At 40.0% G+C, this 57,671-nt stretch carries 54 protein-coding genes (2 of these 54 cut by a window edge); 42 read left to right on the plus strand and 12 right to left on the minus strand.

Annotated features, from left to right (window positions below):
• Positions 1-581 carry the 3' portion of a hypothetical protein gene (locus R7P74_RS17865; RefSeq protein WP_025633937.1) on the plus strand. Its footprint begins 184 nt before the window's first position, so only the last 581 of its 765 coding nucleotides appear in the window; the start codon falls outside the window, past its left edge; the stop codon is at positions 579-581.
• 1,121 nt (positions 582-1,702) lie between these two features.
• Here the strand turns inward: R7P74_RS17865 and R7P74_RS17870 are convergent.
• Positions 1,703-2,713 carry a RepB family plasmid replication initiator protein gene (locus R7P74_RS17870; protein ID WP_158083951.1) on the minus strand — a complete coding sequence of 337 codons (1,011 nt, stop codon included), beginning with the start codon at positions 2,711-2,713 and terminating at the stop codon, positions 1,703-1,705.
• A 742-nt stretch (positions 2,714-3,455) separates the two neighbouring features.
• Between R7P74_RS17870 and R7P74_RS17875 the strand changes: the two genes are divergently transcribed.
• The 33 genes from R7P74_RS17875 (at position 3,456) to R7P74_RS18035 (ending at position 33,791) form a co-directional block, all read left to right on the plus strand.
• A complete protein-coding gene (locus tag R7P74_RS17875) occupies positions 3,456-4,535 on the plus strand; it encodes a hypothetical protein (protein WP_025633934.1) in 1,080 nt (359 codons plus the stop codon).
• Between the two features lie 215 nt (positions 4,536-4,750).
• Positions 4,751-5,470 carry a hypothetical protein gene (locus R7P74_RS17880; protein WP_025633933.1) on the plus strand — a complete coding sequence of 240 codons (720 nt, stop codon included), beginning with the start codon at positions 4,751-4,753 and terminating at the stop codon, positions 5,468-5,470.
• A gap of 18 nt (positions 5,471-5,488) precedes the next feature.
• A complete protein-coding gene (locus tag R7P74_RS17885; protein ID WP_025633931.1) occupies positions 5,489-5,806 on the plus strand; it encodes a hypothetical protein in 318 nt (105 codons plus the stop codon).
• 255 nt (positions 5,807-6,061) lie between these two features.
• Positions 6,062-6,235 carry a hypothetical protein gene (locus R7P74_RS17890; RefSeq protein ID WP_155486753.1) on the plus strand — a complete coding sequence of 58 codons (174 nt, stop codon included), beginning with the start codon at positions 6,062-6,064 and terminating at the stop codon, positions 6,233-6,235.
• Complete coding sequence (locus R7P74_RS17895) at positions 6,228-6,491, plus strand: hypothetical protein (protein ID WP_025633930.1); 264 nt, start codon at positions 6,228-6,230, stop codon at positions 6,489-6,491. Before R7P74_RS17890 ends, R7P74_RS17895 begins: the two co-directional genes overlap by 8 nt.
• A 299-nt stretch (positions 6,492-6,790) precedes the next feature.
• Positions 6,791-7,372, plus strand: a complete 582-nt coding sequence (locus tag R7P74_RS17900; protein ID WP_054574998.1) for a DUF2913 family protein — start codon at positions 6,791-6,793, stop codon at positions 7,370-7,372.
• A gap of 625 nt (positions 7,373-7,997) precedes the next feature.
• Complete coding sequence (locus tag R7P74_RS17905; protein WP_025636632.1) at positions 7,998-9,854, plus strand: DNA cytosine methyltransferase; 1,857 nt, start codon at positions 7,998-8,000, stop codon at positions 9,852-9,854.
• A 484-nt stretch (positions 9,855-10,338) separates the two neighbouring features.
• Positions 10,339-11,412 (plus strand): hypothetical protein, encoded by a 1,074-nt coding sequence (locus R7P74_RS17910; protein WP_025636739.1) that lies wholly within the window; start codon positions 10,339-10,341, stop codon positions 11,410-11,412.
• 514 nt (positions 11,413-11,926) lie between these two features.
• Positions 11,927-12,412, plus strand: a complete 486-nt coding sequence (locus R7P74_RS17915) for a hypothetical protein (protein ID WP_025636715.1) — start codon at positions 11,927-11,929, stop codon at positions 12,410-12,412.
• Positions 12,413-12,483: 71 nt separating this feature from the next.
• Complete coding sequence (locus R7P74_RS17920) at positions 12,484-13,179, plus strand: hypothetical protein (RefSeq protein ID WP_025636716.1); 696 nt, start codon at positions 12,484-12,486, stop codon at positions 13,177-13,179.
• A gap of 441 nt (positions 13,180-13,620) precedes the next feature.
• On the plus strand, positions 13,621-14,265 hold the full coding sequence (locus R7P74_RS17925; RefSeq protein ID WP_025636769.1) for a hypothetical protein: 645 nt from the start codon (positions 13,621-13,623) through the stop codon (positions 14,263-14,265).
• Positions 14,265-14,558 (plus strand): DUF5983 family protein, encoded by a 294-nt coding sequence (locus R7P74_RS17930; RefSeq protein WP_025636768.1) that lies wholly within the window; start codon positions 14,265-14,267, stop codon positions 14,556-14,558. Before R7P74_RS17925 ends, R7P74_RS17930 begins: the two co-directional genes overlap by 1 nt.
• 465 nt (positions 14,559-15,023) lie before the next feature.
• Positions 15,024-15,416 (plus strand): hypothetical protein, encoded by a 393-nt coding sequence (locus R7P74_RS17935; RefSeq protein WP_025636765.1) that lies wholly within the window; start codon positions 15,024-15,026, stop codon positions 15,414-15,416.
• A 26-nt stretch (positions 15,417-15,442) separates the two neighbouring features.
• On the plus strand, positions 15,443-15,877 hold the full coding sequence (locus R7P74_RS17940; protein ID WP_025636763.1) for a hypothetical protein: 435 nt from the start codon (positions 15,443-15,445) through the stop codon (positions 15,875-15,877).
• Between the two features lie 501 nt (positions 15,878-16,378).
• On the plus strand, positions 16,379-17,569 hold the full coding sequence (locus R7P74_RS17945) for a methyltransferase (protein ID WP_025636575.1): 1,191 nt from the start codon (positions 16,379-16,381) through the stop codon (positions 17,567-17,569).
• An 88-nt stretch (positions 17,570-17,657) separates the two neighbouring features.
• A complete protein-coding gene (locus R7P74_RS17950; protein ID WP_254919935.1) occupies positions 17,658-17,789 on the plus strand; it encodes a hypothetical protein in 132 nt (43 codons plus the stop codon).
• A gap of 184 nt (positions 17,790-17,973) precedes the next feature.
• A complete protein-coding gene (locus R7P74_RS17955; RefSeq protein WP_025636572.1) occupies positions 17,974-18,405 on the plus strand; it encodes a hypothetical protein in 432 nt (143 codons plus the stop codon).
• Between the two features lie 50 nt (positions 18,406-18,455).
• Positions 18,456-18,584, plus strand: a complete 129-nt coding sequence (locus tag R7P74_RS17960) for a hypothetical protein (protein ID WP_257390153.1) — start codon at positions 18,456-18,458, stop codon at positions 18,582-18,584.
• A gap of 513 nt (positions 18,585-19,097) precedes the next feature.
• Positions 19,098-20,618: an LPD25 domain-containing protein gene (locus R7P74_RS17965; RefSeq protein WP_138058894.1), complete on the plus strand. Its 1,521-nt coding sequence runs from the start codon at positions 19,098-19,100 to the stop codon at positions 20,616-20,618.
• A 788-nt stretch (positions 20,619-21,406) separates the two neighbouring features.
• Entirely contained in the window at positions 21,407-21,700 is a 294-nt protein-coding gene (locus R7P74_RS17970; protein WP_025636822.1) for a hypothetical protein, read from the plus strand.
• Positions 21,701-21,736: 36 nt separating this feature from the next.
• Positions 21,737-21,946, plus strand: coding sequence for a hypothetical protein (locus R7P74_RS17975; protein WP_025636820.1), 210 nt, complete (start codon positions 21,737-21,739; stop codon positions 21,944-21,946).
• A 475-nt stretch (positions 21,947-22,421) separates the two neighbouring features.
• Entirely contained in the window at positions 22,422-23,012 is a 591-nt protein-coding gene (locus tag R7P74_RS17980; RefSeq protein WP_077202324.1) for a hypothetical protein, read from the plus strand.
• On the plus strand, positions 23,009-23,206 hold the full coding sequence (locus R7P74_RS17985; protein ID WP_025636691.1) for a hypothetical protein: 198 nt from the start codon (positions 23,009-23,011) through the stop codon (positions 23,204-23,206). Before R7P74_RS17980 ends, R7P74_RS17985 begins: the two co-directional genes overlap by 4 nt.
• Positions 23,207-23,385: 179 nt before the next feature.
• Positions 23,386-23,697: a hypothetical protein gene (locus tag R7P74_RS17990; protein WP_025636688.1), complete on the plus strand. Its 312-nt coding sequence runs from the start codon at positions 23,386-23,388 to the stop codon at positions 23,695-23,697.
• 737 nt (positions 23,698-24,434) lie between these two features.
• Positions 24,435-24,965, plus strand: coding sequence for a hypothetical protein (locus tag R7P74_RS17995; protein ID WP_025636817.1), 531 nt, complete (start codon positions 24,435-24,437; stop codon positions 24,963-24,965).
• A 468-nt stretch (positions 24,966-25,433) separates the two neighbouring features.
• Positions 25,434-26,615, plus strand: coding sequence for a DGQHR domain-containing protein (locus tag R7P74_RS18000; protein WP_025636717.1), 1,182 nt, complete (start codon positions 25,434-25,436; stop codon positions 26,613-26,615).
• Between the two features lie 579 nt (positions 26,616-27,194).
• Positions 27,195-27,533, plus strand: coding sequence for a hypothetical protein (locus R7P74_RS18005; RefSeq protein WP_025636798.1), 339 nt, complete (start codon positions 27,195-27,197; stop codon positions 27,531-27,533).
• A 10-nt stretch (positions 27,534-27,543) separates the two neighbouring features.
• Positions 27,544-27,918, plus strand: coding sequence for a hypothetical protein (locus tag R7P74_RS18010; protein WP_025636800.1), 375 nt, complete (start codon positions 27,544-27,546; stop codon positions 27,916-27,918).
• A 540-nt stretch (positions 27,919-28,458) separates the two neighbouring features.
• Positions 28,459-28,899, plus strand: a complete 441-nt coding sequence (locus R7P74_RS18015) for a hypothetical protein (RefSeq protein WP_025636794.1) — start codon at positions 28,459-28,461, stop codon at positions 28,897-28,899.
• A 72-nt stretch (positions 28,900-28,971) separates the two neighbouring features.
• Positions 28,972-29,217, plus strand: a complete 246-nt coding sequence (locus R7P74_RS18020) for a hypothetical protein (RefSeq protein ID WP_025636793.1) — start codon at positions 28,972-28,974, stop codon at positions 29,215-29,217.
• Positions 29,218-29,740: 523 nt separating this feature from the next.
• Entirely contained in the window at positions 29,741-30,166 is a 426-nt protein-coding gene (locus tag R7P74_RS18025; RefSeq protein WP_025767165.1) for a hypothetical protein, read from the plus strand.
• A 1,873-nt stretch (positions 30,167-32,039) separates the two neighbouring features.
• The gene (locus R7P74_RS18030; RefSeq protein ID WP_025634167.1) at positions 32,040-33,125 is read left to right on the plus strand and encodes a ParM/StbA family protein; all 1,086 of its coding nucleotides are present in this window, start codon (positions 32,040-32,042) and stop codon (positions 33,123-33,125) included.
• A gap of 9 nt (positions 33,126-33,134) precedes the next feature.
• Positions 33,135-33,791 (plus strand): hypothetical protein, encoded by a 657-nt coding sequence (locus R7P74_RS18035; RefSeq protein WP_025634166.1) that lies wholly within the window; start codon positions 33,135-33,137, stop codon positions 33,789-33,791.
• A 70-nt stretch (positions 33,792-33,861) separates the two neighbouring features.
• Here the strand turns inward: R7P74_RS18035 and R7P74_RS18040 are convergent, their stop codons facing one another.
• Positions 33,862-34,581: a hypothetical protein gene (locus R7P74_RS18040; RefSeq protein ID WP_025634165.1), complete on the minus strand. Its 720-nt coding sequence runs from the start codon at positions 34,579-34,581 to the stop codon at positions 33,862-33,864.
• Positions 34,582-34,753: 172 nt separating this feature from the next.
• Between R7P74_RS18040 and R7P74_RS18045 the strand changes: the two genes are divergently transcribed.
• The 3 genes from R7P74_RS18045 to R7P74_RS18055 are packed head-to-tail and all read left to right on the plus strand — an operon-like array spanning position 34,754 to position 37,771.
• A complete protein-coding gene (locus R7P74_RS18045) occupies positions 34,754-36,997 on the plus strand; it encodes a hypothetical protein (protein ID WP_025634164.1) in 2,244 nt (747 codons plus the stop codon).
• A gap of 20 nt (positions 36,998-37,017) precedes the next feature.
• Complete coding sequence (locus R7P74_RS18050) at positions 37,018-37,335, plus strand: hypothetical protein (protein WP_025634163.1); 318 nt, start codon at positions 37,018-37,020, stop codon at positions 37,333-37,335.
• Positions 37,328-37,771, plus strand: coding sequence for a hypothetical protein (locus R7P74_RS18055; RefSeq protein ID WP_025634162.1), 444 nt, complete (start codon positions 37,328-37,330; stop codon positions 37,769-37,771). Before R7P74_RS18050 ends, R7P74_RS18055 begins: the two co-directional genes overlap by 8 nt.
• Before the next feature lie 66 nt (positions 37,772-37,837).
• On the opposite strand, the gene R7P74_RS18060 is transcribed toward R7P74_RS18055, so the two are convergent.
• The 6 genes from R7P74_RS18060 to R7P74_RS18085 are packed head-to-tail and all read right to left on the minus strand — an operon-like array spanning position 37,838 to position 49,039.
• Positions 37,838-38,614, minus strand: coding sequence for a prepilin peptidase (locus R7P74_RS18060; RefSeq protein ID WP_025634161.1), 777 nt, complete (start codon positions 38,612-38,614; stop codon positions 37,838-37,840).
• Positions 38,615-38,616: 2 nt separating this feature from the next.
• Positions 38,617-44,781 (minus strand): hypothetical protein, encoded by a 6,165-nt coding sequence (locus R7P74_RS18065; RefSeq protein ID WP_077202327.1) that lies wholly within the window; start codon positions 44,779-44,781, stop codon positions 38,617-38,619.
• A gap of 8 nt (positions 44,782-44,789) precedes the next feature.
• The gene (locus R7P74_RS18070; RefSeq protein WP_025634158.1) at positions 44,790-46,274 is read right to left on the minus strand and encodes a hypothetical protein; all 1,485 of its coding nucleotides are present in this window, start codon (positions 46,272-46,274) and stop codon (positions 44,790-44,792) included.
• 2 nt (positions 46,275-46,276) lie between these two features.
• Positions 46,277-47,398: a hypothetical protein gene (locus tag R7P74_RS18075; protein ID WP_025634156.1), complete on the minus strand. Its 1,122-nt coding sequence runs from the start codon at positions 47,396-47,398 to the stop codon at positions 46,277-46,279.
• Positions 47,388-48,413 carry a hypothetical protein gene (locus R7P74_RS18080; protein ID WP_025634155.1) on the minus strand — a complete coding sequence of 342 codons (1,026 nt, stop codon included), beginning with the start codon at positions 48,411-48,413 and terminating at the stop codon, positions 47,388-47,390. Before R7P74_RS18080 ends, R7P74_RS18075 begins: the two co-directional genes overlap by 11 nt.
• A complete protein-coding gene (locus R7P74_RS18085; RefSeq protein WP_025634154.1) occupies positions 48,410-49,039 on the minus strand; it encodes a hypothetical protein in 630 nt (209 codons plus the stop codon). Before R7P74_RS18085 ends, R7P74_RS18080 begins: the two co-directional genes overlap by 4 nt.
• A gap of 72 nt (positions 49,040-49,111) precedes the next feature.
• Here R7P74_RS18085 and R7P74_RS18090 point away from each other — a divergent pair, with 72 nt between their 5' ends.
• Complete coding sequence (locus tag R7P74_RS18090; protein ID WP_025634152.1) at positions 49,112-49,618, plus strand: hypothetical protein; 507 nt, start codon at positions 49,112-49,114, stop codon at positions 49,616-49,618.
• Positions 49,619-49,708: 90 nt separating this feature from the next.
• Here R7P74_RS18090 and R7P74_RS18095 read toward each other — a convergent pair whose 3' ends face one another.
• The 4 genes from R7P74_RS18095 to R7P74_RS18110 are packed head-to-tail and all read right to left on the minus strand — an operon-like array spanning position 49,709 to position 53,642.
• Positions 49,709-51,016, minus strand: coding sequence for a hypothetical protein (locus R7P74_RS18095; RefSeq protein ID WP_025634150.1), 1,308 nt, complete (start codon positions 51,014-51,016; stop codon positions 49,709-49,711).
• Positions 51,017-51,018: 2 nt separating this feature from the next.
• Positions 51,019-52,338 (minus strand): toprim domain-containing protein, encoded by a 1,320-nt coding sequence (locus R7P74_RS18100; RefSeq protein WP_025634149.1) that lies wholly within the window; start codon positions 52,336-52,338, stop codon positions 51,019-51,021.
• Position 52,339: 1 nt separating this feature from the next.
• Positions 52,340-53,131 (minus strand): hypothetical protein, encoded by a 792-nt coding sequence (locus tag R7P74_RS18105; RefSeq protein WP_025634147.1) that lies wholly within the window; start codon positions 53,129-53,131, stop codon positions 52,340-52,342.
• Positions 53,124-53,642: a type IVB secretion system protein IcmW gene (locus tag R7P74_RS18110; RefSeq protein ID WP_025634146.1), complete on the minus strand. Its 519-nt coding sequence runs from the start codon at positions 53,640-53,642 to the stop codon at positions 53,124-53,126. The genes R7P74_RS18105 and R7P74_RS18110 overlap by 8 nt, the downstream gene beginning before the upstream one ends.
• Before the next feature lie 75 nt (positions 53,643-53,717).
• Here R7P74_RS18110 and R7P74_RS18115 point away from each other — a divergent pair, with 75 nt between their 5' ends.
• The 4 genes in view from R7P74_RS18115 to R7P74_RS18130 are tightly spaced (at most 11 nt apart) and all read left to right on the plus strand, a layout consistent with a single transcriptional unit that may run on beyond the window.
• Positions 53,718-54,041 (plus strand): hypothetical protein, encoded by a 324-nt coding sequence (locus R7P74_RS18115; protein WP_025634145.1) that lies wholly within the window; start codon positions 53,718-53,720, stop codon positions 54,039-54,041.
• 11 nt (positions 54,042-54,052) lie between these two features.
• Positions 54,053-55,201 (plus strand): hypothetical protein, encoded by a 1,149-nt coding sequence (locus R7P74_RS18120; RefSeq protein WP_025634143.1) that lies wholly within the window; start codon positions 54,053-54,055, stop codon positions 55,199-55,201.
• Between the two features lie 2 nt (positions 55,202-55,203).
• Positions 55,204-55,824: a hypothetical protein gene (locus tag R7P74_RS18125; protein WP_025634142.1), complete on the plus strand. Its 621-nt coding sequence runs from the start codon at positions 55,204-55,206 to the stop codon at positions 55,822-55,824.
• 8 nt (positions 55,825-55,832) lie between these two features.
• Positions 55,833-57,671 carry the 5' portion of a DotA/TraY family protein gene (locus R7P74_RS18130; RefSeq protein ID WP_025634141.1) on the plus strand. The gene runs 723 nt beyond the window's last position, so the window shows 1,839 of its 2,562 coding nt (coding positions 1-1,839); it begins with the start codon at positions 55,833-55,835; its stop codon lies off the right edge, out of view.

A 57,671-nucleotide genomic window follows, 5' to 3' on the forward strand; every position in this document is an offset into this window, starting at 1 on the left:
ACGAAACAATCGTTGAGCTCCCAACCGTCCCAGATGATCCAGTAGGGGACTTTGAGATCCCCAAACCTGGAGAGGATGAAGATGAGGCAGTAGATATTACTATTAACTGTGGATGTGCTTCTGTGAATGTCGCAAGGGGAGCATGTTTTTCTCCAAAAAGAGCTAAAAGCGCAATGGACAGCAAAGCAAGTGGGTACTTTAGCTCATCTTATGGTTCATATTGGCCTAACTCGTCGAACATTGATTTCCTTGTAACATATAACCTGGAAACCAAAGGGATCACAAAAATAGCCATCACTGATCATAGTAAAATATACAATCTCACTGATGAAATCGCTAATGCTGGTTTATTTGAAATTTCCGGGCCAGTGACATCAACTGCTACACCTAGCTGTAGAGTAAGCTTAACTCGTGCTGCGTTTGCTGACATGGGATACTACACAATGGGTGCAGATGATCCATGGAGAGTAAGGTATAGAGGGTGGGCACATTACAACAAACCTTCCGGTTCCAGATACAAAACTGTAAATGGTGGTACCACAAGCACTCGACCTCCATCCGGGAAGACCTACTATTACTAGATAGCTTGAGTTTGTAAAAGCTTTTCTGGGCCTCTCAAACAAACCTTCCTTGGTGTACCAGGTCTTAATATACAAGTGGTACATCAAGGACGTTTTCTTAAAGCGTTAGTTTTCGTCCTAAATGTCACCCCAGACACTATTGGACCATAGTAAATCAATAAGATAGAAGAACACCTCTATCTAAGTGTGACATCTAGGACGAAAGTTTTCTATCTAGTGCCACCGCATATATTTAACTCATTGATATGCTTTTCTACTTTCTTATACTCAAGTAGGCTTTACGTCCTAGATGTCACAGAGAAGAGATTTTTATCTTTATTTTCAATGCTTTAAATATATTCAATGATATCTATAGTAACTAGCTTTTCTTAAATTCCCAACTGGGCTAAACCATTTTACCCCTACGAATGTTTTCGTCCTAGATGTCACCTATCACTCTTTACTGTATATCGAACGTAGAGAAAGTATGACTCCAGTGTGTAGCTTTTTATATCAGCCTAAGGCACAAATAAAATATCTTTTATTTTCAGTCAGTTATAATCATTAAGTTTGAGCTTTATTCTATAGAGTACTGGACACACATTGTTGCTTCTTAAAGTATCATTTTAAAACCGTCCTAAATGTCACCCCTCACGCTCTTGACACAGAAAAACAATTAAAATACATATACTTATAAAAAATCCGATTAAAACATCGCCATAGAACAGTGACACCTAGGACGAAAATAGAGAAAAAAACGCATTGCATATTCATTGATCCCTTACTTTCGTCCTAAGTGTCACCCCTCCAACTAGAAGCAATAGATACTATCCTTATAATTCAATACGTTAGAAGGAGTTCTGAAAAATTAGCTTAACCTTCATTTACAGGGTTTTCATTCAAAGGAAGCAAAAAAGCAGGTTATAAAGAAAGAATTGGGTCTTCATCACCCACAAAACAACTTCAATCACGGATAAAAAACAACAATTAGGGAGTTGGATCACAGTTATTGAGAGGTTTAGCCACCAGCAATATCTGGTAAAGGTGACACTTAGGACGGTATTTTGAGGCAGAACTAGCACACTTGATTGTTGAATGTGCTAGTTGGATGGAAATTTACTTCTTTGGTGTGCTAGTTGAAGCTAATCTTCATCATCTGTGACTATTTCATAGTCGGTTACATCAATGACGTCATCTGATTTCTTCATTGATGTACCTTTAGCATCTTTTGACTCTTCACCAAACTTCTTAATAGCGCTTAGGACAGCAGGGGATATATCTTCACCATTCAGCAATAGTTCTCCAATCTGCTCAGTCAATGCGACCATTTCACTCTGCTTTGGTTGAAGGTTGGCATTGATAGCTTTGATTGCTGACCTTGCAAGGGATAGTTTACTTGGGGCCTTTTTAGAAAGCTCCCAGGTAAACTTAAATGCGACAGTCTTGGTACCTTTTCGAACATCCTCGTAGGAAAGACTTTTGAAAATGTGCAACTTATTAAGTTCTTCAATTGCTGGGTTAAGCCAACGTTTCTTAAGAACCGCAGTTCTGTCATACGAAGAGGGCAGTTGCCACCTAGAGCGCATCCAATCAACATCTAGAATTAGGTTATTTCTTAAATTCTTCCACTGATTGATAGCCTCATAAAGCCTCATGGTATAAACGGAAGATAAGTTTCCTGCTTCACCTATCAGCAGCTGTGTATAGTTTGATGTGGTTTGGTTAATGATACTAATCAACTCAGCATTCAAATACAGCACTACATGTCCTCGTTTAGGACGATAGCTCTGTTTAGTGGTCCAGTGGATAGCATCATAAGCTTTTTCACCATCTTTGCTGTCTTCATCAGGAAGATAGATAACCACACTTTTCTCATGTAAAGATTGTGCTGCGCGTTGTATGTCTCTTGATAGGTTTTTCTTCGACTCATCATCTATCTCGAAGTATTCGATGAACTCTTTGTTAGAAATAGTGATCGGATACTGACCATATTCCATTGTTTTTAAATGTTCGGGAGTAGGGTTTTCCTGATTAATCCGCTTGAGGCACATGTATACAAGCCGCTTCTCATAACGAGTAAGGCTATAAGCTGCCGTTGTTAAAGCGTTCGCTTGTCTAACAGTAAGATCGTTTTTGCTGTTGTTCTCGGTCATGATACTGATACACACAATAAGAAATTGTACCAAATGTAACATTGTAGGCTTAAATGTGCCAGTAAGTAAGCAAACCAACCTTATACATACTTATACAGACTTATCCACAACCGAAAGCGTCCTAGATGGCACGGTAAGTCGTCCTAAGCGATCTTCAAATCTTCCTAAATGTAATAGTGTTTCGTCCTAGATGATCTTAAACGAATTCCTAACTACTTGAATTATAAAAACATAGATAAGTTATCAACACCCTAATAAGATCTTAAAAAAGATCTTAATAAGATCAATAAAAATATTATTATTAAATAGTGTCTAGAAATTAATCAGTTAGAAGGGTAAAGGGACGATCTTGGAGAACAAAGAAGTAGTAATAGTTCTTTTTTTGCATGTTAACTCAAAAAGCCACTCAGTAGAGCTATATGAGCTAATTTGCTCTATTTAGACACATATACCGGGTTGTGTCCAATCATAAGCATAGAGGCGCTCTCAGCTTGCATTTGCCCTAAATTTTCAATGACGATCTTTAGATCATTCATTTAATTAACCATTTGGTTTAAGGATCATACGCACGAACACAATGGGTTTAATCTTCCGAGGCTCTCCAGAACCATCATGTCATATAAACAAAGAAAGTTAAAAAATCATACACAAACAACTGTTATAATATGGTATTTACTGTTATACTAATGGGGAATTAACGGTTCTATCCCGTTGAAATATATGTAATAGCTTGGGGGCTAAAATGAAAAGAAGATCTTTTGTAAGTAGAGAAGAACTAAACTACGCTAAAAATTTACTAGTCTCTTATGGCTGTATGAATAAGGTGATTAACAGCGCAATTCAAATGGTAGATGAACTTGATATTGAGCCTGGCCTAAAGTTCCAGGCTAAGATGGGATCATTTAAGAAGGAATTGGATGTAGCTATATCAGCTATAGGAAAACCAGAATCACGTGCCAAGTTCATTCTAAACATAACGAACTTCTTGGTATCATGGTATGAAAGTGGAAATAAGTGCTTAGACAAGTTCTCGGTTGCCAGGTTTTCAATTTTGCTCTTTCATGCTACTGAACTTAAATTAATATCCGCTCGACAACAATTGGATATCATTTATGGGTGTTTGAAAGTTAGCGAGTTACCAAAATCAGACACACATCTGTTAATCCAACTGCCCATAACCCAGGATATCTTCACTTTAGAGAAAGTGCAGTCTCACCAATCTAAGGCTCATGTTATCAACCAAGACGATCATACCCTCGTTCAACTTGATATATCTGATGTTCCAAAAGAAAACCAAAGTGCGATAATTGGTGCGCTAGACGATTTAAGTCTGGATGAGGTCTCACTTTCAAAAGATGGAAAGTACCTTTCATTACTCGCTCCATTAACCTTGGAATGCGGCTTAGAAGATACACTCAAGAAGGTTGAAGCTCTAAAGGCGTGTTCAATGCTTGATGTATTTTGCCAATTTAAACCAATCTCTTTAGAAGAAATAGCTGTTAAGTATTGGGATGGTAAGCAGTACTTTGATGAGCTGGCGACAATGTATAAAGCAAGCTCTCAGTCAGAATCTACTCGACAAACTATAAGCAGTGCACTTGAACTAGTTAATACCGGTTACATTCTGAGTTCTTTAGATGGTTTATCCACTCTTTGTCATCGTTTAGCTGTAGATACGGACAAGGACTATAAATATAAAGGATCGTCAGCTCTATATGAGCTTCTGGACACTCTAAGGGGGTTTTATAGAGACTTACTATGGAAACTCGAAGATATGGGTTATGAGTTTCAATATACATCTGCATTTTCGAACGTGCTTTAGTTGATTTTCGGGGATTCCGATTAATGCTTCCACTAACTAAACACATTAACTCGGATTCCCTTTGCTCCCTGTCGCACTTACAAGGTCATAGCGCTAGATTTTAGCTGTATGTACTGGATAGAAACTAGGCATGGGTATAGAAGTTAATCAGAAACACTTCGACTTGATTTAACGTTTGACACTAATTAATAAATCAGCACTCAGAGGGAAACATTTTGTCAGATTTAGACTTCACAAAGCACTGGACATCCGAACGTACCCGCAAAAAGCAAACAGCTCTAACAAAGCTATCAAATGGACTTCTAAAAGAAGTAGTCGAAGACCCATTCTCTAGAGACTTGTTTGAACTCGAAGAAATTGAAGCGATGAAAGTCGCAGCAAAGGCTTTGAGTAAAGCAAAAGAAAAGTTTACCAAAATTAAAGAGAAGAAAGCCCGTATCGAAAAACGTAAGGCTCAAGAGTTAGCAAACATCAATAAACAAGCGAAAAAATATGCTATTGAGGTATTAGATTCGCTTAATTCCAATCCGGATACTTTTACACGAGAACAGCTGTGCCTATGGGTGACGGTCGCTCACTTTACTAGTTCTGTTTTAGATCCTGAGAGTTGGGAGATAGACATTAACGATAATATTGCTAATCACTATTTAGAGAGTGATCACGCATTAAGAAGGCGTAATGTTTGGACTATGAGAAGTAAGGCTCTAAACGCTTTCGAAAATTATTTTAAAAGAGCATGGCAATTCTCTTTTGAAACAGACTCTTGGGTAGTACGAGTGCCAATTAAAGAGTCCGTAGCACAACTTAAGGCACTAATAAATCATGATGAGTACATCAAAAATGAAAAGCTATATGCTCATTTACTTGAGCCTTTAGAGGCTTACAATCGTGAGGTTGATGCAATTAAACGACGCAAGAACATGAAGTCTATTTAACCAGGAGAAGATTCACCAATGACATACGAAGAATTGTACGCCGACTGGGAGTATTTGTTTAAAAAAGTTGGCTGTGCTGAAGACATGACGGGTGGTTATGTTGACTCTGAAGATTTAGAGGAACTACTTAAAAAGCCAACTAAATCTACAGCAAAGAACTGCTTGAATAGACAGATCGATTATTGGTTCAGAGCTGGAATTCAGTTCGACTATGACCTCAAAGGTAGGTCGGTTTTCGATCTCATAGAAGAGTATCCGAAGATAGAAGAAATCGCAGACAGACACTTTGTTGATTTAGATGATTGTCCCGACCCTTTCGTTAAGACAAATGATTAAAGGGGAAAGCATGGTAGATTTATCTATTTATAATATTCGACCTGAGCCTAAAGAAGCTGTCTGCATTGGCTGCGGGTGTAGTGATAATAATGCATGTTTTGAGAACTCCCAGGCATGTTATTGGCTAAAAGTGGATAGAGAAAAACAGCAAGGTGTTTGCTCAAACTGTCATGACCTTTTGTCTCAGTAAATTTAGGAAATGGATGAATTTTCTATAATCACAATCGCTTAATGCCTAACTATAGGAAGGAAATAATGAGTCGTCTTGAAACACTTATAGAACAGAGCAATGATGAACTTTGTAGTGTGTCAGTCCCTGTTAAAGAACAGTGTCTGAACCGATGCAATGAATGTCCAGTTGATGATGAGTTAATTGGAACGTTGACAACAGATAGTAAGAGCTCAACAGAAGAGTCACCAAATGAGTGAGAAAGTACTTCTAGGCACATTATTGGTTGCAGGTTTTTTGTTAGCAGTGAGATGGGCATTTAAGAGTGATACATCTTCATTTGATGAAGCACTTAACAGGTTTCTATCAAGTGAACAACGAAAAGAGAAGAAAGGTAACTCAAATCCTAGTAGTGCTTACGAACGACGCAGGAAGGCTATGTTTAGCGGCACAGATTCGATGGGTTGCTATCAAAAGCACAAAAAGGCCAACGAAAGGCTTCATCGTAAAAGGTGAACCTTAGATAAAAAAATAGGCCCCATATCATGCAATATGATGACCTGGTTTATTAATTGGTCTGGGATGTATTGGTGTAGGAGAGGAATAAAGTTTCATGCTGGTTGTCTTGAGCATCCACAGATTGAGCGGTCCCATTCAAATACGTTTCTGGACAATTATCATTTTCGGAAAATCAAACATTAGCAATCCATGAACAACTCTATGTCTGGGAAACTACTCCCGAACTCATTATTAAGGTTGATTTAAAACGCCCAGCCCCAATATTCTTATAATCCACCCACAACGCTACCTTGGCTATGCAAATCAAACGAGACTTTGACTACTACCACAACCTTCACAACGTCATTACCCACGCCCTGCTTCATTTGCTGTGTCAGGTTTCCGCATCTTCCCGTTTTGTTCCAGTAAAATCACGCAATGACATACTGATAAAGTACCTTAAGCCAAAGCTCAACGATAAGTCGTTATCGAATATCAAAAAAGACATCAAACTGATGATCAGCTTAGCAAGAAAAAAAGGTGGGAACCTAGAAATGAAACTGCATCAACTTAATTCACAATCGAAGCATACAAAACTCATCGGTGCTGAAAAGCTTTATAACCTACTCGTACACCTTTATGACGTAGAGGGTATCGAATCAAGACTGTTTGAGGAGGGTAGTGAAGCGGAGCCTGGGATTCTTTATATGCTAGAGGAACAAGTCGAACACGGTTTTGACCAAGAACACAATCAACTCACCCCGTTATCGATGCTTATCCAACTAGAGCGTGCACCTGAATTAATTGAATCGATTAATGCTCACGGCCTATTTCTTGCTGAAATGAAAGAGTGGAACACCGAGAAACATCAAGCCCACATCTTAGTACACCCAGCTTAAAAAAGCTGGCTAGCCATCATTTAAACGCCCGCTCATTCTATCTTCCATGAACTGGCTTCACCAGCTAGTTCTAAGTTGGACATAAACGTTTTAGAAATGGCGGCGTACTCTGATGGCTGCCATTAAGTATAAAACTTTAATACTCAGTATCAAACTTATTGCTTAGTAACGAAACTTTATTCCTCACAAACAAATGGAGTTAATGGGTTTGAAAGCTCTCCACTAACAGGGTTCCCCCTAGTCGCCACCGAGGCCCACCCGCCGGACTTACCCCTGCATTACTAAGTCTCGTTCCTCGCCAAGTATTGCCGCTCATGGGCTGTTGTCCACCAGCGCTAGTACGATGCCAACAAAACCCCATTGTCACCGTCCTAGCAGAATGCTGGTGGCCATATGATCCGCCTTCGGCGAGCTAAAAAGCATTTGTAACGCTTTTCTTAACGGCTTCGCCTAAAAAGCTGACCCTCTATCGAGCCCTATTGTGTCGCCTTTGTCCGGCCCAAAGTCCAGATAATAAGTTAATTATATTTCACAAAGGTTAGTGTTTAAATGTGGTATCTATTTGTTGTTTTTTATATAATTATGACATAGTTAAGGCAAGTGAGATCAATTGCTTGGGGGCAGTATGATAAAGGTATTAGAGAAGAAAGTTTCTCTCCATAGAAATAAACTAAGAGTATTCTTCGAAGGGCAGTATTTACTAATGGCGGGTTTTAAAGGAGGGGCTAAGTTTCAGCTTAAGTCTGACCGTACAAAGAAAGAAATTAAAATAGTTATTGATCGTTTCGGCTCTCGACAAGTGACCAACTCAAGACGAAACGGTAAAGAGCGACCTGTCATTGACTTAAAGCACGCTGATTTAGATATTTTCGGAGACCATGTAAAAGCCTACATCAAAGATGGTGAAATCCGAATTGTCGAATTGCATTCAGTCCAAGAGATTCGTGACAGAGAGCTGAGGTTTAAGGATATGACGAGAAATCTTAAGCCTTTAAACCATGCCGTATTCAGCTTTAATTCTAATTTAGTACTCCTTTCTAACGAGTTGGAATACAACTCGCCAATAGAGCTGTTTGATCTAAAGAAGAGTAGCATCAAGGCTGAAGTGATTAGCTTACAAGGTGCGCCAGAGGCTAATTGTTACTTTTACTTAATGACTGCCTTCATCAAAACACTTCAACCATCTGCAATTTTTATAGATACACAGTGGACAGATCCTCTTGAAGCCGCATTTTCACATACTATGAAAAATATGGGTTACGTAAAAAATGATGAATTGAATGGTTACTTATCTAAAAATATCACAGGGGCTGAGCTTGGTTCTGCTTCTGTTGAACTAACTCCGGCTTCACCTATCAAGAAGTTAAGTCTCGATAGAGTGATAAAGACTTGGAGGAATCTCAAACAAAAAGAGCGTGTTCAGAGAGCTATGTCAAAGTACAAAGCGAATATACCTTTATCCACTTCAGATATATTTAATGGTATAGGGGTATTGTGCTCAAGTATTTCCGATGGACTTAAGCGGAGTAAGCTTTCTACTTTCGTAAAGGTAATTGTCGAATCGAGTGAAAGGTACTTCAATGCATGTCTGCAAAATAATCCTGTGTGGGCTGTGGAGGCACCGGAAGAGCAATACGGATTAAATATGCGATTGGAGAGTGTTGATTTGTCCAGAGGTGGCGTTAGAACGGAAGTCAATTCAGGATCGCTGCCTTGCGAAGGGAGTTCCATAAGCGGCAGATCTAAGAACGGAAATAAATTTGCAGAAGCACACAAAAATACAGGCGGGTGTTTTATCGATTTCTTGCATTGGCAGTCGATAACGAATCCAATTATTTCTGTTTTTGAGAATGTTACTTCATTTACTAAATCAAACTCATACGCTGTTATCGTAGATACGTTTAGTAAAGTGTTTGGGTACAACTTTATAAATATGACATTAGCAGGTTCTCAGTTTGGTGCACTTGAAGATAGAAAGAGGCTTTGTGGTATTGGATACTGCAGCTCCTTCAAAGAGGGTTTAAAGGACTTTATGCCCCAAAAGGTAAGGACAACTTATAAATATAGCTGCTTAGCTGATGTACTCGATGATATACCTGAAACTCATGAAAGCTATAAGCCCTATACATATTTAGTGGAAAAGGAAAAGAGAGACATTGCTCAAAAGAAAGGCTTTCGACTCCAGTGGCTTAAGCCTACTGCTACAAAGGTAGGGTGCATAACCAAATCATACCAAAAGTGTCGATCTACCGATCCATTTCTAATCCATAGCAATGGTAAATTAGCTAGGTTATTTACAACTGTTGAACATGCCAAGTGCAAGCAAATACCAGAATCGTTCGTTCGCGATCTGACCGTAGGACTAGCCCACGAATGTTTGGGCCAGTCGGTGATTTACTCGGCCTTTTGTTGGGTTGGTGAATGGGTTGGTAAGTGGCTTAACAATGTGTTAAACACACAATACGAGCGAATGGCGGCATAGAATCTAAATAGAATATCGACCTGCAATAGAGCTCTTTTTTATTGCAGGTTATGAATTTCTCTCCACTAACAGGGGTTCCCCCTAGTCGCCACCGAGGCCCACCCGCCGGACTTACCCCTTGCATTACTAAGTCTCGTTCCTCGCCAAGTATTGCCGCTCATGGCTGTTGTCCACCAGCGCTAGTACGATGCCAACAAACCCCCGTTGTCACCGTCCTAGCAGAATGCTGGTGGCAATATGATTCGCCTTCGGCGAGCTAAAAGCATTTGTATCGCTTTTCTTAACGGCTTCGCCTAAAAAGCTTTCCCTCTGTCGAGCCCCATTGTGGCCCCTTTGTCCAGGCCAGAGTCAATCTAAATAGTTAATTATATTTAACATTTATTTGTGTGTTAATATGGTATTTATTGGGGGTTGTTAGTATAATTAACACATCAAATAAATACGTTAAATCATTTGTTAAACATAGATAGCTTGGGGGCTACAGATGCAAAATTTAGTTAATAAAAAAATCGAGGAATACATTGGAGAAGACAAGGATCTGCTTGAATATAAGAGCCAGCTTGATCCTTCATCAATTGAGCGAGCTTTTAATGGCCAATCTCAATTTCCTGAGCGTCACGCCGCTCAAGCAGTAGTTGACTACTGCAACGCATTACGGACATTCAAAATTTCACTTCATGAGCTGATCAAGTCCACTTCGGAAAGCGCACCATCGAAGGCGTTTAATTGTTCAGTGGAAGAAATTGTTGAAATTGAGTTTGAAGAATTTCAAAGAAAGTTAAAACGCTACTTCGATGAGTACATAAGTGCAGAGTCCAAATGTATCTCATGGCATGTAACAGGGCCAGCGAGATTCCCTGTGGCGAAAGCAGAAAAGGCCAATAAGAATAGTAGGGATAAGCTTAATCAATATGCAGATTATCCTCAGAGAGCCTTAAAAGCCATTGCAAAGAAACTGTTCCCCGATGGGGATGGTTCAGTTGTCAAAATGTCATCAGATAACCCGGTTGAGCAATTAAGAATTAAAATTAGTGAAGCGGAAACAATGCATGGCTACATGAAAATAGCTAATCGTTTAGTGCCAGCTGCATATAAAGCGTCTGAAAATGGAGAGCTTACAGATAATAGTGCTGCTGTACTTGAAAACAAGATGCTTGAACGTGGTATACCTCAAAACCTCCTTAAAACGTTTTTGGAGCCAAATCCAATAGTAAACACTTGGGGACGATTTAGCTTAGCAAACTCAAATGCTAATATCCGACGATTAAAACAACGTTTAGTCGAAGCAGAGCGAGTCGAAGAAAGTCGAAATTCAAACTCATTAGAAGGTGAATTAGAAAATGGAATTAAGCACGGGGTTATTGATGGGCGCATTGGTATTTGGTTAGGTGGTAGGCCACCGAAAGAGGTTACCCAAAGACTAAGAAAGTTTAGCTTCAAATTCTCACCAACCCGAAATAATGCATGGGTTCGCGCTCATACTGTGAATGCTGAGGCGGTATTTAAGAGAGACGTAGTACCATTTCTTGAACAGCTAGATCCTCAAACATTTGATTAAACGCTCCCCAAGCGAAAAGCCCTTGCTTACAAAGCAGGGGCTTTTTTTTGTCCGTATAAATTCAATAAAAGAAATAGAGACCTTGCAAGAAAATTTCTCTCCACTAATAGGGGATACCCCTAGTCGCCACCGAGGCCCACCCGCCGGACTTACCCCAGCATCACTAGGGCTCGTCCCTCACCAAGTTCTGCCGCTCAAGGCTGTTGTCCACCAGCGCTAGTACGATGCCAACAAAACCCCGTTGTCACCGTCCTAGCAGAAAGCTGGTGGCCACATGAATCGCCTTCGGCGAGCTAAAAGCATTTGTATCGCTTTTCTTAACGGCTTCGCCTAAAAAGCTGTCCCTCTGTCGAGCCCCATTGTATCGCCTTTGTCCGGGGTAAAGTCAACCAATATAGTTAAATATACTTAACTATATTTAATGTTTAAATGTGGTATTTTAGGGCGTATTTTAGTATAATTTCCTTAGTTGCTTATGTAACTATCTATTTTAAAACAATTGCTTGGGGGCAATATGAAGATTTCATCATTCGATAAGAAAGTAGTCATTTCATTACTTAATCAGCTGACACCCGAAAAGACTGAAACATCCACGGAGAGAAACGGCGAAATAGACAAAGTAGCCCTAGCTGTTCGATTAGGGAAAATCCGATTCATTAAACAAGAAGACCAGTATGTAGATTTAAAAGCTCTATCTGGTGACCTATTTAATCCTGATGTGAACATCGATATAAGTAAAGAAGAACTTAAGCGAAGTGAAAGTGCTTTTAGAGTGCGCGTTCATCGTGAAGGTGTTTGGATTGTCGAATCGCAATATTGGACCGGGAGAGCTTGGGAAGGTATCGAAGGTATCTCAAACAATGTTATTTGTGGCTTTGTAGGTGATGACTTTGTTGGCTCTGGATACGAACTGGATTTAGGTCGCGAAGCACTTACTGCATACAATAGCCAACCCCTAGACGCGCTTGGCTTTGTAATTGATCCGTTCCGTCAAGAATAGTAATCGGTAAATCTAACGTGTATAGAGGGCTCAATGGCCCTCTTTTTTATAAAAAGTTGCTTGGGGGCAGTATGGACAGAATCATAAAGATCAACGAAGAAAAGAAGGCACAAGTAAAAAAAGCACTTACACTAGCATTCAAGTGCGTAAATGCTATTCAAGGCAAACGTCTTAGAAGCATCCGAACCCAACCTATTCAGAGCAAATACGGAAATTCCGACAAGGTGCTAGCATGCTGGTACAAACAGGTACGTGAATTCGAAACCAAACTTGGGTACTTACTGGATGATTTAAATACGGTGCTCCCTTACCTGGAGTGGGTCAATCAAGTACAAGATTTAGGAATCAAAAAATCTGAATGCAAAGGCCAACTTTTAGAGGTTGATTACATTACATGTAATCTCCTTACCAATCTGATTTACAAGTGTACCGCTTTTACAGAATCCTCAGAACACCAAGTAGGTCGATTTACATTCCACGAAATACTTCATGAGTTCATAAATTTAATGACTGTAAGGCATGCACTTGTTTACGGGCTACCACCTAAAATTGAAACAGTCTTCCTAAAGATGATCCGCAATAAACAATCAAGCTTTTTTAAGAATGGCTTTATCCCAGATCTGTTTGTTGTTGATGCTTGCAGTGAGATCAATAACACACTTAAAGCCATTAAATGTAGTAAAGATCGCGTATCTACCCACTCTGTAGAGCCTGGGTATAAGCTTACAGCTGAAGAAGCTAGCTACTACGATTTATATATACTGTAGAAAAATTTGACTGGTCATTATGGCCAGTCAAGCGCTCTCCACTAACAGGGGTCCCCCCTAGTCGCCACCGAGGCCCACCCGCCGGACTTACCCCTTGCAATGCTAGGCCTCGTGCCTCGCCAAGTATTGCCGCTCAAGGCTGTTGTCCACCAGCGCTAGGACATTGCCAACCAACCCCCGTTGTCACCGTCCTAGCAGAATTCTGGTGGCCATATGATTCGCCTTCGGCGAGCTAAAAGCATTTGTATCGCTTTTCTTAACGACTTCGCCTAAAAAGCTTTCCCTCTGTCGAGCCCCATTGTGGCCCCTTTGTCCGGGCCAAAGTCAACAAATATAGTTAATTATATTTAACAATCATATGTGTATTAATATGGTATTTATGTGTGAGGTTAGATATAATTATTAACAGTTAATCAATGATATACATTGCTTGGGGGCAGTATGGAAAATTTAGCATTAAAGTTAGTACCCGTTTCAGAACAATTTGAATCAGAATCCTTTTATCAAACACCTGAAGAGATCAAGAAGGAGTTCGAGGTCTCCTCAAAAACTTCAATCGCACGTAAATCTGTTAGTGCCCCATTAAAACAGTTTCTCTCACAGTTCCCTCATTTAGTGTCAGCCCCAGCTTTGAACTATGCGAAAGGGCGTGAACAAGAAAGTAAGGACACTCAAGCTATATACGATTTATCAGGTATGTGTGCAGAGTACGATTACACATTTTGTCCTGATCTAGACATTCTTAAAGCGCATTACTCATTTGTATATTGTGGATATTGCACCAATGTATTGCCCCCTTTACCCAGAAAACAGGTCTGGAAAAACCTAGCTAAGCTCTGTAGTCAAGAGGGCGGCATAGTCGTTGTTTCAGCTCGCTCTAATACGGACCGAGGAATTAAGGGAGTACCGGAGTTTGATGGGTTTCGTACACTCCGAGGTACGTATCAAAAAGGATATTTTAAAGATGAGTTGTTTTTTGAGGCGAAAGAAGTCTTTTCCCACGTAATAGAGCTCAAAACAAAGGGCGCATTTAGGATGGTCATTTGTTCACACTCGAACATCAATTTAGACCAAGGGGAAGGCTAATGTTTGATATCAACAACCAATATACAACAGTTGAGCTTAGCACTGGCCATATAAAGGAAGGAGATGTAGTTGCCCTTGATGAAATCTCTAAGGAAGAATTTTCATTAGTAGCAAAACGAAATACGGGCTATTTCATTAAATTGCATACACAACACGATTTAAATATCCGTAAAGAATATTCTGACGAGCTAAATTTTATTCTTTCGAAAGCAGCCCAATTGGGTTTTAAGTGTGTAGAGTTAGATTCAGATGCAGGAGAAGAGCGATCATTGCCGATCTTTGAGTGGTCCTAACCTATAGAATTTAGCCATCGTCTCGGTGGCTAAATTGCTCTCCACTAATAGGGGTTCCCCCTAGTCGCCACCGAGGCCCACCCGCCGGACTTACCCCTGCATCCCTAAGGCTCGTTCCTCACCAAGTGCTGCCGCTCAAGGCTGTTGTCCACCAGCGCTAGTACGATGCCAACAAACCCCCGTTGTCACCGTCCTAGCAGAATGCTGGTGGCCATATGAATCGCCTTCGGCGAGCAAAAAGCATTTGTATCGCTTTTCCTAACGGCTTCGCCTAAAAAGCTGACCCTCTATCGAGCCCTATTGTGTCGCCTTTGTCCGGCCAAAAGTCAATAAATAAAGTTAAATATATTTAACTAAATTTAGTGTTGTTATGTGGTATTTAATAGTCTATTTGGTATAATGGCTATTATGGATTGGGGCAGAAATGCTTTAATCGTTGATTGATATTCAGGGCTTGGGGGCTTTATGAAAATTATCGTAACTGAAGGTGCATTTAAAGGTTGCAAGGGAGCACTACTTGAAGTGCTGGAAGATGGATTCTCTTATGTAAAACTTGAGACTTCAAAGGGTAGTGAAATTAAAGTTGTTTTGCGGGGCAATGAGTTTGACCAATATACGGAGTTTTTAACTTCAGTTCGATTTGGCTCTTCAGAGAGCAAAGCTTTCGTTGTCAGTGCTATCAATCCTAAGCATGCAGCCTATATTGCAGCCCAGAACATTAAAGAGTGTTGTAAAAATGAAAATGTTCATGACTTTTTTGTCGATTTGGTAGCTGACCGGGAATTCAATATCAGTCAAGGATTTCAGTTCTCATCCAAAGAGCTAGAGCAAGATTTGTTTACTGGCTTAATAGCTTAATCTCAAGGAGTAAGAGAGGAATATCCATGCTGAAATATATTGAAAATAGCTTAACTTCAATACCATTGTGCGAATCAAGGTTTACTTCTGGAGAGGAGGTCATTGTCGTTAATGGTTATGGCTTAGTTCTGCAAGGCTTCAAAGTGATAGGTTTCTCACAACCGTGTCAAGAGAGGCAAGCCTATATTCACTTAGATTGGGACTGCTATTGGTTCTCATTACCAGATAGCAGGGTATTTAAAACCTATGAGCTGAGCTCTTTTTATCGTATCTACTCACCAACCAAAGGATTTTTAGGTTTGGACGATGATAACAGCCTGATCTGGCTCAGTAACTCGCAATACAGTGAACTTTACAGTCAAACCACAAAAGACAATTTTTCAGCTACTTCAATGTGTGAAAACGGTGTTGCTGATGCTGTTTATGTTAAAGCATTAGACTCAGAACCTACCAGGGATTAACGCTCCCCAAGCGACCAGCCCCGGCAATATTGTCGGGGTTTTTTTTGTCTCTCGTGTTAATGAAATCATAGAACTAAAATAGAAACTTAAAATTGCTCTCCACTAATAGGGGGTTCCCCTAGTCGCCACCGAGGCCCACCCGCCGGACTTACCCCAGCATCACTAGGGCTCGTCCCTCACCAAGTTCTGCCGCTCAAGGCTGTTGTCCACCAGCGCTAGTACGATTCCAACCAACCCCCGTTGTCACCGTCCTAGCAGAATGCTGGTGGCCATATGAATCGCCTTCGGCAAGCAAAAAGCATTTGTATCGCTTTTCTTAACGGCTTCGCCTAAAAAGCTGACCCTCTATCGAGCCCTATTGTGACGCCTTTGTCCGGGGCAAAGTCAATGTGATTAGTTAATTATATTTTACTTTATTTAGTGTTTAAATATGGTATTTGTCTATGGGGTTAGATATAATTATTACCAGTTAATCAATTAGATATATTGCTTGGGGGCATTATGGAAATTACAACATTTATAGACGAAGATGGTCTGTCATTCATTCTTTCACAATCATTAGGAAATGTTGAGGTGCTTTATGACTGCGGCTCTTCCGTACTTCTAGACACCCCTAGTAAAGCGGAATACAAAAAAAAATTTGGTGCTAGTCGTCCCTCAAGAGCAATAGTTGTTCACAGCGATACAAAGCCCAATTGCTTAAAGAGTCTGTTCATTATCAACAATATGAAAATGTCGGCACCCTTAGAAGACACTTTCTATTACCAATGGCTGGAGAGAAATGAGTGCGATACTCGCCAGGTAACAGGCAATAAGATCATTGATAAAGCCAATTTTTTGAACGCTCTTGGTTTCCACCCAGACATTCACTTCATCAGTGAGGATACTTTGACTGTAATCAAGCATGCACATGACCATTTCTTTTTCAACAAACTTAATGAGAAAGAGCAATCTGATGATCACTCCATTGAACATGAACTGTCATTGCTTCTACCAATAGACAACACACTAGTATTACCTCAAAAGCAGCTGAAGCACTACAAAGCGATAAAGAACTTATTACTTAAGGCTGGAGGCAAATACAAAAAAGGTGCATTTCATTTCGAGTATAGAAACGTAGTTGATATACAAAAGAAACTTATCGAAGGAGAAGAGCTCAATGATAAGAAAAAATACCAAATGTTTTTCTCTCCGGACACTCTAGCAGATGAAATGATGATTGACTTAGATCTCAGGCCTGAACATAGATGGATGGAACCTAGTTGCGGCGATGGTAGGTGTGCAAATCGTATGGCTCGAATTAGTGATAATGGTGTTGCTATCGAGCTGAACCCTCAGAACTTCGACATGCTTAAGCATCATAGATACGCAACTCACTGTATGGACTTTATGGAGTACCCTGAGGGTAATAAGTTCGACCGTATTTTGGCTAACCCCCCATTCAATAAGCACCAGGACATTAAGCATATAAGAAAGATGTTCAATCACTTAGACATCGGTGGCCGCTTAGTTACCATAGCAAGTGATGGAGCGGTTAACGGGACCCGTAGAATTCAAAGAGAATTCCAAGAATGGCTGAAGGAGCTGGGCGCATCGGTCACTAGTTGTAAAGAAGGGACTTTCTCCGAATCTGGTACACAAGTGAAGACTGTAAAAATAGTGATTTCAAAAGGTAAATCTAATGAGTGTTAAATGTATAGCAAGACCTAAAGAAGGCGAGAGCTGTTTAATTACTGGACTAGAGGCATCTAATCTATATTGCTATGGGGAAAATTTTATCTTGAAGGAGTTGGTACCAGCTCCAGCTGATGGTTGGACCTACGAAGATTTAGAGGAGTGCTGCTCTAAGTTTGAATACGATTATGCAGATGTCTATCTAGGCGAGCAATGGATAGGCAGCACAGAAATTTAGTGGTTAATTGAGAATGCCATGGCCTTAGATTTTTTAAGGGCCATGTCACCCCAGGAATTCACTAAAGACGAACAGAGTAATAGAAAAAATACCACAACATAGATGTTATAATGTGGTATTTTAATTCGTGTTTTGTTATACTCTTTACATGGCTTGTTAATAAATTCAATTGCTTGGGGGCAATATGAGACACAATAATATTCTCATTTCTTTTGAAGAAATGAAGCAATTTCTCAAGTTTCATTACAGACATTCACGGCTATATGGCCGTAACAAAGATAATGGCTGGGATGATGGATACGGTGACCGCATTGTAGAGGCTTATCATATCGATATCATTAACGGTAAGCGCTGCTATATCTCCCGGCATGAGCACCAGAAAGCTGATGGCTTAAGTTTCTCTTCCCAGGATGTATTCAACTATATTGGATACATTTCATCAAATGACACCCTCGAGGCTGAGCTTGAAGTGTTAAAAGAAATGCTAGGCACTGACAGTCAAACAGAACCTAAGTTAGGTAAGAGCTCACATGTTACTACTAAAGATTTGGCAAAACAGAAATATGCTATTTACACGAGAATTTTAAGCCTTCGACCTCGAGCTAAAGTTTCTTGAGGATTACCAGTATAAAGTTTTATTTCGTTCGGCAACTAGGAGCTAATCTTATGAGTAACAATATTATCGCTTTCTTATTAATAGCAGCACTTTCTCCCTCGGTCAGCGCGGTGGGTCAAATCGATGAGAACGTGAAATATACCTCAATACCAACGGTTCATCATCTGAACCAAAAGTAGTAGAGATACTTCAAAACCCCTCAAAAAAACTCAGTGTTAAGCACTGAGTTTTTTTTTGTCCTGTGAACAAGATATTGAGATGAATTTTCTCTCCACTAATAGGGGTTCCCCCTAGTCGCCACCGAGGCCCACCCGCCGGACTTACCCCTGCATCCCTAAGGCTCGTTCCTCACCAAGTGCTGCCGCTCAAGGCTGTTGTCCACCAGCGCTAGTACGATGCCAACAAACCCCCGTTGTCACCGTCCTAGCAGAATGCTGGTGGCCATATGAATCGCCTTCGGCGAGCAAAAAGCATTTGTATCGCTTTTCTTAACGGCTTCGCCTAAAAAGCTGACCCTCTATCGAGCCCTATTGTGACGCCCTTGTTCGGGCCAAAGTCAATAAATAAAGTTAAGTATATTTTACTATTTATAGTGTGTTAATATGGTATTTATTGGGGGTGTGAGTTATAATGTTTTTAAGTTAAGAGAACAACTTATTCTTAATCTATTTTTCCGATGCTTGGGGGCAACGATGATTAAACCAATTTCAGTTACTGTATTATTTTCTGAATCAAAAATGCTTGAAGAGAAAGATTACTCTATCGAAGATTTTGAACAACTTGCTCATGAAGTAGCTGCAAAATGCGAACTAGGGTATGAAAAGACAGATGTTAAGGTAACTTTCGATTCTGGCACGATTTTCAATATTGACCTAAGCCTGGGTCGTGGTTGCGACAAAAGTATAAAAGAGCGCCTAGGGAAGTTGAAATCGTATGTAGAAGAATTCAAGGAGCGATTGACACGAGAAGAGCTGCTTGAGTTTGGTTTTCTAACTAAGGTCGATTTAGAAGATATCGACAACAGCAAGAACAAGGCACTTTATTCCTCTATTATTGCCGAAGAAGCTAAGCGCAAGGAAGAGGAAGAAAAGAAAGCATACGAAGAAAGGCAAAAGCGCATAATGGAACATCGGAAAGCGGTAGAGGCTTTCCAGGACAACTTATCTATCCCTGAAGATGCCCAGGCGGTTATCGTTGCCAAATTTACCTCTATGAGTGATAGATCAGACCCTTATACTGATTATTATGAAACACAAACTAATAGAACCATCATCCTGGCATGGTCAAAGCACACCCGAGATCTATTTTCTGAGATGCGTAAAGCAGCGCTAAACCACCAAGACACCGCAGCCCTATCCGACAAAGAGCTTAGTACAGAGCACAGAGAAAAGTATTCTATGGGACGAGGCTTTTATCTGACAAATAAAGATTACATTCGTTGCGGTATAGAAATTAGAAAGATAGTGCTCAACACGAACGATAAAAAATCAAGTGTTCCTTATGGAGAAATAGCTATTCCAGAAAAGAAGGTTACTGGCAAGAAAACAGAAAACAGTAGTAATCAATCCGAAGTAGACCTTAAGAACTCTATTGTTGGGAAGGCCAAGCCAATTGAGGTGATGCATCACACAAAAAAAGGCCATTTAGTTTTCGTGGTGAACTTCGAAGAAAAACAAAGCCCTGATGTTTTTAAGTCGTTGCTTTCAGTGGCTAAGGAGAACAATGGGTATTACTCAAAGTTTAAATCTGATGGCGCTATCCCAGGTTTTCATTTTACTGACCGTTCGGATGTAAATGGCTTCTTCAAATGCATTGGTATGTTGGCTGATTACTCATGCCTTAACGAGCCATCTAGTAATGGTCAGCAAGACAACTCTAACAAGGAGCCTATCAAGCTTAATCATTCCGAAGTCGTCAGCGTCGAAAGTGGAAAAGAGAAGGAAGGGCAAGGAAGTAGCTACATCAAATCTATGATTGCCAATAAGAAAAAGCAACATGAAGATGTAAAGAAATGGATTGGATTTACTAAGGTTATCACAGTACAGGTGGGTAGCTTTCCACAGGAACAGATAGATAAGCAGTCATTTCTCGATATGTCAGAGTTGTTCTTAATGTCAGAACCAATCGTTAGTAATAACACTGTGGTTTATAGCTATGAAGATACGATTTTCACACTCGAACTTGAAGCAAACATTAGCTTGAATGTACATTAGACTTGGTATTGGTTTTGGGTTGTTTTTTATGTGGAAATTATATTATTACAATTTAGGTGGGTCAGCAGTAGAGAGAAAGCCTGAACCTCTTTCGCATACTTTAGAAGACAGCCTGAACATTCTCGAGCGTAGGTTTAAAAGCCAATGCCTAACAGAAGTGGTGAAGGCTAAACATTTTTCCTTGTACTCTATCTGTGTCCCCCATAAGGGAAAGAGCAATCAAAAGTCAATTAGTGGAAGATTGCTGGTATATAGAGAACCAGCACCAGAATAACCGCTCCCCAAGCGACCAGCCCCGGCAATATTGTCGGGGCTTTTTTTTCTCTGGTGTACATAAAACCAATCAACTACAATCGAAACATAAAAATTTCTCTCCACTAATAGGGGATACCCCTAGTCGCCACCGAGGCCCACCCGCCGGACTTACCCCTGCAGCGCTAAGGTTCGTTCCTCACTAAGTGCTGCCGCTCAAGGCTGTTGACCTCCAGCGCTAGGTCGTTGCCAACAAACCCCCGTTGTCACCGTCCTAGCAGAATGCTGGTGGCCATATGATTCGCCTTCGGCGAGCTAGAAGCATTTGTATCGCTTTTCTTAACGGCTTCGCCTAAAAAGCTGACCCTCTATCGAGCCCTATTGTGTTGCCTTTGTCCGGTCCAAAGTCAATCAATATAGTTCAGTATATTTTACTATGTAAAATGTGTAAATGTGGTATTTTAGGGCGTGTTTTAGTATAATTTCCTTAGTTGCTTATGTAACTATCTATTTGAAAACAATTGCTTGGGGGCAATATGAAAACAGAGTTCTGCAATTACGATAATCTTAAAAAAGTCGCTCAAGGCCAAGCAATGCTCTTTGTTTGGCCAAATGAATTAATCAATAAATCACTCACAACAATTTCTTTTACTGATGAATCTAAAGAACTAGGTCTTCAACCACTACTGATAGACGCATTCACTGCTTCCATATTAGTAAAGGTGTTAGATGCGCTAAGAGAATCAACGCAAGATAAGGTTAAAGAGAGAATTCAAACAGACAGAGCGAACTTCTGTCTGTTCTACGAAAGAGCAATGAGTGTCATCTGACAAGCAAGATCATTTGTAAATGTTAGGAGGAAAGACATGTTTAAGTACTTACCAATAGCAGCTTTTCAAGCTGAATCGTTGCCAGAGACGAATGCAATTGCTACTACCCCCGATAAAACTGAATATTATCTAGACATAGCCGCTGCCAAGGAGCTTTCAGTATATGACCAACTGGTAGATATTGAGCCAGAAATTGCCACATTGGCTGAAAGCGGTACGGAAGTAATAAACCTAAGTGTTTACTAATTAATGGGTACTTGACCCCAGGTAAGCCGCAATGAGTAAACATTGCGGCTTACCTGCTCTCCACTAACAGGGGTTCCCCCTAGTCGCCACCGAGGCCCACCCGCCGGACTTACCCTTGCAATGCTAGGTCTCGTGCCTCGCCAAGTATTGCCGCTCAAGGCTGTTGTCCACCAGCGCCAGGACATTGCCAACAAACCCCCGTTGTCACCGTCCTAGCAGAATGCTGGTGGCCATTAGAATCGCCTTCGGCGAGCTAAAAGCATTTGTATCGCTTTTCTTAACGGCTTCGCCTAAAAAGCTGACCCTCTGTCGAGCCCCATTGTGTCGCCTTTGTCCGAGGTAAAGTCAATCAATATAGTTAAGTATATTTAACCATATTAGGTGTGTGAATGTGGTATCTTATGGCATGTTTTAGTATAATTTCTTTAATTGCTAATGTAACAATACATTTGAAAAACAATTGCTTGGGGGCAATATGACCAAAACAATAAGCAGCTTATCTATAAGCAAGAGAAAGAAGTACATAACTACCTGCGGAAAGACCATATCGTTGTGCCCTGAAATGCACATCTGTAACTATAATTACATGGATCAATATGGTACTCAGATTGCGAGAAGGAAAGAGCTGTTCCAGAAGAATGAAAATGCATATCTCTATTTTTCATACAATCTGGAACCAGGCAGTCCAGTGTATTACTTTTCGAATGGTTACAATGGGATTCACATCGATGACGTAGACCGGGAGGACTGTCTATTCTTCGGTATTATCCTCACTACTCAGATCATAGAAACGGACCTACTCATCATTTTTTTAATGTCTAAGATGCTGGTCAAAAAGAAAATCAGAGAAGGGACATATGTCTATGGCATTCATGACAAGACACTACCAGGACAGCTAGCACACCACGAAGTCGTATGGGATAAGCGCAAACAACTTTTCAACGATCATTCTGAAGTAATTAAGAAAATAAATGAGATTCATAGCTACCTTACAAGCAAGGAGATATTAGAACTCCATAAGGAGGCCGTTCATCATTCAATCACTGCTAGTAAGGAGAATGTATGAGATTAGTAGGATTAAAGGTATTCAATAAAGATAAAGTATTAAAAGGGAAGGTTACCCAGCAATACACATCCAGTACTGATGATAGGGAGGTGCTACTAATCAACGATGATTATGAGATCTGTATAGAGCAGGTTGATTACATACTCTTCACTCTAAAGCCGGATGAGCGTGGTGAGCATCTAAGAATAAAATAACCTTATGATAGCGGCTCAGGTCCGCTATCGAGCCTTAAGCCAGAAGAAAACATAATATCAGTCTCTTTCAATATCAAAGCTCTCAATAGACTACCAAAATTACATGTGTATAAATGTGGTATTTAACTCGGCCACTTGCTATAATATATAATAGTTGTTAGCAATTGCTTGGGGGCAATATGAAATTTAGAGAAATTGATGGAAAGCAACAGGTTTGTTTCGAACTGGAGGACATTCCAAGTTTTGGCAGTGACATCTGGTTTCAGGTCGAATGCTTAGATGGTCTGTATTGTTTGCTTCTTAGTTACCTACGAAATTGCGGACCAACAAAGCAAGAAGAGACGATAAATAAAAAACGTAGACTCGCATTGCTACACATAAGAAAAGCATGGTGGATAATAAAAAGACAGAGATTACCTTTAGATGTCGTCAAAGGATTTAGTGTGTCAAACAAGTTTGCAAAACTTAAAGGCTTTACAGTTCTAGGATAGATTAAACTACAAGGTAATTGAGTGATGACTGATACAAGTGATCTACGACATGTGTATAGGCTAACACAGCTTGGCAGTGGTACATGTAAGTTTGGCGACTGTGAAGTTTGCAACGAGCATTTTGATACCGGTTACTACCTAGTTCAAATGAGAGTGTATCTGAATAGATTTACCGGGAATGAACATTTGACATATTCAGGGTGTTTTACACTATTTGGTCATAAAGAGTGCTTGATTACTCAAACATGACTATATCGATGATTTTTATCATACGCTAAAAAGAGGCTCCCAAGGGAGCCTCTTTTTATTAGGTGGGTTTGTGAGATTTTAGCTCTCCACTAAGAGGGGTCCCCCCTAGTCGCCACCGAGGCCCACCCGCCGGACTTACCCCTGCATCCCTAAGGCTCGTCCCTCACCAAGTTCTGCCGCTCAAGGCTGTTGTCCACCAGCGCTAGGACGATGCCAACAAACCCCCGTTGTCACCGTCCTAGCAGAATGCTGGTGGCCATATGAATCGCCTTCGGCGAGCAAAAAGAATTTGTATCGCTTTTCTTAACGGCTTCGCCTAAAAAGCTGACCCTCTATCGAGCCCTATTGTGTTGCCTTTGTCCTTCCCAAAGTCAATAAAATATGGGAACAATAATTTATAAAATATTGTGTTATCATATGGTATATTTGTAAGGGTTAGTATATAATAACGCCAGTTTAATCAATTATTTAAATGCTTGGGGGCATGTATGGAATTAAATACTTTTACACATATGGTTACTGGAGAGGAAACTTTTATACCTGCTATGGTATTCATCCCTAACACGAACCAGCGCTTATCAGTGATGTACTGCGAAGAGTTAAAGGCGGTTGTTTGTATCAATGGGGGTTTATTCCTACCAGCTGACACTGAAGCAGCTTGCAATGGAGGCGTTGCTGGTACTCTTCAACTAGCATCGGCTTATGAAGTAGGACAGAAAGAGGACACTAAAAAAACAATCAAGCTAGGCTCATGTGAACCAGGCACAGCAACAGAATTTGGTACTGTTAGTAAGTCAACAAACACAAAACAATATAACGCTATCGTCTTATACAACTCAATAACTGGGAGTATTCATTCAGCGTATGATGACGAAGAAAAGGCAAATAGCGCTTTTGATAAAATCTGGTCATTAACGCAGTTCCCATCAATGAGGCTCAAAAAGCTGACTTACTGGTCAGACATTGGTAAGGCTCATCAATACCTAGAAGGTGTATCAGTAGACTCTTGTTGTGCTTGATATCAACAACCTGCCCAAAGCGGCAGGTTGTTGATTTGCTCTCCACTAACAGGGTTCCCCTAGTCGCCACCGAGGCCCACCCGCCGGACTTACCCCTGCAGCGCTAAGGTTCGTTCCTCACTAAGTGCTGCCGCTCAAGGCTGTTGACCTCCAGCGCTAGGTCGTTGCCAACAAACCCCCGTTGTCACCGACCTAGCAGAATGCTGGTGGTCATAAGATTCGCCTACGGCGAGCTAAAAGCATTTGTATCGCTTTTCTTAACGGCTTCGCCTAAAAAGCTGACCCTCTATCGAGCCCTATTGTGTCGCCTTTGTCGGGGCTAATGTCAATCAAAAAAGGCAACAATAATTATTAAATATTTGGTGTTACAATGTGGTATTTTTTGGGGTGAGGGTGTATAATAAATACATGAAAACAAAGGCATAGTTTTCATGTTAACTGATTTTTAAATAGCTTGGGGGCTAAAATATGTCAATTGATAAAAACTTCGCATACTCACTTCCTTGTACTGTAGGTAAGCAATTCAAACCATTTCATCTAGTGAATGTTCCAGCTTCAGTATTGGTCTCACTACTAAACATCGATAACAAGGGTAGTGTACTTAAACGTAGCCAGCGAGAGGTAAATATGAAGCGAGCGAAAGATTTCGCGAAATACCTTGTGAACAACTATAAGCGTTTTTACATCATCCCAACTATCATTGGTGTGGTTGTGTCGAAGAAAGATAAAAAGCCTGAATTTGAAGAGGTTATGGAAGGAGCGCGAGTTGGTCTACTTCATATATCTATGGATAGTTCCATTAAGCTATTCGATGGCCAACATCGTTCTGTTGGAATCGACTTCGCTCTAGAAATGTTGTGTGATGAACTCGCCGAGTTAGGTTTTGATCTAGAGAACGTAGATGTTCCTATTATGCTATATACGAACTTGACACTTAAAGAGAGGCAGTTGGGCTTTTGTGACATCAACCAAAACTTGGCCAAACCTCAACAAAGTATTTCAGATGCCTTTAATACACGTGACCCTCTTCCATGTTTAGCTCGTTACATAACTGAGAACTGCGTTGCGTTTAAAGACCTGGTTGATATGGAGCACAATACGATCACCAAGAAGTCTGAAAAGTACTTTCCTTTGAAAGCTATCAAAGATATCAACCAAATCCTGCTGGGGTTGAGTAAGGAAGTAAAAGAAATCTCTGATTCAAAGTACCAGCTAGCAAACGAGTTTTGGACTACTGTTTCTAGAGCCATGGGTTGGGGAGGCTTAGCATTCAGCGATACGTCAGCAGAAGAATTCCGTAATACCTGTATTCTAACTCATGTAGCTACACTAAAGGCTGTTGCAGTAGCTGGAAATATCGCAATGAATCACTATGGCTCTCTCGAAGCAGTTCAGTGGGATAAGCTTGAAGAACTTAACTACTCACGCGATCTAGGTACGTCTGACTTTACTGGCCGCATCATAGATGACAAGAGTGGCAATATGTCAGTGAATAAAACTAGCATTGACTTGGCTGCAAATAAACTCCTTACAACCCTGGGTGTACCACTTTCTGAAGCACGGCAAAAGTTAGAGGATCAGTACTTTGGTTCTCAAAGTATGAGCGATGATAGTGGTGACATTAATGGAGCAACAGAACAAGCCGCTTAACCAAGCTTTAATTAGAGAAGCCCTGACTAAGTTCAGGGCTTTTTGTTGCGAGTAAACAATATAACGCATTCACAATTTTCTCTCCACTAACAGGGGTTTCCCCTAGTCGCCACCGAGGCCCACCCGCCGGACTTACCCCTAAGCACTAAGAATCGTTCCTCTTCAAGTGCTTCATTTAATGAAACCCTAGAGCAATCTGATTGCCAAAGAAAAGAATTTGTCATTCAGATTGCTACCCTAGGGTGCAAAAGTTTATCTCGCTCAAGGCTGCTAGACCTCCAGCGCCATAGAAATGCCAACATAAACCCCGTTGTCATTGCTATGGCAGGGTGCTGGTGGTCTAAATGAATCGCCTTCGGCGAGCTAAAAGCATTTGTATCGCTTTTCTTAACGGCTTCGCCTAAAAAGCTGACCCTCTATCGAGCCCTATTGTGTCGCCTTTGTCGGGGCTAATGTCAATCGAAAGGACAATACTTATTTTTCAATACATCGTGTTATTATGTGGTATTTAACTGGGTGGTTTGATATAATAAATACAAGTAAGTTACTGTTTATATTGTTAAATTGCTTGGGGGCATTATGAAGACAGTTATTCAAAACATTGAAAAAGTGACTATTGGTCATATAGTAGGCGGGGTTAAACAGGAGTCAGAAGTACGTCTATTAATCATTGAATCTAAGGACGTTGGCACGTTCGCTACATGTGTAGTAGAGAATGATGAATTTGGTACAAGCTTGTATGAGGTATGTAGCGTCAAAAGTCTAGACAACATTGTTGATGATGTTCAACAAGGCAGAAAGGTCGCGCTTAGTACATGGGAGCCTACCTTAATCCCTAATGTCGAGTATGTAGCGGAGCAGTTTGAGATCGCAGAGCTATTGAGTAACAAACCAAATCACATTAGTTTATTGAAGTAGGGGCACCACTATGAGAACTGAGAAACAGATTGAGCTAATTAGTAAGCACTATAAAGACCAGATCAGTGTATTCAGCGGAGAACCGCATCTAATGGTATGGACAGAAAAAGGAACTGGCTTTGTTTCAGTCAAAGAAATGTCTCAGAATAAATTCGATGAATTCTTGAAGGTTGCCCTTAAGCGTGAAGAAAAAGCTAACAATGAAGTTAAGCTAAAACAGATTTGTGCAGATTTCGGGGTTCTAGAAATACTTCAGTCAACGGCTCAATGGCGGGATTCAATCGAATCATTATTGACCTTGTTTTCTTTTGCGTTACTTCCGACACGCCTTGTGGAGCTAGAGAAGGAGCTTGAAAGAGCAGCGTTGTCATTCGACCATCAATAGATAAATATTGCTCAGATTTACTGGGCAATATTTGCTCTCCACTAACAGGGGTTCCCCCTAGTCGCCACCGAGGCCCACCCGCCGGACTTACCCCTACATCACTAAAGCTCGTGCCTCGCTAAGTGCTGTCATTGAAATTTCATTCAAACCTAAATCACTATGGACGCCAACAAAAATCCGTTGTCATCCATAGTGCAGTGGTAAGGTTTGATGAATTTCAATGTATCGCTCAAGGCTGTTAGACCTCCAGCGCCATAGCAATGCCAACATAAACCCCGTTGTCATTGCTATGGCAGGGTGCTGGTGGTCTAAATGAATCGCCTTCGGCGAGCTAGAAGCTTTTGTATCGCTTTTCTTAACGGCTTCGCCTAAAAAGCTGACCCTCTGTCGAGCCCTATTGTGTCGTCTTTGTCCGGTCTAAAGTCAACTAGAATAGTTAAGTATATTTTACTTTATTGTGTGTTCTAATATGGTATTTATAGTTGCGTTTATTTATAATACATACTCTGAACAAATAAATATCATAGGCTTGGGGGCAGTATGAAATTAGAAGTTATCATCAATAATTACACCATTATTTGCAGTCGTTTATTCGGTTATGTTGGGAAAAACAATGTCGGTTTAGTAGAGGGTAAGTTTATTTCGATTACCTATGAAAAGGTGATCAATGATTCAATATACATGGACTCAGACATAGCTTTTATCTTAGGTACTAACTCGGATATCGACACAAGACATAATATCGTAGAAATCCTAAGTTGCTTATCAGAGGAAGGGCATCGTGGTTCTTCTTTATCAAAAGTAATTTCAATAGGTAAGTTTCTTCTAGGGAAGAAGTTTAATGAACCTAGGTTAAAAGTGATGAAACAGTTTAGGGGAAAGACGGTTTCTACTTATGAATGGGATGTGTCAGGACAACCCTTAATAATCGAACAGACCAATGAGCCAGATTCATTATTATCTAGTTTCAAACTTATCTAGTGATATCTGACATATATCAATTGAACATACTAGCTAATTGAAAAGGAATATATTAAGGGTAGGGGGAACATATTGAATTTAGCAGCATTGTTATTACGCATTTACGCAGTAGCTGACGCTCTAACATTTATTTTTGAGCGTTTGGGTTTCTCAAATGTGGCTGATGCTTTTACAGTATTTGTACTAATTGTTGGGTTTGCAGAGGCTTTCGGTCTAATAGATAAAATTGTAGAAACTATCAAAACGAAAACGAGTACAAAGCAAAGAGTAAAATTGGCGATACTTTTAATTTTAATACTAATAACTATCCAATTGTAACAAGTAAATTTGTTTCAATTGGACGCTCTCCACTAATAGGGGTTCCCCCTAGTCGCCACCGAGGCCCACCCGCCGGACTTACCCCTACATCACTAAAGCTCGTTCCTCGCTAAGTGTTGTCATTGAAATTTCAATCAAACCTAATTCACTATGGACGCCAACAAAAAGACGTTGTCATCCTTAGTGCAGTAATAAGGTTTGATGCATTTCAATGTATCGCTCAAGGCTGCTAGACCTCCAGCGCCATAGCAATGCCAACATAAACCCCGTTGTCATTGCTATGGCAGGGGGCTGGTGGCCTAAATGATCTGCCTTCGGCAGCTAAAAGAAATTTCAACGCTTTTCTTAACGGCTTCGCCTAAAAAGCTAACCCTCTATCGAGCCCTATTGTGTCGTCTTTGTCTGGATAAAAGTCAATAATAATAGTTAAGTATATTTTACTTTTGTTTGTGTTTTAATGTGGTATTTTAATCTGGTTTTGGTATAATGGAAACAGTTGGGAATACTACTGGCGGGACAAAAAATGAAAGTAACAGTTCATAACTTCTACATCACTAACGGCAAGATTATTGGTCAAGTTGGTGATAACGATATGGGTTTAACTCAGGGGAGATTCTTTAGCGCGGAATTTCAGAAAAAAACTCCAAACGCTGTCTACTGTGAACTGGGAATAAAATATGAATTCGGCAAAGCCTCAGAAACACCTATCGGAGACCTTGTGAAAGAAAAGTTGTTCGATCTTCAATTCGAGATTACGCAGGGGTCAATAGTTGCTAAGGCACAAGAGTTACTGAGAGAAACGTTTGGTGTGGAAACTACGCCTTCTGTAATTTCAGAAGTCCAGTACAAAACACGTTTAGTACGTAAATTAGAGTGGTCATTCTTTGGTCGCAAGATCACCATGACAGAGTCAATTGATCACTCTGGATATAGCGAATTATCCATTTAAGCACTTAGGGCTAAAGCCCTAAATGCTTAATTTCCCGCTTCTTGGGGGTCACCCCCGACAGCTCGGCCCCAGCCAACCCGTCATCCCCCGATCACAATGCAATATCAAAGAACTTGACATTGATTATTTCGATCTATATTTTGGCGAAGCCCTTTTAATTATTTTAAATTTAAAAGTATTAAAATATTTTAATTCTAAAGAAGGGTCTGCGTTTTGTTTAACAGACTTGTTTTTCTCCCATATTTGTAAATATCAAAAATTACACTGTCCTTTTGGGCTCCTTTCTATGACCTTTAAGTGTCCGATTACTCTCACTGTGACGTAATGCTTTACTCACTTATTAAATGTCCATCGGGTATATTAGCTTGATTAATGCCATCCAATTGCCATTACAGTCCCACCAAATAGCCACTAATCGGTCAGGACAAAAAAGACCCTTTGCCAGGGCATATCTACAACTGTGAGTAATTAAGTGCTGTGGTGGATTTATCTTAAGTTATCAACTTAAGAGCATGTTTTAGCTTTAGACAGCTCAATGTGTGATGTTGCCAAAGCGATAGGTGCGTCCATTTTTAAGATGTTAAGAGACGTATCTTTTGAAATAATGTGAATATTTTGAGTGAAGGCCAGGGGGATGTTGGGGAGAGCAACTGAGGTCTACTTAGAGCAAGGAGCTCAGAACAATTTACTTTAAAATGAGGTTGGAACCTTAATGATAACCTTCCACCTTTGTATTCAGAAATTGAAAATACTATTTATTATTTGACCTATGTGAATAACGAGGTTGGCAAGCAAATGGCTAGTGTGGCACGTGGGGCCATCGACTGTCATCAACTGACTTAGTGTATAGACAGTCAGAGCCAAGTTGTGTTGTTCCGTTAGAACCTCACAAGCGAATGTTAGCTACAAATCAAAGTATTGAGCTCCCATGATGTTCAGATGATTAGGCAAAGAAAACGTCGGTTGCTTGATTCGGCTCTTGACGTATGTGCTAACGTAGAAGCACCAAACTGGCTTAACTGACTACATAAGCTTCCAATTGTCGAGGGCTTAAATTATATATATTTGCAGCCTAAATCGTCGATTTGACGAAGGCGGTGTTCGCGAACATTTTGCATCACTGTAATACGATTAAAGTCTCGGTCAATCATGGGATTTAGCATCGGTTGAGGTACTCAAAGCTCTGCATGTTCATTAAGTATAAGAGGACATATTAAAATTGCTCTTACACTCTTAGTGTATATTATCTATGTTATGTTAAATTCGCGACGATTGGAATTTTGTACACGTAGTTGTTACCACCTACCAAATATCAATAAGTTAGATACCTCCTTTTGAAAGTTGACTATGTGAAATCTCTTTCCCCTGTGAATTTGAAATTTGTGAGTATTAAACATAATGGCCATTTACCATAAAATAGGTTATCAGAAGATCTATTTAACTAAAGTTAAATAGATCTTCTGATAAAAAATAACTTAGTTTTCGATTACTCTTACTAAGATTCGAAGCAATATTTACTCATTTTATTCTTTGGTAGTTTTACTCTATGTCGTTTTTCAATTAACGTTGATACCTTGCTATTCTGGCAATATTCCCATGTATTTTGTCTAATCACTACATCGACTAGGTCTAAATTTAAACCTAAGTATTTTTGTACATTTGAACTGTCAGAAAATTGTACATATACCATTCGATTCTTTTTCGATATATAGAGAGATGATACTTCTATTTGGTAATTTCTCTCCAAGTTCTCCTTTAACTTCTCTCGCCAGTCTTCAATCAACACCTGCCTCCTAAAGTGAAAATATTTGAGGTTGTCACAGACATGCTATATATTGCATTTATCACTAAAAAACAATAGAGATATTTTACTATGTTTAACGACTGTTCAACACTATTTATTGGGTATGATGACGGTAATGCCCAACATAAGATCTCAGCTGAATCTGTTAAAACCTCCTTTCCTACACACATCCAACGTTCGACTGAACGTTTTGCGGTACTAGATGAAACCTTTTCAGTATCAAGTAATGCTCCTGTTCAAACGAAATTTACTTCTGCTGTTACAGGTAACGCTTACACCATTGGTGAGGTAAAACAACCTATTCCCAGGAACGATGACTTCTCCAATAGTGAAGCAGCTCAGGTTTTACTGCAGCATGGCTTAAATCAATTTGGAGATGAGTTACTCAATAAAAAGTACGTTCTTTGTACTGGAATGCCATTAAGACAGTTCTTTAAAACAGATGGGTCCGTCAACGAAAACAATGTTAAGCAAAAGATGCTCTCTATGCAGAGATCTTTTGATCACTTAGGTACTGACCCGGAATCGAAGCTGCGGAAGTCAAATATTGAAGCTCTACTTGTTCAGCCCGAAGCACTAGCAGCCCTTCGTGTATTCCTATTTAAGAGAGATGATTCAGGGATGTTGGTACATAACCCTGAATACATAGGAAAAACGATCGCAATCGCTGATCCTGGTGGTAAAACAACTGATATAGCTGTGTTTGACGATGGAACTATTGATATGGATCGTTCTGTCACCCAGGACATCGGGTTCAATCAGATTGTCAAAAAAGCATCCAACTACCTTTACGATTTAGGTTTCACCACACCCACACATCAGCAGTGCCGTAAGTTAATTGATGAAGGTATTGTTACAGTTCGGGGGGTTGAAAAAGATCATTCAGAATGGGCAGAGAATGCACGGAAGGAGCTAGCTAGTAAGATTTTTGGCGCAATCACTGATACCTTATCTAAAGCTGTAGATATTGATTTAATCATATTCATTGGAGGTACTATTGCCGCATTGCGTGAAGAAATTACACCTTTAATTGAAGAGTATTACGGTAAAGATAACAACTCATTCCTCATACCAGATGAAGCAGACAAGCTAAACGCTTGGGGCCTTGAGTTGTTTGCAGAGCTTTGGTACCAAAACAACAAAAAGAATAAGTAGGCAAAGGTCATGGGGCGCTTTTCATTAAAAGTGGAAATAAGGATACCAAATGATTACTCAACAGAATGCCGAGAGTTAGCGAATTCAAAATCAATAACTCTCAAATCGTTAGTCGAAGAGTTAATTAGAATTGGGTATTTCATCGAAGAGGGTGAGTTCGATAAGCTTATGTATTATTTTGATAACATCCTCCCTCATGAGATCAGAGACTGGGATTGGTGCCGCAACTTAGGGTTACACATTGATAAAGTAAAGAGAAGAGCTAGCATACACATAACGGATTCTTCTGTGTATCACCAAGGTCTCGTTCATACTTATTTGTCTGCACATTCCGAAAACGATCCCAAGCAAGCTCTTAATGATGTCAACCAACATGCTATCAATATGATGAATTCTGCTATTCATTTCCTTCAAAACCAAAGTAATAAAGAAAGGTTTAAGTGTAATGAGTACAAGACACTCGAAAATGTTGAGCAACATTTGGCTAAAATAGCTTCAAGTATTGAAAAGCTTTCAAACCACCCTATTGGCTTTAGAGCTGTTGAGGGGCAAACTGAACAGCCAGATGCTTTTTCTACGAAAGATGATTATCTTGAAAGTAAAGATGGTGTCTCTGATAGCTTAGCTATTGATAATTTCAACATGGAGTCATTGCTGATAGCTTAAGAAAAATGGGGCTAATGGGGCTTAGCACTGTTTAGTTAAGCCCCACTTTTGAAAGGAGTTGGTAGCGATTTTATTCGTCAAAGAGAGCCTCAATTTGTTCATTGTCTAAGTCCCCTTTCCGACTTTTGAACCTATTAAAACCTTGTTTAACTGTTTCTTTAACTCTTGCTTTAACAGCGTTAAAAAAGTCCTTCCAGTCGATCTTGTAATCTGAGTCCAATGTGTATGCAATAATGCTAGGAATTGAAGATCGTGCAACGCTATCCAGAACAGCCATCTCTTGTGGTGTCGGTTCCGCCTCTTCTAAATGCAATTCAAAAACCTTGATCGTTATGTACCACTTCTCACTATCGTAGTGTACTAAGTCACTATCGAATTTCGAAAGGAGAAATTTAATCTCGTTAGAACTTAGTTTATAGGTAGGGAAACCAACGACAATGTTCATGAATTTTGCAGCCATACCATTGTCTATTATTTTTCTTCCTGGAATCTGGCTAGCACTACCCTTTCTGAGCTCGTTTTTGATGTGTGAAAAACTACAACGCTCTGTGAACTTAGCCCTAAGTTCGACTAGGGTGTGTTTTGCTGCTCTATCTGCAATCGTACTTGCTTCAGTTATACTGATTTTTTTGTTCCTATTTTGTTTTAGCAAAATTGCTGTTTTAAGTCTTCTGGCGTATAAGCCAGGGAAACCTTCTAAGTCACTGTAAGGGTAATCGTATGCTGATTCTAAACATTGTTCATACAGTTCCACCCAAGGGCTTTTTAACTCTTCTAGCTCTACAGTCATTGTGAACTCCACTTTCTATTGTTTATAGTCCATTTATAGCATATATCTAATTTTATTAACACAAAGCTGACTTAACATTTGCTATAATATATAATAGAATTCTTAGCAATATGGTTATTACCGCAATATAATAAATACAAAAGTAGTAAACCTTTGATTTAAGGTGATAAGAATGCCAAAAACCAAAAAGTTACTTATCTCTAGGCTGGCAGACATTGTTCAAAAGATTGAACTACTAGAGAATCCCAAACGCAACGCCCGAATTTTAGAGTTGGCACTAGGGCTAAATGGTGAGGGTCCACATACTCAAGCTCAGATTAAAGAATTTCTTGACGTGGAGTACCCAGAAGCAACTGTTAGTACCGAAAGAATCCGTGTCATCAAGAGTGTACTTGTAGATTCGTTTGGCAAGGAACTAGTTAAATCGTGGGATGAGTTTTTCGAAAATCTGTTTGATTACCTGTACTCTCAGGTCCCAATTGAAATTGGGCTACTTGCCCAACGTTTAGCCGATCCCAAATATCAGAGTTTTAACCCCAAGCTTGGACATCAAGAAGCATTTAGTGAAAAACCATTTAATGTTTTGGGGCTGATGAAAATCCTAGAGTTCAGACCAAAAGTCGACACGAGACAACTCAAAATTAAGAGGCTCTATTTTGAGTTCAATGACACACGTATAAAGGGTCGTGAGAGAAATACTAAAGAGTCTACGCTTTTCCTTATTCCAAACAACTTTAACGTTAAGTTAGAAAACCTTCTTAACCACGCAGAACGAGCTGTAAAGTTCAATGGGATGATACAAGAGCAAATCTTACTACCTCTCATGCCTAAAAAGCTGCCTGTACATAAAAGAGAGGAATTAGCTCACTCTTTGCTTATCTGTCATAAGGATTTCATGTGGCTAGATGAGCGATTAGGCTACTTGACCCTAACTAACTCTTTAGATAATAGGATTACAAGATTTGCAGCTAAGATTTTTAAAGTTGTTGATGAGATTTCAATTGCCCTATTTTCATGCCAAATATCAAGAGCAGTACGGGCCCAAGCTCGCGCATTAAGAAGTGACTCAGATTTAGAGTTTCTACAAGAGCGCTCAAATTTATTGAATAATGTCTCTTATGGTTCTGACATACCTTTCAAAGTGCAAGACGCTTTAATGTATTTCGTTAGAGCGGGATTATGCACGATTGATGAGAGCAATACTCTTCGTCCTACTGAGCTGTTACTGGATAACGTTGATGTTTCTCTTCGTCGTTCAGAAGAAATAATGATGGACGTACTAAAGAATGCACCAAACCAAACGTTAAGTAACTCTGAATTCCGCGAGAAAAGCATAAAAGAGATATCTGAGAGGACAGCAAAGCTGTATGACGAACGTTTTGAAGATTTTATTGCTAAGGACATTATTCTTAAGAAAGACCAGCTCGTGCTTTTTAATAGGGATAGCGTTGACTCTTTAAAGAGATGCACTAGAAGCGCTATTGAATCTCAAAGAAGCATTTATAAAGGCGCTCGACAACCTCTTTATCTAAGACTAATTGAACTTGCCAGTTTATATATTGAACGAGCCAAGAAAGCTAACGCTTCAATTGCATCTAATCGTACACAGTTGAGAAAAGCTAAGGCAGATAAGAAGGTGAAGCTTGAGAAAATCGAATCTCTTGAATCAACCTCTTCTGACTTACGTTTGTTAAAAGCAGAGTGCTCTGATTTCTCGTTAAGAGTTGATAAGTTACAAGAGGAACTGCAACGATTAAACAGAAAAGTTTCTCAGTATGAAAAGGCAGGTGAATCTAGGAGATCTTTGTTGAACTCAGAACTTGAAAGGATTCATATTGCTGAAAGACACATGTCATTCTGCGAGCGATTGCTAACTACAAGAGACTCAATTTATGAAAAATCAATTCAAATCGTTGTCGATGAGCTTTGTTCTACTCTGATGTCACTCAAAAGTAGTGAGGTTGATGAAGAAATACTCAAATCCAAGTCAGACGTTGCTATTAACGATGTTCTCGGCTCAATTCTAAACAGAGTTGAAGGCATCGATTCTGAGTTTTCTAATGATCTCGAGAAGCTTAAATTTACTGATATTCTAATCTACCGTGTGATATCAGATTCGATTTCCTTACTCGATAGACTCGACTCTGAGCTACCAGAACCAAATGATAAATTTTCAGATTTGATATTGAATTTGATTTTGGAGTTACCTGAGGATTCCGATGGTAATAGGAGCACTACGTATAGCGAGTTTAAATCAGCTTTAATCGAAAGAGCTATCGCTGACGAAAGAAACCATGCTGTTGGCCACTTCAACCAACATAATAGCTATAGCCCCCTCTTTGTTCGTGTGAGAAAAGCGGAATACTCGTACGTAGGTACTGAAGCTTCTAAGCATGCTGACTTTGAGTATATATAACTAAGAGATCAGGAGTACAAATGCTAAAGATTTTTAACAAATTTATGATGTTACTTGCCCTATTTGCTACCGTAAGTTTGGTGTCATCAGTTGTTGAAGGAAATGCAGTCTTAGTCTTTATGACGTCGGCATTTGTACTTGGTTTGCTATGCATCATTCATAAGTTCAAAGGTGGAGTACTATCTCCTACCCTCTTAAAGGCCGTTGAGGTTGCAGTGGTAATTGTATCTATTGGATGTTTGCTTACAGCTCCTCCCGGCGAGGGATTTTACGTTTTAGCTTGGTTATGGACGACCGTGTTTTTCACGCTGTATAAAAAGGCCGATACTCATGTCTAATTCATTAAGCAAAAAAGTTAACATACGTGGGCCAAATAACTACCAGTTTTTAAAGTGGATTCTGGATGCTAACGATAATTTTTTGGCACTTAACCACTGCAATGACCCGGATGGTTTTCGTACAACATCTAAAGCAATTCAATCTCAGCTTAATAAAATTGATGAAACGGATGTACAGAAGATTCGGTCTACTTTCATGCAATTATTGGTTTTCTTTCCAGAGTCTAGAGTAGATAAGTTCGTCGGTTTGTTTCATGCTGCGAAATCTCGTGATAAAACTTCAACAACCACAATGGCACTGTCTAAGCTTACCAAAAAAAGGTTTGATTCCTTATGTAAGAGAGTAGCTAAGTCTTCAACGAATGATGAGTTTTTAAATCTGCTACTCGATTTAGCGGAGACAGAATATGGGTTGGATGAAAGTAACATGAGGTAGTGGTTTGGTAGGGCCCATATTACTATTCATATTAGAAAATAAAGCAGCTACGATAGCTGCTTTAATTTAAAAATTAATAGTTAAAAAACTGGGATTGTTGACTATGAATGCTATGTAAGAGCTTATCACTATATATGGCCCCAGTGGATACTGCCCTCTCGTTCCTCTTATGTATGTTATGACGATGAACACAAACATAAAGAGTATTGTGAGCATTGTTATCTCTACGCCAGCCCAAGCCCCTATACCAGCCCCCAGCCTTAAATCACCATTTGCCATTCCAATATTTTTGTAAAGCACTTTATGCATAGTATTGAAAAGGTAAAGAAGCCCATACCCTAATAAAGCACCGCTAAGCGATTCTTCGGAAGATAGATAGCCATACTCTGTACAAGCCAGAACCAAACCAGACCATAAAATGAAATTTGTTAGTTTTTCTGGTAGAAATTGACTCGCTAGGTCAACCAAAAACGCCATTGCTGTTAGGCAAAAGAAAATGAGCATTAAAAGAAACTGCTCAAATGAAGTTGCTATTTGGTATAGAGTCACCGTTGAAGCGGCTACGGTAATTTCTAATACAAATACCTCTTTATAAGTTTGGTTGTTTCCCTTCAGGCCACCAGCAATGCAGGAGAAAGGTACCCAGTATCCAACACTTTTGCATAAGCTAGTGAAGTCAAACCGTCCTTCACGGTTACTTGGTTCTAAAGAGTATTCAGGATAATAGGTGATGAGATCATTTCTGATCTCATCTTCTTCAATTTGTGGCAGTAATCCAGCTATGACATAAGTGATCTTTGCAATGAGACTACCAGTAATTACCAGGAACAGATAAGAAATCATTGTTATCTTGTAATCTCCATAGTTTCTTGCTCTTTGGAGTTCATATCAGAACGCGAACCATCACCTCTTCGCAATGTTGCTCTCCATGGCTTATCTAAATCAATCTCCGTTTTTAAAGGAGTACTAATTTCAGTTAGATTCTCAAATGCTTTAGCTACGAAGTAGCTGTATGGCTCACGTTGATTCTTCTTCGCTGTTCGAGGCATTTCTTTTGCAGCTTGTATTTCACGTTCTGCTACCAAACCAGCTGCTGCAGATTTTAAACTTGAAATCTTTAAGGACTTTTGTGTCCCATCTAGTGGGTCTTCATACAGTAGATTTTGTCTACTACTAGGGTCATTCTCAATAATACCTTTCTCTTTAAGATCGTTAACTACCTTCCTTACTCCAGTTTCGTGCAGTCTGGTAGCAACTTTGTTGTAGTATTTAGATAGTTCACCTGTATTACCCACAGGGCTATTCCATATGCCGAAAAGAGCTTGCCTAAGCGTATCCTCAGGTATTTGACGTTTTTCAATAGCGTCCTTTAGACAAATTCGACTAAAGTATATAGGGTCATTAGCGCCCTTAATTGGGCTTGAAGGCGTGGTAAGATATTCATGTACCTTTGCGTGTAGCTTTTTATCAAGAGCAGAAAATTTCGTCACGTAGCCTTGCTCATTGCGTGTAGATTCGATCATCATCCCCACTCTAGCTTCAGTCGCCAACCAATTGCCTATTTCACTAGCTTTAGATGCATATTCTTGTTTAGCTAAGTTGTCTTCAGGTTTTTTTATTGATACCAATACTTCAAGTGCTTTTTGAGTTAGCTCTTTGGTATCTGATTCTGGAGATGTCTTTGATGCGTATAGGAAGGCTGCTTTCTTTTGTATAGCTGACTGTCCTTTGTCGCCTACAAGTTCATTAGCAAGTTTCACATAAGCTTTTACATCAGGATTATCATCGAAGTCGAAGTCATTAATATTGACCTTTGTTGTCTCCGAGAATGTTTTGGTTACAACCTGGATAGGCTCCTCTGATTGGTTAGTCACTTCTACTTTATGTGGTGTCTCAATTCTACTTTTAACGTCATGGACGTCTATGGCATTTTTGGCTGCACTCTCAGCTATGTTTGTAAGTAGTCCAGTAAGATGGGCCACACTCTCCTTATCTGAGGATTTGAGTGACTGAAGTACTTTTAAAAGTTCCTTTTCTATCTCACTTTGGTGTTGTCCATTTCTGGATTCATCCTTTATCTCGTTTGCAGGAGCTGTATTTTCTATGTCAGGGCTTGTTGTGTCTTTTGACGGTATCGCATCTGAGGATGTCTGTTCACTATTAGGGTTATAGGAAGAGGAAGTACCATCAAGGTCTGGTGCAACATCTAGGTTCGCATTAAAGTTTTGGTTCTCAGAAAGCGCAATTTCCTCAAACATTTCGACTTGCGCCTGGATTGAGTTTGCGGCTCGTTGTTCATTCCAAGCTTTCTGCTTAGATTTATCGAATATAGACGTTAATTGTTCTGTTGTTGGCACATTAACATCTGGAGCTTCTACGTCTACTAAAGGTAAATCGATTTCACTTCTAACATTCAAAGTAGAGGCTTCTACAGTGGTTGTTGATTTCCAATATTTCGAACTATCGGCCCAGGCACCTACCGTCGTAAAGCTTGAAATTCCAACAAAAGTATCTTTTGGTGTGAACTGGTCACTAAAGTTAATACTTGTAGCATTTAGTTCATCTAACACTAGCTGACTTAATGATTTTGCCCCAGTATTAGTTTTTATTACTTGTTCATCGCTGTTTGGTGGTCTTGTTGTAGAGTTGACAAGCACATCTGTCGTTCTATCAATCTTCTCCATAGATTGCTCAGCCAAGGAACGCTCGCCTACCCCTGTAGTTTTCTGATGCTTAAGATCCAGTCCATCGGACTTGGGGTCAACTTGACCCAATTCAATACTTACGTCATTGATTGTCGTATCTATACTGTGTCTTTCTGCTTGACTTACAGATGATGGCTGTTCGTTAGATACGGATTGGACTTCCACTTCTTGGTCAGCTAACTCAAACAAATCTATTGTGCCCTGGTTTTCAACATGTTCTGAGCCAGCAACACTAATGGTTTGCTCTTCCTCATCTATGCCGAAATCATCAAGACCCCATTCAACGTCTTCCATACCTGAAAAATCAGGCATATCGCTCTCTAATGGGTCGATTGTTGAGGGTTTAAACGATGGGGCGTCAAGTTCAGATAATTCATCCAACCAGTCATCTGCATTATCGAGTAATTCTGGGCTATCCGTTTCTGCCTCAACCTCAATGCTCTCTTCCAGGTTATGATTGCCGTGAGTGAGTTCATCGGACCAAGCGTCAGGGTTAGTCAGTTCTTGCTCGTGGTTTACAGGCTCGTTGTCTGTTTCTAGGTCAATAGCATCAACTATATTTTCTTTGAGCTGTTCTAACTGGGCTCCCTCTATTTCAGGTTCCAGTTCATTCATGTCAAGGTTAGCTAATGTGTCAATATCAAAGTTGAAATCATCGACAATGGGTTCTATTTCATGTGTGGTTTCAATAAGATCATGGTCCAAGCCTGTATATTGTTCTCTGAAATCAATATCGAAGCCACCATCGGCAGCAAGCTCTGCGAAGTTGGTACTATCTAAGGTTAATTCATTATCGTTATCTAAACCTTCTGTATGGGCGTTTTCGATGTTGTATAGCTCAATTAAGCTAAGAGTCTTTGTCGGCTCTCCAGTTGATGCATTAACCCAGCTACCCTCTTGGTTCAACATTATCGGGGTATCATTTGATATTGGGAGTTCGTACGTCCCCCAATCTGTTGAATCAATTTGTACTAAGCAGGTTTCTAGTTCTCGAGAAAGTTGACCAGGTTCCTCTTGCAGTGGTGCTTTTGGCTGCAATAGCGGTAAATCCACAGGGTCGATTGTTGTTGATATAGGCGTTTCACCATGCTTTGAAATATAGTAAACGGTTGTAGGTATGGTGAATTTAGTGCCATTCAATGCGTCAATTTTATTCTCTGCAAGAGCCAATGAATCGAACTCATAGTTACCGTTTACAGCTCCATTAGGTGCAAATGATTTAACTGTGTAAGGTTTTGACTGCCGCTCAGCGGGTTCGATATAGAAGTTTTGATCTGCACTAGAAAAAGCAGATGTATCGATATCAATAATGTTTGGTTGAGAGCTGATTCTGTCAAGCTCATAAGCAACTTCATTACTGTCAATTTCTAATTCAGTTACTGGTTCAAGTTCGTTTGTCGTCGTACAATTTATTTTGATTGTCTGATTTGAGTTTTCGAGCTTTGCTTGTATCGACCTTGGGTCCACTAATGTAGACATTACTTCCGATACGCTGAGGCCGAATTCTTCCTCAAATGTCCTTGAAGTAGTTCTGTCTGGCTTACCATCTGCATCAATATCTCGTAATACAAAGTTTTGATCAGTAAGCCACTGATAATTATTGTTACTAAAATATATTGATTCGACTACAGCGTTGATGTCTTGTGCAAGGTCTGCTCTGCTGTTGTATCTCGGTTGTTTCAGCCCTTTGCTACCTCCGATAACAAGCTCACCATCTTCAGAAACTCTTATTGGTCTAGCAAATGTTCCCGTTTCATTCTCAACAAGCAAAACGACATCATGGGCCAATTGAATATCCCTAATATCGTTGTATGTATCTGCGGAAGTAAAAGGTACTTTTGATTCCTCGTCAAAGCATCTGTATGTTGAACCAACATATTCGAGAGCTTTGGTGTAAGCACTATCAAGGTTTTTTTCAGCTTGAGAAAACTTCTCATAAGCTATCTGAACTGCGTGTCCCTTTTCAATTTCTAGGTTTATTAAAATTTCTTTAGCGGTGTCTGCTTTCTCAATAGTTTGCCAATCTCCGTCGATGTGACGTTGTAGCGAATATGACACTATTCGTTCTATATTATGTTCATTAGGAGCTACGTTAGCTTCTTGAACAGGTAGCTCAGAGACTCGGTGATCTATTCGCTCTTGTTCTACGGATACTGCTTTTGGAGTTTCGAATTGCATTCCAACGGGAAAGCTAGTGGTTAGTAGGGTCCCATCGATGCCATATGCATCAAAGATATCAGTGAATTTATCTCTTTCTGCATCCAGAAATTTCCTGGGAGCGACATACTCTTTTGATGGTGTAGTATTGTTGCTTATTACCAGCTCTAACTGGTCTCCCATAACTTCTATAGCTTTATCATATTCAAAAATATCGAATAAATTATTGTAGTCTGTAGCCTTAATTGCAGTGGCTTCTGGAAGTACATCTAACTTTTCCCAATCAACGCTAAAGCTTTTTACCCCAAATTCGTCGTAAGCTTGAAGAGCGACCTTCGCGCCTGTATTCAAATTAAGAGCTCTAATCGAGTGTTCACTCGTAGGGGCTTTTAAAAAACAGTCATTATCTGAGGCGTTTAATAGGGGGTTGTTAGGGTAGTCCTGGCTGTACCGCTTTATTGCGTGAGAGATATTATTAGCAAACATCGCACAAACAACAGCAACATCTAAACCACGTTCCTTAGCGGCGATAAACAAAGACCCTCCATTAGCAAAGCCTTCACTCGTTATGATCGTTGTCTTAGGTGTAATATTGCCGAGTTGAACAAAATTGTTTTTCATGTCGTCATTCATGACTTCAAACATTTTGTTAGTGGGATTTTCTTTGTTCCAGGGAGAGCCATTATGGGCTAAGAACTGTAACCCTCTAGTCTCCTCCACATTAGGGCCCATTTGAATGCTAACCGCTGGTTGGTCGTATAAAGATGTTAGTCTCATCAGACCATGGAGTTCTGGATAGTTTAGTAAGGCCTCCAAATGTTTTTTTTGGATATAAGTGCCTTTTACGGAATCTTTAGTGAGTTCTGGTTTTTCGAAATTGGCATCAATTAAGGTTTTAACCTCGATCTCACGTTTAGCGTTAGCTTCAGCTATCTCTTGCATCTTCTGTTGATGCTTAAGCTCTGCTTCTTTTGCGGAGGCAGCTATTTTATCCGCTAGTTCTTTTTGACGAGTTTCGTGAGCAAGACGAGCTTGCTCAGCTGTTAGGTTTGCCTCGTTACCCAAAGGGGCACAAGGTAGACGTTCGCACCAGCCTTTGAAGTCAGGTTTAAAACTGATAAATGTAGAGTCTCGACCTATAAGCGAAATACCGACGGCAAGTGAGACCGTTGGCGTTATGTCACTCGGATTTTTGTCGTTGTAAAAAACCCTAATCCCAGCTGCAACCGACCATTCTGACTTTTTACCGCCTTTGTGGTGGAATTCCTTAGCGATACCTCCGACTTTTGCACCATTTTCACCAATAGTTGGAGAGTCAGCGTATGAGTTTAGGTCAATGTCAAAATCAACGCGCTTACCACTAGAGCTTGTGTACTTTTGACTATCTGCGTAACTTTGTATCTCACTTAAGTGCTCTTGAAACATATTTTTACCAAGAAGCTGCAGTGATTTAGTGTCTGCTTGATACGTTTCGCTCAACATTAGCTCATAAAGTTCAGCTTTGTGTTGATACATTTGAGCAGGATTAGCTAGTTCATTTTCATGAACCCCGTTATTTAGAGACTTTATGTTTTCTCTAACTAGCTTCTCTAATCTAAAAAGTGAAGAATGATCTATGTACCCAAGTTTAACTGCTTGGCTAGAGAACTCACTTAAAAGTGAATCTTGAGCTTTGTGAGTTTTATCTAAGATTGATGCTGAGTTGTGTTCTGGACTAAACCTACGTTGCCATGCTTCATATGCTTTGTTTTTAGCGGCCACATACTCAGGATTTTTATATACATCGTCTCCGGTAGCCCTGAGCTCACTTGCAATTTTTCCGAGCTTTTTACGCTCTTCAAAGAATTCAGAAATACCATTTTTTGAATAGACTTCAAATCCAGATGTTAGATGGATGGCCAATGCAGCGGCTTTAGCCCAATGAACTTCTGCAAATTCCCTCGAATAAGTTTCATTGAGACTTTTTGACTTTCCATTCACGTAATCGGAAAGCTTTAAACTAGCACCCATTGAGTTCTTGGAGCGTCCGAATGGATGTCCATAATCTCTCAAAATAGTTTTGTTACGGTCTTTTTTAGTGGCATAGACCGTGCCTCGGAGACTTGCTTCTAGTCTTTCTACAATGTTACTAGGTGTATTGTGATTCATAGTTCCCCCTACTCGCTAGTTTCATGTTCAATTTGGATAGGTCTAACGAGTTGCCCAAGTGCATGAGGTTCGCTTTGTCTATAAATAGATTGTTTATACGTGAATTTTTTTAGTGCGCCTGACTCTGTGGCCGAATAAACCCATCCGAACACCATAAAGCCATTTTGTGCTGCAATCAGTGCAGTATTGGCAATGAATTCGCTAGAGATTTCTCCAATTATTAGGAACTGCATACCTGAAGAAGCGTACTGTGAGAGTAAACTATTGATATCACCTGAGAGGTTTGTGTGAACAAGATCTGTTAAGTAGATAGGAAATGAATCTTCATACGCTAGAAATGTATCTCCATTTTCTTCATTCAAATGCTCTCGTACGCTATTGATCATTCCACCAAGTGGATCTTGTTTAATACTCCCGAAGCTTAACTGAACAATTCCCTCTTGAATTTCAGGAGTGCTTGTCTGATTTGTCTCTATCTCAAACTCAGATGTGTACATCATGTCCAAAATTAGGGTATAGCCGCCAGGGATAGGGATTGAGTTTATTTTAATGCCGCATTCAAAGCTTTCATCAGTATGTTCTGATGTAAGCATTTCTATAACCGTGAAACCTGAATACGGGGTTTCATTTAAAGCTTTGGTAGGTATGCCGGATTCTTGCAAAAATAGCTTTAACCCCTGATACATACCTAGAGAAGTCCAATCAAAAGATTCAGTAACCATTTGATTTAGACAGACGACTCTATTGATAGAGCTATCTATAATATTGAAGTGGATCTTGTGTATCAGGTGCTTTTCCGCAAAAGAAAGAAATTCAATACACCCTTCGGCCTGATGTGGTAATTGGTCTTCATATAGCTTTTCATTAACTTTCGAGAATACACTGGAGTCTATCCTAGAAAGGTTACGAACAATCTCACTTTCAGGTGCTATGGCTATATAGTAGTTATTTGCCATGACTTGTTCTTGTATGGCGATCCCTGTACCGGGAGCCGATGATTCGGTGGCTGTTGTAGGTAATAAGCCAGCGCAATCAAGCCAAAAAACGATTTCGTTAGAGTGGTTTTTGCTACTAATATCGAGCTGTAGTTGATAGTAATCATTTTCGCTAGGCAAAAATATTATGGGTTTATTGTTTAGGTTCAGAACAATTGATTTACCATCAGTGCAATAGTCATAGAGGTCCTTATACTTGTAGGCTTCTTTGTTTATTTCTAGTTGATACAAGCCATTGAAGTAAGGTACTCCTGATTTCAAGATAGATAACTTTTCTTTACTCATATTTAGGTGAGGAAACTGAATGCATAGTTCTTCAAGCGTCATATTGTTAAGCAAACCTAAGTCAACGCTATCTTCAATGTATTGATCTAGTAAACCAATGTGCTTTGCGATTCCGAAGTGCGAAAGCTTGCTGGTCTCTTGATGGAATCCTAGAAGAAATTTAAAGTTTGTTGGTACGTTTTCACTTTCCATTAACTCAATAAAATTGCTCATCGTTAACCTCTTCCTAACCCAAGCATGTTGATGGTTGTGTTAATTGTATTTGTAATGTTTTCAACAGTTTTGTGCATGTTTTCCGCAGCTTTCTGGACAATCTTGCTAGTCTGCATACCTACTTCCTGAACGTTTTCTCCAGAAAGTAATTTAGTTGCAGTTTCAAGTGATTTTTTACATTGGGATAGCTTGTCTTGGCCTACGGCTTTGCCTAGTTGGTCAATCGCATTAGGACCAAGGTTGTCCAATCCCTTTTGAACTTTTGAAACACTTTTATTTAGGTCACTAGCTATCTTCTCGAAGTTTTTCTCAGCTTTTTTAAGTGTTGAAGCTGGTGCTCCTTCTGCAATCAGTCCTTTTAGGTCCAGGTAGGACTGTTGAAGATCTCTTGACCTATCAATGACACTGTTGATTTGTTTCAACCCTGGCTGTTCTCCTTTTAATTTGTTGTAGGAGTTTGTTAAGAAAGAAGGCCCACCTTGAGCTTTGGAGCCGTTATGGTTGAGGTTAAATAGGCCATAAGAGTTCCTATTTGTATTTATGTTTTGGTTGTACTGGTCGACCTTCTTGTTTTCTTTATTTTGTACACTATCCTGCTCCCTTCCGTTTTCCTTACTTGGTGGGGTAGTTTTTTTTCTATTATTTGGTTTCTCTTCATCCTGTTTAGGAACGTTTTCATTCTCAACATTACGTTCAATAGTTGCTGGTTGGTCTGGGGATGCAGTTTTTTGTTCTGGGGGTTCTTCTTTTGTTTTTATATGCTTTTCCTCAGCAGGTTCAGTATGCTTCAATACATGCTCTTCAGTTGAAGGTGATCCTTTTCCTACGGAGTGCTCAATAGCTGAATTTTTTAAGCTCGCAGCTACATTTGTAATACCACCAGCATCGATACCAGTACTTTCAATGTTAACGGTAGGTGAAAATGAATACCGTTTTATTGGTGTGTCAGGTGTTATTTCTGATATTGGAGTGAAGTTGATAGTTTCTGGTAAATTGGGAGCTACAGAAGAGGTGCTTAAGCTCTGTCCTTGGCTTGCGAATTCAAAGTCAGGTGTTTCAAGCCTAATAGACTCTAGCGGGATGCTGTTAATAAGGTCTGTTATTGAGTGTTTGTTATAGTCCATTTTCTGCTAACTCCGCTAAAATTTGAGTCTTAAGAGCAAGGTTGGCTTCTCTTGTAAGTAGTGATTCGTAGTAGGCCAAAAGGTATCTTGCTAATCGTGCTGATTGAATTGCATCCATCCGAGCAACACTTTCGCTGGTCGGCCTAGGAGACAGCCCATTAACTGTCTCTACAGGCATTCCTAAGGATTTCATATCGCTAAGCTCTTCCGTTCTGCCTTGCCATATATCTGACTGAATAGAGTTCATATCGCTCAATTGGGAGCGTTTTATATAACTCGATTTCATAGTGGCAATCGCTAAGTCACTTCGAAGGTATCTATTCAGTTTTCTAGTTAATCTGAGTTCATCGTCAGAACCTTTCATGTCTTTTGGGTGAGGGATCGTAGATTGATTTTGAGTTGTTAATAGACCAACTAACTGATCCATAGCTAAACGGTCTTCGTGCGATAACTCACTCAATACTGCTTGCCCAAAGGTGTCATTTAGAAGGATTGTGTATTCTTCGTGAAGGTTAGGTGCGCCAATAGGAGCTCTATGAGATATGCTGGACTTAAGGTTATCAAAGGTTTCTTCGGCTAGTTTTCCAGGAAGTACCTTCTCCCCCTCAATTACTAGTGAACTAGTTAGGCCATCATCATCAAAGAATAGACAGCCTTGTTCATCAAAATTAGCTACATACGCCCTCTCAACAAATTCACAAAGGCCTGGTGTAACTTCCATCTTTGATTGCATTAGCAAATTGTGCGTTTCAGAGTGACTACCTGATACAGTAGCTGTATGGAAAGCTTTGAGGTTGTCGTCGTTTTGGAATGATTTAATCGCGTTATTGATCTCGTTTGCCATTTCTTGAGACTTAGTCAGCGCTCTTTCAGCTGCTGTCATACCATCAGTGGCTGTTTGACTAGCTTTTTGACCTGTTTTGGCTGGATCTACAATCGTCCAAGCTAAGAATGCATGGCTTGTGTACGGAATGAATGCAACTATAGCCACCCCAATTGTAAAGAATTTCTTCATCTTTCCACCCCAATAGAAATGTCTAATGCTGGGTTAACCACTATTTCGTTATCTGGAATTAGATTGTGCTTGTAGGTTGTCTGGTTGATTATCTGGTTTTCAACACGATTACTTAGCATTGATTGCGTGTTAGGTACGGCCAAACCTGACGAAGGTTCGAAGAGATAGTCTGTTCTATCTAATAACAACGGAATCTGATGGGCATTCGGTGAATTGCTGCTACGATGGTGTTCAACAGATCGCTTAATAACACTATGTAGTTCATTCAGCTGTGCAACCCTTAGCCATGTCTTAAAGTTTTCACTAGGTTCGCTTTTATCAAGACGAATACCGTGCATCTCTATTATGGATAGAAGGGACTGTTGCTTTGGCTTGCTCCAATCAATTTCATGGGGGAGTTCGAGCGATGTTATATCCCCATCTTCATCAATAGAAACAATAGGCAGCTGGCAGTCAAACGTAGATGTTCCGTTAAGAGCATTAGCAGCCATGTAAGACGAAAGCATCAACTCATTCGTGTTCCAGTTAACTGCAAATTGAAGGTGTTGCTTTTCATTGATAGTTAGACCTAATGACCTACTAATTGAATCAAAAACATGGTCTTGTAGGCTATCTTCTAACCTCATGTTTGCCTCGTTGCGCGGGGGGTAATAGTTGTATAATATAAGACATTCATCAATTAAAAACAATGGTGTCAAATGGGTGACTATGAGGGAAATGCAGCCTGGATTGCTGCAGTTAGTGGGCGAGCAGACATAGAGCTATACTCTATCTTCAGCCTAGAAATTAAAGAAGTGTCGGAAGGTAGAATAGGACTTTCAAGGAGTATGTCTTCTATGATTGCTTATTCTATTGATTCAAAACACAACCACTATTTAGGTTGGCCACTAGGTGAAGTTTGGGATGCTGTAAAGAAAATTGAGTTTACCGGGTTCAAAGTAGAACCAACACCACTCTCTTTATCAAGTAGTCACGAATTGCAATTGCATTATGAAGTCGAAACGGAGGTGATTGTTTCTGAACGATCTCGCAGAGGGGTTCATAACATGACAAAGAGTGAGAATCGTCAACTTCATATGTGCCTACCTGTTACAGCAAGCGTTGGTAACAAGTTAGAATCTGCCTCTCTAATTACTCTAGTGCCATATGACGGTAATCATGAGTCTGACGATGCGGATGCAATAGTAGTAACTCCCATAGATTAGACTTTTATTATATTGAATAAAAATTTGGCCCAAGATGGGCCAAATAAAGTTTCAGGGTTTGGGATGATCTCTAAAGTTATTATCTAGTTACTAACTTTCCTTTCGTTTTAGTAGATCGAAAATTGTTCTATCACTTCTCATAACTCCGCGAATATAACCCCTTTCACTTGCTGGAGTGTCTTCGTCTCCCCAAACTAGGTAGGGAGTTCCACCTGCGAACATTAAATCGCCCAAAATCTTGAATTCCCTCATTTTAGTTTCACAACTCTTCGAAATGTTACTTGGAAAGTTTCTTAAGCTCTTAGTAGAAAAGAGTTCATTGTATGCGGCTTTATTATCATCAGAGCAGTATCCATTAAGCACTAACTCACCAAAGCTATTAAGGGGCTCTTGGTGAGTACGATATATATACTGATCGACTGTAAAGTTATTCTCGAATGGGTAATCAATAATCCGTTTTCTAGGATAAGGCATGTAACGTACCTTTACACCCTCAGCATTTAAAGAAGGAATTAGAGTATGTAGCTGTTTACATACTGGACAACTAAAATCGGTAGCAACTGTCAAAGTTCCCTTATAAGGGACATCTGCATCATTTTCATAAACAATAAAGCTATCATCATCTATTGCTGGAAGAAGCATCGGAGCGTATGTAGGTCCTAACTTTTGACGCATATGAGGCTCGATGTTCTTTAATTCATCCATGATTGTGTTAGATGTTTTTTCGGAGCTTACGCTTGGAATAGATGACTGAGTTACGGGTTGTTGTTTGCTAGAATCAGAACTTTCTTGATGCTCAAGCTGTTCTTGTTTCGCTTCCATGGCCAACTTTCTTTTGATTAACGCCTGAACTCCTGGAGATTTACGTAAAATCTCGTTTATCTTTTCTTCATGAGAGCTGTTTAAGTTGGTGTTATGTTCAGAAGGTTCAGCTGGAATTGGTTGAGGCTTGGGCTTGGTGTCGCTCAATTTGACTGAAGCTTTATGACTGCTATCTGTGAAAGCAACTATTGCCTTCTCTTTGGTGATTATTGACTGTATCTCATCCTTATGTGCGCCGAATATACGACCAAGGATGTTATCGCCATTGGACAGATCAATCATTTTCCCCTTAATTGCAAAGTTAACATCGCTATCAACAATGAATGTCCCTTTGTTTGTGAAGGCGGCATAAAGGTTAGTGTCTTCCATGATTTTAATTATTTTGTATGTGGTTACACTCATTTTTTCTTCAACGAGTTGTTCAATTGGCAAAGTACTCGAGCCACTTACATAAACCTCACTTGTTGGATTACTCTTTATAGGTGCTTTATCAGTTTTATACTCAGCAAAAGCGTAGAAACTGGCTAAGGCCATTAATGATAGTGCTAAACCTTTCTTTTTATGGAATTTGATCATGATTACCTACTCATCGTTAAATTATCAAACAAGGTGTTGGCCATGTTGTTAGTGATAGTTAGTTCCGTCCCATCTACTTTATGGTTTACTCGTTGGGTGATTGGATTTTGACGCATCTCTATATGTTCTAAGAGAGAAGGGAAAAGACGCTTAGTGATAGAAAACTGAAACTTTAGAGCTTCTTTGTTCAGTTGTGAGTTAATGTAAAAAGCTGAGCTAAGGGAACTACAAAGAGTTGGGCTGGTAGAAGGCTTATATAGGCCAAGTTCATTTAAGCTTTGTAAGATCTGGATATCTGGGGAGCTGCGTTTTAAACCAGGCTGAACTAGTTCTTCAGTTGACAAAATAGGTCCACCAGCATCAGCTAGATACGTCTTTTTATCGCTCAAGCCCAAAGCACTTTTTGTAAATTCAGTTACCATTTCTACTTCTGAATGTTTGCTGTACACGGAACGATGATCAACGACATAAATAGCTGAGTGGGCTTGGTTTCTTTCTGTTAATGCCGCAAATCTTTCCATGTCTATAGCTACACAAAGCTCGCTTAGGGTATCTTCTACGGAGTTCTCTGCACTTGGATACCAATAATTCTCGGTCACACGCCCGTATGAAAGCTTTCCAGATTGATATAAGTCTTGAAGATTATTTGCGATATCACAGACAGGCGTATCGTAGTGTATTGCTACGTTCTGGTAGATGTTTAAGGTTGATGGCGGTTTCGTTGGAACTTCAACTAATTCAGACTCGGCTGACTTTAGGGAAGTGTTGTAAGTTAGGGCTTTAACGGAACTTTCATCATCTAAGAATGTAGCTACATTAAGAGTAGGTGTATCCATTAAATGGCTTGCAACCATTAACTTATGAATACTCGTTGGTCCAATACCCTGATTAATACCATAATTGGCTACTTTAAGATTTAATAGTCGTTCTGTATGTGCTTGTGCTACAACGTCTAGGTTTATTGGCCTAACCTTACTCAGTGCTGTTTTTATGCCTAAAGGTGATAACTCACTCAGATCGGCTTTCACAAGTGAACGACCATATTGATTTGCTATGGTTTGCAATTGGTAGGCGATGTACTCTCCTTGTTCGTCAGCATCTGTCATAGCGATAACATTGTCTGAGCGTTGAATTTGAGTAGACAGATACTGGTATACGTCAGAGTTCCTTGGGGACCACTTTAGAGAAGGGTCTCCGACCTTAAAATCGAAAACTCTCCCCATAGTAAATCCGCAAGTAAACTCTTCTTGAATACCTAGTGCACCTAGAGCCAAGTTAACTTGCTTCGATTTAAGGCTGCTTTCAACAAGTATTAAATTCACATTACCACCCTTTTTTCACATCCCATTTTGGTTTGGTAGATTGGTTGGTATCTCTTGATGAACTAGGAAGGTTTTGTTCAGATTGAGGGTAAACGGCTTGTCTGCTTGTACCGTTTCTACAAGGTATTAAGTTACCTTCAGAGTCAAAGAAACTGTCTAACTCTGAGCATATTGGCAAAGTTGGGTCTTTCTCAGGGTCATAAGGTTCTGGGTCTGGTTCAGTTACCTCTCCTTCATCATCCTTACAGTATGTAATTCCATTTTGTGTATAACATTCTCTGTCTCCATGATCAGGGTCTTCTATGTCTATAATGTCACCGCCACCATTCCCATCAGACGCACATTCGTACGAAACCAGTTTTCCCTTGTCGTCATAGACAGGGCAAAATTTACTTTGCATCTCAATTTGATCATCGAAGATGCCTTCCATCAAATTATCTAGGTCGAGGTCTACACTATCTGGAATCGCATCAAGTACAGGGCCAAGTGCGTCGTCAATGCCTTGCTGCCCAATATCCTGAATGGTATCGCATAGAGCTCCTTGTAAACCATCGAGGCTAAACGAAGGTAGACCTGGCAAACTAAAAGAGAAATCACACCCTTGAGTCGGGTCTATATAAGCAAATGGGTTTCCCATCTTAGGATTGCTTGTATCTACGTCACATATACCAGCTGAAGGTGCTGGCAATGAGACTTTTTGTCGACATACCCTTGCTGCTTCACTCTTAAAGGGAGTGACAGTTGCAATGACTGAAGCTAGAAGTGCAAAACGAATAATTTTATTATTATCCATCCTTAGTATTCTCCTGAATTAATCTTTTGTGAGTTGCCAGTGCCAATCGAGTTGCATCCTCACTCATATATTGCTTGTCGAATTCGATTAGAAAGTTGAAGAGGTTTAATCTTGTGTGAAGAATTTTGGCAAACTTATACCGGTTTCGGTTTTCTATACTTTGACTCGCTAGAGTTTGGTTCGCGTGGATAGAGACAATGTAATTCCATTTGTGATCGTTTTGACTAAAAGCCCCCAGCCAACCAAAAGCAGCTAAAGACGTTTTTAGCGGTAAGCACCCCAAAATTACGAGTAACCGATCGGCTTGCTCTTGCACATCCTGATTCAATGGGAAATTTGCTAATTGAGGTAGGTTTTCAGCAATGCGATTAAGTTCTCTTAATGATGGAGACTGATCCTCAACAACCCAGCTTTCTCTGGCCTCAAAGGATGAAATGCTGCTCATTACTTTTGGCTCAACCTCTTGCCAGTATTCATCTATCCATTTTTTATCGAACGTTAGTCTAATCATAGGTGACTTTTGGGTTTTGCTGATGTTGTTTTTTATTGTAATATGACATTAGTTTCGAGTCTATTAGAGGTTGAAATGAAATTCAATAACTCAATTATCGGCCCATTGGTCGACCCACAAATGCATATCTTAAGAAACCACCCTGCCTCGAATCGCGAGGTTGGACTAAACGATGCAAAGTTCGAACATATGTGTCTGCAAATTGGTGTTTCAGAATACGCATTGAATACGGATAGGGCGTTGAAGACTGGTCATTCTATTGAACATACACAAGTGCCTGAACTCGACTTCTCCGAACTATTCAACGAAGCAACTCCATCCAAACCATCAAATGATGGAAACTCACCGTCTCAACCAACTCAAGACCTATCATTTGATATTGGTGGGTTTGATTTATAGAGAGCACGCTAATGTTTAAGAAAACGTTATTAAGTTTATCCCTGGCGGTCTTATTGCCAGGGACAGCAAACGCCGTAATCTGTACAGACCCAACAGGCTTAGGTCAGATAATCAGCCAAAGTGCTCAAGATGCGATGTTATGGGCTGAAGAAAAGGGTTTAAAGATTTCTGAAATGACAATGACAGAACTAATGGAGGAATGGAAAGCATCTCAAGATACGATGCGCGAACTCGCATCAACACAGGCCATTTCTAACAGTGTTTCGGAAACTTCTAACCTTGAGCTTCAAGCAAAGATGGAACCCTCACCATTGATGTGTGATGGCATAGCAGCGGTGTCTGCACTTTATGAAGCTACAGATGACTTTTATTGCGAAGCCCAGACAAATAGCCTTGATTTTGCTGTGCAGCTTTCAGATGAAATTGATTGTGAAGGAGATAGATGTGAAACAGGGCTGCAATCATTAGCAGATGAGTCTGTATCACTTTTAGAGGGCGTTACGCATGGAGATACTGTTGAACTCGATTTATTAAATATAAAAGGTGTTTTACCCGGCATGGGTGAAGGTGGCTACTCCAAATCAACTGATGAGAAAGAGCGCACTGACACCATGCTTAAAGTACTTTTTAGCTCCGGTGAAATAAATAAAATGCCCCGCGGTGAGAATAACCAAGTTATCAATGAAAACTCGGGTGCAGATGCAAAGATGGCTTACAACCGATGGCTTAAACGTCATCTAAGAACTACAGCTGGATTTAATACAGCTCTTAGAGTTAACGGGCTCACCAACCCTCGTGATGAAAATGGGCGCCCTATTCAATCTATTCTTGAGCAAATAAAGGCTGATATTGATTTCTATAACTCTCCTGAGCAAATAAAGCTCTACGGAAATGGTGGTGACAAGTCTTGTTATTCACGCAAAGCCGCAATGGTAAATACCCAGCGTGAAATGGATGATTGGTTAAACACACCAGCTGGTCAAGCTTGCAAGGCTAATTTTACCACTGTGGAACAAGTCCAAAGAATGAACGCTCAAATTGATGCAAGGGTCCTTGCTCTGCTGGGTCATATACTGGATTCCCAGTTATCAAGCGAATTCAATTTAGGCTTACAAACTCAACTGCTAAATGAAATAGCTGGAAATGCAAGGAAATACTAATTATGGCTGTAGAGGTCACTGACGTTCTAGAGCGGTTTCTGACGCATGAATTTGTCATTTTAGTTGATGGAATAATCCTAGTAGCTCAGGGGCTGGGTTTATATCTATTTGTCCAGGGTGTCTATTTATGGCTTGCCCTCATGAGGACAAGAACGTCGTCCCCCATGGTTAGCCAAATGTATGGAAGTCCTCCCTCACCTAAATTGATAATGGCAGTTTTTATAGCTTCAGCATTTATGTGGAAATTTGGAGAAGGAATAGCTGCTTGGGGGAGTCTATTTTGGCATGGTTCAGGATTAGATTTTAGCACTCCCTATTCTGCGGCAATGTTTGATGACATAAGTCAGCGAGCTACTAACCTAGTCAATGTTTCTACCGTAGGAACGGGGATGCAAACTCGTTCTATTGCTATACGAGCTTGTTTTGCGGTCATGTCTATTTACGGAGTTATATCTTACTTCAGAGGTGTGATGGGAATAACTCTCTTAGCCAATCCACAGATGTCAGGACAAATTAAGTTTAGTCATATTGTTGTTCATATGGGGTTCGGAATTTTCCTTGTGTACATCGATTTCTTCTATCAATCACTGAGCAACACTATCACAGCTGCAACCATGAACTGAGGTCCCCTATGGCAACTTGTGCAGATTTTACTCTTACTTGTATAGAGGCTCATGTTCAGACAGGGTCGACAACAAACTTTTTAGCAATTTTATTCGGTGGTTGGGTACATCACCTTTTTGGTAATCAGAGTGTAGAAGCGACATTGACGCCTTTAATGGTCATGTTGGGGGGGCTCAATTTCTTAGCCCTACTCTATGGATCAATAAATGTCATATATAACTCTGGTCACATCATGATGAATGCTGCTGCTACAGGTCATGTCTTTGGGAAAATGTCACCATACGTTCCATTAAGAATTGCAATAGCGTTGGGGTCATTGGCGCCTATGATTCATGCTGCTGGTTCCTTTGTATCGGTAGGACAAGCTTCTGGGATGTATGTAATCGTCCATGGTGCGGGAGCAGCTGATGTATTCTGGAAAGCTGGAGTAAATGATTATGTGAATCATACTGGAGCGCAAATAGCGTCTACGAATGTAGGTGAAGTGTTCTCAGTTGGAGAAACTATGGTTTCTATGCTTTCTTGTGCTGAGTTGTTTGAAAGCTCAAATGATAGAAAATTCACTTTAAAATCGATTAATTCAAATGGGACATCTAGCATATTCCCAACCGACTCATTTCCATCATTTTCACGAATCAGCTCAATGTACCCTAATTCAAGCGGGTCTTCTTCTTCTCTTAATTATGTCGATGAGCCTATAGGAAAGAATGGGGCTGAAAATACTGGCGCTATTTTAGAATTTCGTGGAGGAGCCTGTGGTTCAATCAGGTTTGATTTCGCCCGTAAACCTACTGCTAGCTCATCAGTGGAGCAAAAGCTTGCATATTACTCGAACTACTACGGTACAGAGGCTACGTTCACTTTCATGTCAGAATTACACACGCTTGTATCGAGTATGTTATCGCGGCTGAAGAACGCAGATTTATCAAAATATGTAACGGCAATGCGAAGAAGTGATGACTCTTATTATCGTGAATATTTACTCAATGAATTAGGCTCTAAAGAGTTAGCTGAAAACCTATTCAAAGCGCACGTTGATTTAGCAATGTGTAAGTCTAAAGTTGTAGAGCGCGGTTATATGGGGGAGTTATCTCAGTCTTGGCAGGGTCAATATGAAGCAAGTCGTTGCGGTAGTTCTAAAGCGAATATCAGCATATCAGGCTCATCCTCGCTGGTCGAAGAATTAACAGAAGGGGGCTGGATGATGGCTCCTCTAGCGTTTAGCCGTATGAATGGAATGATGCAATTAGCTTCATCTGGAGTAGGTTTTTCATTAGACAATGTAATGAGTACAAATATACCGGAAAGAACCAGTTTCTGCCGTTCTGTATTCTCATGGATTCCAAGTATAAACCTTTTCGATTCATCTCTTGATGATGAAATAGATGAAGCAAACGAATGTAAGACGTATTGGCTGGCAAGCAATTTTCCAAAGTTCACTTGGGACTTAACTGAACAACTTGCAATGAGTGGAGACATAAAATCAGATTGGCCTGAGGCGCAGAAGTTGAATAACTGGTCCGCACTAATGGCCGTTCACTCGACAAATGAAAACGCAAAAGCAGCGGCGACTGGCAACGAGTCTGCAATAGTATCTGTTGCTTCCGGAATATTAAGCTCAGCTCTAAGCCTTGGTAATTATAATGGTAATCTGGCATCTGCAATAGAAACGCCAGGGATGAGCGGCATTGACTATGATGGAGCTCTATTCGACGTTACAGGGTCTACAAATGCTTTGGCGTTATTATCTACGTTAGGTGAAGCGCTTAAGAACATTTGGTACATCGTTGTATTGGCAACTGAAGGCGCAGATGTCATCAAAGGTGCCCTCGAGAGTTCTGCTTTG

Source organism: Vibrio sp. 2033, assembly GCF_033339735.1.

Bases quoted from the DNA above. Each gene is read 5' to 3' on its own strand.
- R7P74_RS18040 (WP_025634165.1), bottom strand. From the start codon at position 34,581: ATGACTGTAGAGCTAGAAGAGTTAAAAAGCCCTTGGGTGGAACTGTAT.
- R7P74_RS17970 (WP_025636822.1), top strand. From the start codon at position 21,407: ATGAAAACAGAGTTCTGCAATTACGATAATCTTAAAAAAGTCGCTCAA.
- R7P74_RS17885 (WP_025633931.1), top strand. From the start codon at position 5,489: ATGACATACGAAGAATTGTACGCCGACTGGGAGTATTTGTTTAAAAAA.
- R7P74_RS17990 (WP_025636688.1), top strand. From the start codon at position 23,386: ATGAAATTTAGAGAAATTGATGGAAAGCAACAGGTTTGTTTCGAACTG.
- R7P74_RS17925 (WP_025636769.1), top strand. From the start codon at position 13,621: ATGGAAAATTTAGCATTAAAGTTAGTACCCGTTTCAGAACAATTTGAA.
- R7P74_RS17945 (WP_025636575.1), top strand. From the start codon at position 16,379: ATGGAAATTACAACATTTATAGACGAAGATGGTCTGTCATTCATTCTT.
- R7P74_RS18065 (WP_077202327.1), bottom strand. From the start codon at position 44,781: ATGAATCACAATACACCTAGTAACATTGTAGAAAGACTAGAAGCAAGT.
- R7P74_RS17915 (WP_025636715.1), top strand. From the start codon at position 11,927: ATGAAGATTTCATCATTCGATAAGAAAGTAGTCATTTCATTACTTAAT.
- R7P74_RS17870 (WP_158083951.1), bottom strand. From the start codon at position 2,713: ATGACCGAGAACAACAGCAAAAACGATCTTACTGTTAGACAAGCGAAC.
- R7P74_RS17975 (WP_025636820.1), top strand. From the start codon at position 21,737: ATGTTTAAGTACTTACCAATAGCAGCTTTTCAAGCTGAATCGTTGCCA.
- R7P74_RS17900 (WP_054574998.1), top strand. From the start codon at position 6,791: ATGCAAATCAAACGAGACTTTGACTACTACCACAACCTTCACAACGTC.
- R7P74_RS17965 (WP_138058894.1), top strand. From the start codon at position 19,098: ATGATTAAACCAATTTCAGTTACTGTATTATTTTCTGAATCAAAAATG.
- R7P74_RS18115 (WP_025634145.1), top strand. From the start codon at position 53,718: ATGAAATTCAATAACTCAATTATCGGCCCATTGGTCGACCCACAAATG.
- R7P74_RS17940 (WP_025636763.1), top strand. From the start codon at position 15,443: ATGCTGAAATATATTGAAAATAGCTTAACTTCAATACCATTGTGCGAA.
- R7P74_RS18015 (WP_025636794.1), top strand. From the start codon at position 28,459: ATGAAATTAGAAGTTATCATCAATAATTACACCATTATTTGCAGTCGT.
- R7P74_RS18110 (WP_025634146.1), bottom strand. From the start codon at position 53,642: ATGATTAGACTAACGTTCGATAAAAAATGGATAGATGAATACTGGCAA.
- R7P74_RS17890 (WP_155486753.1), top strand. From the start codon at position 6,062: ATGAGTCGTCTTGAAACACTTATAGAACAGAGCAATGATGAACTTTGT.
- R7P74_RS18035 (WP_025634166.1), top strand. From the start codon at position 33,135: ATGGGGCGCTTTTCATTAAAAGTGGAAATAAGGATACCAAATGATTAC.
- R7P74_RS18030 (WP_025634167.1), top strand. From the start codon at position 32,040: ATGTTTAACGACTGTTCAACACTATTTATTGGGTATGATGACGGTAAT.
- R7P74_RS17985 (WP_025636691.1), top strand. From the start codon at position 23,009: ATGAGATTAGTAGGATTAAAGGTATTCAATAAAGATAAAGTATTAAAA.
- R7P74_RS17995 (WP_025636817.1), top strand. From the start codon at position 24,435: ATGGAATTAAATACTTTTACACATATGGTTACTGGAGAGGAAACTTTT.
- R7P74_RS17875 (WP_025633934.1), top strand. From the start codon at position 3,456: ATGAAAAGAAGATCTTTTGTAAGTAGAGAAGAACTAAACTACGCTAAA.
- R7P74_RS18095 (WP_025634150.1), bottom strand. From the start codon at position 51,016: ATGATCAAATTCCATAAAAAGAAAGGTTTAGCACTATCATTAATGGCC.
- R7P74_RS18080 (WP_025634155.1), bottom strand. From the start codon at position 48,413: ATGAAGAAATTCTTTACAATTGGGGTGGCTATAGTTGCATTCATTCCG.
- R7P74_RS18090 (WP_025634152.1), top strand. From the start codon at position 49,112: ATGGGTGACTATGAGGGAAATGCAGCCTGGATTGCTGCAGTTAGTGGG.
- R7P74_RS17980 (WP_077202324.1), top strand. From the start codon at position 22,422: ATGACCAAAACAATAAGCAGCTTATCTATAAGCAAGAGAAAGAAGTAC.
- R7P74_RS17905 (WP_025636632.1), top strand. From the start codon at position 7,998: ATGATAAAGGTATTAGAGAAGAAAGTTTCTCTCCATAGAAATAAACTA.
- R7P74_RS18120 (WP_025634143.1), top strand. From the start codon at position 54,053: ATGTTTAAGAAAACGTTATTAAGTTTATCCCTGGCGGTCTTATTGCCA.
- R7P74_RS17920 (WP_025636716.1), top strand. From the start codon at position 12,484: ATGGACAGAATCATAAAGATCAACGAAGAAAAGAAGGCACAAGTAAAA.
- R7P74_RS17955 (WP_025636572.1), top strand. From the start codon at position 17,974: ATGAGACACAATAATATTCTCATTTCTTTTGAAGAAATGAAGCAATTT.
- R7P74_RS18070 (WP_025634158.1), bottom strand. From the start codon at position 46,274: ATGAGCAATTTTATTGAGTTAATGGAAAGTGAAAACGTACCAACAAAC.
- R7P74_RS18000 (WP_025636717.1), top strand. From the start codon at position 25,434: ATGTCAATTGATAAAAACTTCGCATACTCACTTCCTTGTACTGTAGGT.
- R7P74_RS18055 (WP_025634162.1), top strand. From the start codon at position 37,328: ATGTCTAATTCATTAAGCAAAAAAGTTAACATACGTGGGCCAAATAAC.
- R7P74_RS17960 (WP_257390153.1), top strand. From the start codon at position 18,456: ATGAGTAACAATATTATCGCTTTCTTATTAATAGCAGCACTTTCTCCC.
- R7P74_RS17935 (WP_025636765.1), top strand. From the start codon at position 15,024: ATGAAAATTATCGTAACTGAAGGTGCATTTAAAGGTTGCAAGGGAGCA.
- R7P74_RS18060 (WP_025634161.1), bottom strand. From the start codon at position 38,614: ATGATTTCTTATCTGTTCCTGGTAATTACTGGTAGTCTCATTGCAAAG.
- R7P74_RS18005 (WP_025636798.1), top strand. From the start codon at position 27,195: ATGAAGACAGTTATTCAAAACATTGAAAAAGTGACTATTGGTCATATA.
- R7P74_RS18010 (WP_025636800.1), top strand. From the start codon at position 27,544: ATGAGAACTGAGAAACAGATTGAGCTAATTAGTAAGCACTATAAAGAC.
- R7P74_RS18125 (WP_025634142.1), top strand. From the start codon at position 55,204: ATGGCTGTAGAGGTCACTGACGTTCTAGAGCGGTTTCTGACGCATGAA.
- R7P74_RS18085 (WP_025634154.1), bottom strand. From the start codon at position 49,039: ATGAGGTTAGAAGATAGCCTACAAGACCATGTTTTTGATTCAATTAGT.
- R7P74_RS18105 (WP_025634147.1), bottom strand. From the start codon at position 53,131: ATGGATAATAATAAAATTATTCGTTTTGCACTTCTAGCTTCAGTCATT.
- R7P74_RS17930 (WP_025636768.1), top strand. From the start codon at position 14,265: ATGTTTGATATCAACAACCAATATACAACAGTTGAGCTTAGCACTGGC.
- R7P74_RS18025 (WP_025767165.1), top strand. From the start codon at position 29,741: ATGAAAGTAACAGTTCATAACTTCTACATCACTAACGGCAAGATTATT.
- R7P74_RS18050 (WP_025634163.1), top strand. From the start codon at position 37,018: ATGCTAAAGATTTTTAACAAATTTATGATGTTACTTGCCCTATTTGCT.
- R7P74_RS18075 (WP_025634156.1), bottom strand. From the start codon at position 47,398: ATGGACTATAACAAACACTCAATAACAGACCTTATTAACAGCATCCCG.
- R7P74_RS18045 (WP_025634164.1), top strand. From the start codon at position 34,754: ATGCCAAAAACCAAAAAGTTACTTATCTCTAGGCTGGCAGACATTGTT.
- R7P74_RS17910 (WP_025636739.1), top strand. From the start codon at position 10,339: ATGCAAAATTTAGTTAATAAAAAAATCGAGGAATACATTGGAGAAGAC.
- R7P74_RS17895 (WP_025633930.1), top strand. From the start codon at position 6,228: ATGAGTGAGAAAGTACTTCTAGGCACATTATTGGTTGCAGGTTTTTTG.